The following is a 57,671-nucleotide window of genomic DNA, read 5'->3' on the forward strand; positions in this document are numbered from 1 at the left end:
TGCGGAATCAGCAACCTTACCAAGATTACCTGCACCATTTCTAATTTGATTTTTAGCAGCACTTGTAGCCGAACTCGGCACATTCCGAATCCGCTCTGCACTCTCACGCAATGCCTGTCTTCCCATCGCGTCTACGTGAGACAAGCCTTGTTTTGCCGTCTGCCGCAGTGTCAGCTTACTACCAACTTGCGTGGCATCCAACGCCAATCCTCCAGCCTTCGTCGCCGTACTAAACGCTCGGATTCCCTTCACGCCCGGAATGATGTCCAACAACGCAAACGCCCCTCGTGTCGCGCGTTCGGTGCCGTCCATTTCGCGTCCTGTCATCCAGTCTTTTCCGGTCGCCGCACTGCTCAATTCCAGTGTACCATACGCAATGCCGAGTGCCAATCCTGCGGGTGGACACACAATGCTCACGCCAATGATGACGATGGCCGCGCCAATATCTCGCCACAATTCAAGATTCTGCTGGCCATCTCGAATCGAATCATATTCAAACGCGCGCTAATTCCAAGCTCTTCCACGCGATCGACACCGTACATTTCTAAAAATGTCATCGATTCCGGAATCGAATTTTTCAGATTCTGCAAGTGATTCAGCGGCGCCAACGCACGACTCACACTCTCTTTATCAAAATCCGCCGGGAAATGATCCAGCGTAAAGGCACGATTCACAAGCTCGCCTTGCTCCAACAGCACATTCCCGTTCTTCGCGTCCCGAATATCAATAACCGTTTTCACATGCTCCGGCAGACTCTGCATCACGTCCTGCACGAACACAAGCGAAACCCCGTACTCACTCAATAAATCTCAAAAAAAGGGCTAGAGAAACCCCTAACACTTTAGTTATTCAATATTCATCCTCATTCTAAGATTCGGTTTAGTTAAGACCTTATAAATTTTGTTCGAAAATGTGTTACCCTTCCAGTATTATTTCTCTGAAAACAAAAGCGGAGTTATGAAATTTATTCATAATAGCTAGTCATGAATTTTATCTAAAAATGCTGTGAACGTTGGTGCTACATCTGTTAGATTTTCTCTTGACAATTCCTCAACCTGCGTCATATCTAAGCCTTCTTCTGTCATCAACATCTCTTTTGCTCCAGCATTCTCATGATTCCAATAAACCACAGTTGGATTGTTTTGATTGTTTCTATAATCAAAACAAATCAGATTCCCTGCTGGATCAAAAGCAAACGGAATAACATCTGCTGGTAAAGTGGCTTTATAATCATTAAAAACATCTAAAATAAACTCATCACTCTCATTGTCAAAAGAAAGCAGTGTACCAAAGACCTTCTCAACACCCGTCTCTAATTCAAATAATTCTGGTTCTAGGCTTGCTCCATTATTTATTTGGACACACTCCACATAATCACTTGGAAACTTAACTCCTAAATTTTTTTGAACTGTGAGAACATCTTCCAAACTTACCGCCTCATCCGCAAACTGCCACTCTATTTTACTCATCTTACTCCGCCTCCCCAAAGTGTATTACCACCTAAATGATTTACTGAATGTGCTTGTGAATTTACTAATTGCATCTTCCCTGGTACCTGGTGATGGTGCCAAGTTAAGCCGCTAATTCTTGCTTTACCAGCCTCTATCTGAGCCAGCTGTTTTGCCGTAAACATATCCTTAGGAATATCCCCACGTTTAATTGCTGCCTGTAATACTTCTGTACATTTTTTAAATTGACTTGAATCTGATGCTACAAACTTATCTTCGCCTAATTTGAAAGTAAATTTCATATCATCTCCCTTAAATATAGGGAATCCTAACACGTCATAATCTATACCTTTCATGTGTGTTCCACCTGCTAACCCCTTATTTAAAATATTATTATTTGGTGAAGCCTTTAAATAATCATCTACATGACCAACTACCGTTTTAAAATCATCGATACTATCGTAACCAAAATCTTTAATTGTTGTATCATCAACAACCTTCAAAAAGTCATCAAGGCTATCGTATCCTTTAGGCACAACCCATCTTTCTTTTAAAGCACCTACTTCATCAAATCCGCTTGCAATAGTATCCTTTAATCTAACTGTTGGAAAATCCTTTCCCGCTTTTTGAGCCAGCCCCTCTACAAGTTCACCACTAATTTTACTCCTTACTAAGCTCTCAGCCCTATGTGCATTTTCAGCGGTATTATGGACCAGATGAGTCCCGCCCGCAGTATCCTTCATAAGTGCAATTCTTCGCGGACTGAGATTTATCGCAGCTGTCGCAACCTCATCTGCGAGCTTACTTGCTTGAATTGCACCTTTTCCAATCTGTGTCTTCACTGCATTTGCTGCTGAACTCGCCACATCACTTATAACTCTCGGCACATTCCGAATCCGCTCGGCACTCTCACGCAATGCCTGTCTTCCCATCGCGTCCACATGAGATAATCCTTGTTTCGCCGTTTGTCGCAACGTCAACTTACTACCAACTTGCGCAGCGTCCAACGCCACTCCACCAGCCTTCGTCGCCGTACTAAGCGCTCGGATTCCCTTTACGCCCGGAATGATATCCAACAACGCAAATGCACCACGTGTCGCGCGCTCCGTCCCATCCATTTCGCGTCCCGTCATCCAGTCTTTTCCCGTCGCCGCGCTGCTCAATTCTAGTGTACCATACGCAACGCCGAGTGCCAATCCTGCGGGTGGACACACAATGCTGACGCCGATAATCACAATCGCTGCTCCAATATCTCGCCATAATTCGAGATTCTGCTGGCCATCTCGAATCGAATCATACTCAAACGCGCGCGAACTCGATACCGCCGATTGGTACTCCTCGTACGTAAATTCTTGGTCGGGATTTTGCTTACTATAGTCCGCAAACGATGCCTTCAAGTTATCCGCAAAAAAGTTATCCCCTGCCATGATGTCACTCAACTTAATCTTGTCTTTTGGTACGGTTGTCGTTTGTCGTAGTCAACAAAAAAAGATACTATCTAAGAGTTTGAACTCAAAAATAGTATCCACAAAATTAGTATCTGGATTTATATCAATATCAGTAAAAGCAATTCCTAATACTTCTATCCTATATCCCTAACAATTTTAATATCTCAGGGTTATTATACTTTTTAGCCATATCTAAAGCTGTTATATTTCTTACAAATTCATTAGTATATGATATATTTATATCAATATCATGATTTAACAATAATTTCACAGCTTCGGTATTATTTTGTACTATCGCTTTAAATAGTGGGTTAGTAGACATTAAAGCTACATTGATAAAAATTCCTTTAGATAATAAAATTTCTACAACCTCATTTTCATTGTTATCAATAGCAGAATTCAGCTCAGACCCACTAAACTTATTAATATTTATACCCGCTTCAACCAAATATTTTGCTACACTAGTTTTTTTAGCAATAATTGCTGTATTTAACAATGACCCCTCTTCTGTAATGACATTTATATCTCCTCTATTCCTACCGAAAGAAGCAAATAAACCTTCAATATCATCATTTCTTACGAGTGAAGTTAATTGGCTAGAAGCCTCTACAACGCCTCTTTCTTCCCCCCACAGTGTTTCTTTTTTGTATCTATCAAAATACTCTTCATATATCTTAGTTCCTGGTTTTGGTCCGTTGATTACAGCATCTATGAAACATTGTGGTGGAGTATAAATTCCATTTACTATATAATAGAATAGCAAATCTGGAGCTGCGTATCTTTCTCCATTTTTATCTATTACTCTAATTTCCGCAAAACCTAAATTAAGTTTTTCATCACTATATTCGACCGCTTCAATTAACATAGCGTCTCTAGTCTTATTTACTGGTCTTTTTATATAATCCCATAAATTGCGTATCAAATCTTTATCAACATTAGTATTTTTTCCAACATGCTCATCAGAAATACACCAACCAATATTTCTTGCATTTTCGTAATGTTGATGGGAATAATAACTCAAATCTTTAAATATAACCATTCTCTTTACCCCTTCCTTCATATTAGCCCCATAGCTTTTAGTATATCTACAGATCTTTCGCTATAGCACCATGCACAAACGGTCATTCCAGGACCCGTAACTATTTTTTGTAGCTGTTCTGGGGATAATAAATTTACATCTAACACATTAACATTGGGTGTATCACCCCAAGCCTTTATATCCGCATCAAAAAACTCTCTTTCAGGTATCAAAGTCCCATCAGCAGTTCCATGAGAACCCGACAAAACAGTGACCTCTCCATCAGCATTATTTACTATATCAGAAAAATGATGCTGCCTAATCTTATCCGTCGAGACGAAAATTTTTCCACCATCTGCTTTGTCAACAGAATAGAGTGTTGGTGCTGAAACACCTCTTTCTATACCTTCATCTGCACCTTTGAAAAAGTCTGACATATAGGACACATCTTGTCCGTAACTACCAAATCCTTCTCGAGCAACTTCAGATACTTTAGTTGTACTCCTAGCTATCTTTTCAGAAGTTACAGCCGCATCATCAACAATGCCAAACCCATCCGCAACCAAGCGCTCTCCACCAAAGTTCAAACTCGGCATATTATTATCCCCGAAATTCGCCGTCATTTTTTTAACGGTTGTCAAGCCTTCCTGCGCGGTATTCTTCACGGTACTCGCCACATAACTTATAACTCTCGGCACATTCCGAATCCGCTCGGCACTCTCACGCAATGCCTGTCTTCCCATCGCGTCCACATGAGATAATCCTTGTTTCGCCGTTTGTCGCAACGTCAACTTACTGCCAACTTGCGCGGCATCCAAAGCCAATCCACCTGCTTTCGTCGCTTGGCTAAACGCACGTATTCCCTTCACGCCCGGAATGATATCCAACAACGCAAACGCCCCACGTGTCGCGCGCTCCGTCCCATCCATTTCGCGTCCCGTCATCCAGTCTTTTCCCGTCGCCGCGCTGCTCAATTCTAGTGTACCATACGCAACGCCGAGTGCCAAACCTGCGGGTGGACACACAATACTCACGCCAATGATGACGATGGCCGCGCCAATATCTCGCCATAATTCGAGATTCTGCTGGCCATCTCGAATCGAATCATACTCAAACGCGCGCGAACTCGATACCGCCGATTGGTACTCCTCGTACGTAAATTCTTGGTCTGGATTTTGCTTACTATAGTCCGCAAACGATGCCTTCAAGTTATCTGCAAAAAAGTTATCCCCTGCCGTGATGTCGCTTAGCTTAATCTTGTCTTTTGGCACGGTTGTCGTTGTTGCGCCATAACCGCCATAATCATATCCGCCTGTCGTAATTATCGTTGTCGCGCCAATCGTGTTCTTCGTCTCATAATTATCAATCGACAAAGCTTCCATCTTCTCGACGAACTTATCAATGTCCTTATAAAACGGCTCGTCAATCACGCGTTCCACCATATTTCCGGCATCCCCTGCGTAATCATGAAGTACTTCTATTTTCTCGAACAAGGTTTGATACTTGCTCTCCATATCTGTAAAAGAAAACGAAATCACGCCATCTGGGTCATCTTTTCGAATATCGTTTTGAATATCTTCAAAATTACTGTTTACTTTTTTCAACTGATCGATGACACCTTTTCCCCATGCACCAAGTCCAATGACTGTTCCCAAAGCTTCTTTGGACTTGTCCCATTCACTGTCTTTATATTTCACATCCACATATCTTGCCCCCCCCATGTTAGTATCTTCCACACTCAGTATAACAAACGTAGGCAAAATAAAAAAGCCTACAACTTTAATCGTAATATGACTCGTTTAAAAAGTCATATTCCCTTCCCAATAATTAATAAGACTTAGAACAGTAGAATTTGATCATCACAAGAAAGTTGCCCACCTATCCTTAGACTCATCCCACACACTGAGAACCCCCGAAGGTAAAAGTACAAAGACAGCAGCTGGTAACCACGTGTTGATTATTCCATGAGAAAGCTATCAACTCCTAGTGTACGCCGTTGAAAAAGCTAAATCCATTGCTAAGGATCATGATACAGTCCTCCACCAAGATGATTTTATATTCAGAAATCCGACATCAAATAAACCGCTATTCTCAACGAATAGCGGTTCATCCAACATCATATAAAATCACTTAAATCATGTTCTATTTCTTCACTTAATAAATCGTTCTACAGCATCCAGCCGCGGCGCGCGTATATCGTATTTCCGAGCCTCCGCAATCACTTCACTTACAGCATAACCAACTTTGTAATGATTGTGGGCCACGAGTGCATAACTCACACTTTTAGGCGAAAACACGAGCTTACTCAGAAAAAAGCCCACAAGTTTTGATGGCAACACTTTTAAAATCTGACTTAACACATCCAACTTCGACCCCTTCGCCTTCAAAATCGGAACAATTTCCTTCATGTTGCTTCCAATTCCAGCTAGTGATGCTGACGAAGAGACTGCCTCTTTAAAACTCCCACTTTTCAACACCTCCACTTCCATTGCCGTGTTGAATGCGAAATGATTCCAGAGCCAACTTTGAAAATCCTTCGAAGTCTTAATTTTGAACCCAGCACCAGCAAAAAGAGCCTGAACCTCCAAATCCCTTTTGCTAAAGTCCGATTCAAACGTTCCCAAGTTCACAGCTTTGTAAAGCCCACCATAAACCTTACTACCTTCAAATCCACCACCAGCATTCGGAAAACCGTACACAATTTGATTTGGCGGAATTGGCTGAAGCGCCACTTGAGGATCTGTCCAGAAATTACAGAAAAACAGCACAGTTGCCTTTCCAACTCGCGGAGCAAGATACTTTGCCGCAATTGCTACTTGCTCTGGATTAACACTCAAAAAAATAAGATCATAGTCATGATTTTCCGCTATCTCTTCATGCATGACAATCGGCCATTTCTCTTTCACCAGCCTATCTTTTTTACTCCTCCTCGCATCCCAAATTTCCAAATCCACATACGAACCATATTCCGCTTTCCTACCCTCACGAACATAAAATTCTACAGTATGCCCCGCTTGCTCCAACGCCCATGCATACTGTGTTCCAATAGCACCGCGTCCAAAAATAAGTATTTTCATAGCAATTCTCCTCCTATTACATTGACTATACGACAACGTGTTGTATAATGAATTATACGGCGTCACGCCAGCCACATCAACCCACAATTTCTTCAAATCTGTTGGACGATGAAAGGAGATTAAGATGAAAAAACAACCTGAAATAACGAAAAAAACCAGACAAGCATTAATCAATGTTTTCTGCGAACTTTACAGTCAAAAACCAGTAGAAAAGATTACCGTACAAGAAATTGCCAATAAGTCCGGATATAATCGCAGTACCTTCTATCAATATTTTACTGACGTCTACGATTTACTTAGCTTCATCGAAAATGATATTTTGGACTATATCCGCGAAAAAGTAAAAAACACGGAGCAAGCAGACGCAAAGTCAAAGGACATCCTCCTACTTTTTGAAGAAAAAGAATTGTATCTAACTGCCTTATTGGGTGATTACGGGAACATTCACTTTACCGATAAGCTAAAGAACGAATTTTTTTCTGACGGACTGGATCACTGTGTTCCAAAAGACAGTGCGATGACACCTTATTTATTAGAATTCAACATCTCGACTGCGTTTTCTCTGATTCGTCTTTGGCAGCGTCGTCAAAAAGATTTACCACCCGACCAATTATTTCATTTGATCGATACACTCGTTAATTCGGGAACGTCCTCTGTTAAATAACCAACGAAAACCCACCGATTCACGACTGATTCGGTGGGTTTTCGCTATTATTTTTCCGCGCACGGACATACCTATTAATATAAAAATTAATCATAAAAACTGCCATGAAAATAAGGATGCGATACATATCAGGAAAGCCATAATCCGGAATAAAAATCAAAACTCCAATGATCCCCGCAATCATACATCCCAAAATATTCATCCAAATTTTTCTATTCATAACTTCGCTCTTCGTCCTTAATCCGCTCCTCATAAGGAACCAACTCCAAATCTATCCCCTTTTTCGCTTTAAGTTTCGTGAATGCATCCAAATCAAGCGGACCATAAGGCTTCTCCCACTCCAAATCAAAAATCCAATACTGCGGATTCTGATGCTTCAAACGACGTTCCCCAACTTCCTCCGATTTAGCGATCAAATACGCCTCATCCCAATCCACTTCTACCATATTCCCAATCATTTCTTCCGTATCATCCACGACAACCTTAAACACATTATCCATCGCCCCATCAGGATACCTCCGCACAAAGTCATGCTCCATCGTGTTAATCGCCACGATTTGATACTTATCATTCACAGCAATTTCATAATCACCAGCCCCTGAACAGCCCGCCAGCGCCAATATACTCAAACTTCCAACTAATTTCTTTATCATCTGAATTCACTCTTTTCTGCCATTTCCCTATGTAAAACTATCCCATTCCACTTTATCATAAAAAAACAGCGAAGACCAAAAACTGATCTCCGCCATCCTTACTGATTCGCTGACTTTCTAGTCGTTTCATATACAACAAATAATTCAATCACGAGAAATGTCTTTTCAACATCCCTTTTTGAATTTCTAACAATTTCTTATATCCACTATCTTTATATATCCATGCATCATTTCTATAATTCCAATTATCCGCGTATTGTTTGATGATAACATAGGCTTTCTTGCCCGCGAATTCACTCACAAGATAGCCAGTCAAAGCAAATGCCGCAACTGCGTATCCTAATCCTGGAACCAATCCCAGCCCAATCATAACAACATTGGCAGAAACTCTATTTACTTTATTAATAGTGGCTGTGACTTTTCTCGTTGTTACCAATTTCATTCCATAGCTCGCTTTTAGTAATGGCTTTGTATCATTTACATACTCGACTGGCCCAATTTCAGTAGTAGCAACTTCCTCACCATCAATAATTGTAGTTACAATTTCAGTACCGTTCTCTTCCACAATATTATATTCTACACTTGCTGTTTCACCATCTTCATAGATTATTTCTGCACCTGTATGCTCTTTGTCTAAAACAATCCTCGTTTCTTCACCAGTCTCCTTATCAGAAACTATGAATTTATTTTTATTTTCTTGTACTAATTTAGTCTCATCATCGGAATGCAAGACCTCTTCATTGTTTTCCGTCGCTTTGGATTCTATAGGCTGCAATACCATCCCTGCACACATTATCGTCACTATCAGTATACCCATTTTTTCAAATTCATTGTGTCTCTCTCCCTCTCCTTAAGTAAAATCTCATGAACAATCCAAACATAATCGTTATAACCACGCCTGCGCCAAACACACTTTCAGATATCCATCCAAAAATATAAGATAGAATCACCAATAGCGCTAATAAGATATACAACACTATAATAATAACTTTCATATGCCACATTCCTCCTTACCTTGAAGTAACTTAACTATATCACGTAAGCGTTTTCTTATCCATTTTTATGTATTATTAAATAACTTATATACTTTATTCATCAAAATCTATTTAATAAATCGTGCTTAAATAGTTGATATAAATAGATTCATATATAAAACAACTATCATATTCACATTTTAAATATACATACAAAACAAAAACAGCGAAGACCAAAAACTGATCTCCGCCGCTCTCCTTATCCTCTTTTCCACTGCAACCAACTATACGAATCCATGATTTGCAAGAACCGGACTAACCTCGACAAACTCATCCCATCCTCGTTTCCAAACGTCCGCGAAAACCGCTCCTCCATCTCTGGAATCGATGTCTCCCCGTCCATTTGCGAAAGAATAAAATACCCATGTTCATCAAGCTTAATACGTCGTTCTGTCGGCTGCTTCAAAAGTTTCGTCGCCACGCGCTCGAGCCAAGCCGAACGCGGCACAATCAAATACTTCTCCTGCTCCGCCACTTCCAAAACTAGATTCTCCTTCAAAACTGGAATTTCCTCCAACATATTGCGCCGTTCTTTTTTTCGCATAGAATAAATCCCTCCTTATGTCCAAACATTTATCACTCTGAAACTATGCTGTACCTACAAACCAAAGCGGAGCGACAAATGATTAGATGCTAGGCAAAGGCGAGTACCAGCGCGGAATGTACGACTTGTACACGAGCACTGGAACGGAGCCTTTAACGACGCAGCTGAGCGTTTGTCGTTACGCTTTCTTCTTTTTTGGTACTGTAGAGAAGTATAGTAGCGTACACACAATCAAGAACACCAAGAATGGTAACCATTGATTCGAAAGCAAGTACTCGGTCGGAATAATATTCGGGTTAATCGAAATCACAAACGCGATTATAACGCCAAGCAACGATTCCCCTGCGATTAAACCAGACGCAAACAATGTCCCACGCTCGATTCGCTCTGCTTTTTCCTTATCCTTTTTCATCTTGATTACTTGGTTTACGATCAAACGTACAAATCCACCGAACATAACCGTCGCACTGATGTTTAGCGGCAAGTATAGACCTACTGCGAAAACAAGCGAGTTCATGCCTAGGAATTCAATCACAACGGCAATCGAAACCCCGATAAAGATGAGCGTCCACGGCAGATTACCATTCAAAATACCTTCTGCGAGAATTTTCATCAACGCTGCTTTTGGAGCTGGCAAAGCCTCAGAACCCATGCCATATGCGTTATCTAGCAACGTCAAAATATAACCCATGACAAGACCACTGGCGATAACACCGATCATCATCGCAACTTGCTGTTTCCAAGGCGTCCCACCAACGAGATACCCCGTTTTCAAATCTTGTGAAATATCACCCGCAACCGCAAGTGCCGTACAAACAATCGCGGCAACCGTCAAAGTCAACACAATGCCTTCTGTACCGCTGTAACCAAACGATTTATAAGCAATCGCCACAATTAAAAGCGTCGCAATCGTCATCCCCGAAACCGGTGACGAAGAACTGCCGACAATGCCAACAATCCGTGATGCCACTGTAACGAATAAGAATCCGAAAATCGCAATCGCCAAGGCGCCAATAATCCCCACATTCGTGAACGGATCAAACGCGATAATCACGATTAGCACAGTAATCCCAATCAAGACCCATTTCATCGGAATATCTTTATCCGTACGCTCAATTTCAAGCATTTTCTGACCTTTATTTTTATTCAGACTAACCATCGTACTGCGAAGTGTCTGAACAATCGCTGGCATCGTTTTTGCAAGTGTAATCAGACCACCCGCAGCAACCGCGCCCGCGCCGATATAACGAATATAGTTATCCCAAATCATACTCGCATCTAAATTCTTCAATGCCTCTGTCGCTGGGAAAATCACATCCGAACTCCCAGCACCGAAAAACGCAATCGATGGAATCAAAACGAGCGATGCCATAAAACCACCGGCCACCATCTGACCCGCAATTTTCGGTCCGATAATGAAACCAACACCGAGCAAGGCCGGATAAATTTGCGTCCCGATAAAGGCATTCTGGAAATTATATATCCCCGTCTGCACATCACTTCGGAACACTTTGAAACCATCTGTAAGAACTTTTACAAGCGCACCAACTCCGAAACCAAATACGACGAGTTTCGCTTGTGCACCGCCACCTTTTTCACCCGTTTTCAGAACTTCCGCACAGGCCGTTCCTTCTGGATAAGGCAACGTTTCATGTTCGTTAACAATCAACATTCTACGCAGCGGCACCATCATGAACACGCCCAGGAATCCCCCGGTTAGCACGATAAATACCAGCATAATTTGGTTGATATCGACGCCCAACATGAACAACGCAGGAATGGTAAACACCGCACCAGCACCGAGCGCTTCCCCCGCCGTCGTCATCGTTTGTACAATATTATTTTCTAAAATAGAATCCCGTCTAAAAATACCACGCAAAATCCCCATCGAAATAACTGCCGCTGGAATCGACGCTGATACCGTCAAACCTACTTTAAGCCCTAAGTAGGCATTTGCCGCACCGAACAAAATTGAAAGAATAATACCAAGAACAATGGCTGTAACTGTCAATTCCGGCAGTGATTTGGAAGCAGGTATGTAAGGCTGAAATTTCTTGCTACCCATTTTATCACTCATTTTGTAACTACTCCTTTTATGTTTTGTGTAATCTCTGTTCCTTTAAAGCAAAGATTCAGTTTCTATTTTAACGCTACTTCATTATTTTCGCAAAGGAAATCTGGACAAAAGAACAAAAATAGACAATCACTGCTTGAGTAATGACGCATCGTTATGTTATACTTAGGGTAATAAAAAGAGAGCCGTGGTGGTACACGACTCCCTAGTATAGAATAACGTAAGCCGCTTCAAAGACGGTGACTTTCGTTTACATGTTGTAAAAACCATCTAATCTCCGGTCAGGGTATAATCAGATGGTTTTTTATTTGTCGTTTTTCATTGCTTGCACCATTACGATAACGAGCTTGAGGAAGGATAGAATAAACATTCCAAACCCAAGTGCCATCATAATCGATTCTGCAACTGACATCAGACATTTCCTTTCTCCAGATTTGATAGCCTATATACATAAGCATCACTCCCTTCAATTGGAAGGCCACCATCCTTTACACACCTTACTCTACACGACTATTATACCATCTGGATGCCTACACGGTCATTTGGAAAGCGCGACTATTGGCGCAATAACATTTAAAGCGTTTTGTGAATATTTAACATGTAACTATACAAATACACTTTTAAGGGCGGACTAGGGACAAAGATAAGTTGAATTATATATGAAGGTATGTGCTTCTGCCTCTTTTCTACCCCACATGTAATGTAATTTATAATTACTTTTTCTTATACTCTGGACATATAGCCTTACCACGATATATTAAATATACTGATACCACAGGATAATTTTTTCTCTAAACCTATTTTTACCTCTTCTGAAACTTCGGATATAATTTTTGCTTCTCGATTTCCTTCTAAAACATAATTAGCATCATCTTTTTTTACATTAGCATATTTCACATATAAAACTAAATCTGTATTCTTTACCCGTCTATTACCACTATTACTTTTTTCATATGAGGTGTCATATTCTTTTCCAGCATTCTCAAATTGTATAGAAAGTACATCTACATATGTTTTTTCTATGATGGATCTTGCCTCTTCATCTTGCTCTCTCTTACCTATTTTTTTTAAATAGTTAATAGATTTTTCGTCTAGACGCTCACAATGAATATTGTTTCTAATATAGAAATATTGAGAGTCTATCTGACTTAGTTGTTGATAATAGTCCTTTTTACCAACTGTTTGAAAACTTTGAGTGTTTAATATATCATCAGTTCTTTTAAAATCATATAATGAATTTAAGTATTGTCCCAAATAGTACATGTATATATTCTGTAAATTGGCATAGCTTTCTTTTTCCCCGATTCCTTTTTCCATTGCTTTTTTTACATTAAAATCTGATGTAGGATAAATTGAGCTATTCACCGCTTTTATATTTTCCATTGTTTTATCACTCCCGCTATTAACACATCCTGCTAATAATACTAAAACAAATAATACTCCAATAGATTTCATTTTTTTAATCATAAGTAACCACCTGCATTTCAAGACGTTCATATTCATTGGAATCAACACTCACATAATATTTGGTTCCCCATGATGATACAATTAGTCTACCATCATCCGTTTTTCCTGTAACACTCACTGCGTGTCCGCCTTGCATATTTTCGACTACATCACCAGATTTATTTTCAAGAATTACAGGGCTCATTGACAATATAATTTCTTCATCATTATCACTATATTTATCATAATTAGAAATACTAGGCGGAACTCCATTCTTAAACTCAACTTCCATGTCGTGCTTATCTAAATACCTATTGAAACGATACTCCCTTGACTCTTGGGTAGTCCCATATCCGTCTATATCTGAGGCATCCTCATCTTCATCTAATTCATCGTGACTCCAGAACCAAATGCCTTTTTTATTATGATTGTCCTCTGATGCATACAAATCAACAAGTAAATAATTGTAATTTAATGTCTTTTCGCCATTGTCTTTCTTCGTGTACATTGGAAAGCCAAATTCCTTCTCAAACTCTCTCTCTGTACCTCCGTATTGATCTAAAAAACCATTAACTAACGCCACATACCCGCATCCTTCATCATTTAGTTTATCCAAATAATCCTTCATTTCTTTTTCAGTCATGTCTGGAAAATGATTTTTTAATATTTTTTTTATTTCTGTGTCACCATTTTTTAAAGTATAACTTGGAGATCCCTGATTTCCACCGTATTCACCACTTGAAAATACTCCCGAAACTGCATCCGCCCAGTTCATATTCAAATTTAAAATACTAAAACTTCCTGTACTCGCATTAAATCCTTTCCCACTACCAACCTCTCTTAACCCAGTCTCCACAGAAGTCATCAAACTCGCTACTTCCGTGATTAGCGTTGCTGATTTGCCGTCATACGCCATCAACTTATCCAATTTCTCTTGTATCTCCCGCTTCTGATCTTCATAAAATGGCAGAAACGGATTAGCACTTATTCCCGTCCCTACTAATGCTGTTGCAGAGGGCGCAAAACACATGTTACTCTCCTCAATCAAATCGCCCAACTGTCGAATCTGATTTCGTAAGGCGTCTTCCTGCAATGAGTTGCCGTCCACCTCTGCCCGATATTCCTCTGCCAATTGCTTAGCGGCTTTTTGAAGTGCTTCGGCAATCAATATAAAACCATTCGCAAGTGGGACATACGTTGCTTCGAAATACTGCTTCGCGCTGTCGTACGCTTGTCCTTTTAAAGCTGTCTCGGCCGTAAATTGTGTAATCGCTTCTTTGACTTTCTCCATTTCTGAGATTTGCGCTTGGCAAACGTTCCCAATCGCTGTCGCTTGCTCATCTGCGCTCCCTAAAAACATATTCACGCTCATTCGAGTTCCTCCCATGCTCGTTTTCTAGCTCGATATAAGTCGTCTTCTTCTGTTTCGAATGTCCGTATTTGACGACGAACCGCTGCCTGTTTTTCTGCCAAGGTGTCGAAGGTTTGGTGTTCTTGTCTTTGCAACTGCCATTTTCTATCGGCAACGCGATGTGCCATGTCTCCTGTCCGCCAATAATCTTGTAACGTATCAAAAAAACGGGCCTTTCGGTGGACGTGCATCCCCAAAGCTTCTTCTGTACGCTTTAATTGGCGTTGTGTATTTTCTGCTTCATAGCTCACTTCAGACAGACGGTTGATTTGCAGGTTGATTTCGTCTACTTTATCCACTATTTACTCCCCCTTTTGAGCGAGTTGTTGATCCTGTATTTCCATTGCTTGTGCTACTCGTCCAATGTTGGCTGCATCTGTTTGAAATGCCGTACGAAACCGACCGACCATATCCATTTCTTGCTCCGTGATACTATGTAGCTTCGTGTTTCCTTGTAGCGTCGTTTGTGTATCTGTATTTGGGTTTTGTGTGTCGTTCGCATCTGCAACTGCTTGTTGTAAGGTAGCTACTTGGCTCTGTGCTATACTACTATTACTCGCTACTTCTCCACGCATCTGATGTCACCTCTTTTTAACTATTATTAAAAAAGCCACACGTTTCCGCATGGCAATGTAGCGTCCTGTCACGCTTTATTGTAGTCCAAAGTTACGTGATAGGTTTGCATCGTTTTCTTCCACAGCATTCGCTGTTTTAGACAATTGTTGCTCGATTTGATGCATTAGATTGGAGAAGTCCGTTACTTTTGGTTTCAGTTGCTGGAACTGATCATCAAACTTGCGGAAAGCTTCCCCTTCCCATTCTCCACGTAGTTGTTCTTGTAGCTGCTCTAATTCTCTTAAAATTTGTTCAATATCTTGTCCTTTGCGACCATACGTTTTCGAGCGATCTCGTAATTCTGCTGGACTCATTCTAATTTGACCTGACATCCAATCCATCTCCTTTTTTTGTATAAATATGTAACAGGAAAATTATATCATAACCCGGTAGATTTGTATACGCTTTTTTATAATCCACATACACTTTCCTAAAATATAGATGTTTCAGATCTGCCACTGAGTTTTTTGTACAACCTCTAATTTCATTTCTGCTATACGTTTTAATCAAAAGAATACACCCAAACGCTAGATTTTTAAATCTAACATTTTGGGTGTAATACAAACCGAAGCCTTTTAAAGTTGAATATGAATCTTAATTCGCCTTTTTACACCAAAAGGCGATAATTGAACTGAAAACAATCTTGTAAATTAGGGGCAAACCGAAATAAAAGTCGGCGAGACTAGTTGCATCAACTGGTTTCACCGACCTAGTATTATTTTCGCTATTACACCACGATTTTCCCAATATTTTCAAATAAAGATTATCCGATAAAGCGCTGTTTCCAGTTGATTCAAATTTCTCGTTTAGTACTACAAAAATAGCGAACTCATCATTGGATTTACCGCCTTTTTTATAGTAATCCCAATCGTTGTAACCCTTTCAAAACCCCATCATTATCCACGGAATCTGTCACGAAATCGGCCACCGCTTTCACTTCGTCACGTCCATTTTCCATCGCGACTCCAGTCCCAACTTCTTGCAACATTTCAATATCATTGAGACCGTCGCCAAACGCATACGCATCCTCAATTTTAAAATCCAAGCGTTTCAACATTTCACGAATCCCTACTGCTTTTGAACCATTGGCCGGTGCCACATCCATCGACACATCATGCCAGCGCAAGAAACCGTATTCAGGGAAATTCTCTTTATAAAAGGCGTCATGGCTCTCATCCGCAAACAGCAGACATTGATACAACGTCCGGCCTTTATAGAATTCCGCGTCAAGCTCTGGATACCCCTCTTTAAGCGAATTCATGCCCTCGTGCACTTTATGATGATCAGGAATATTCGTACGTAGCGTCTCCTCATTCATAAATACAAGTGGATGATCGCGCTCTTCCGTCACTTCAATCAAACGCTCCATCGACGCCTGCGGTAACGGATTATCAAACACCATTTCCCCTTCAAAAACAACATATTGCCCGTTGAAACTCACGTATGAATTAATATTCAGTTCCTCACATATATCCTTTAATAAAAAAGGAGCCCGTCCAGATGCAATCGCCACGTAAACGCCCTTGTCTTGCAGATCCTTCACTGCTTTTCTAGCTGAATCTGGAATCTCCTTGTTGTCATTTACCAACGTACCATCTACATCAAAAAACACAATTTTCTTCATAGTTCCAATCTCCTCAGACCAAATTTGCGGGAAAAAGTGCACCCATTTACTAATCTCACCATCCAGTATACCAAAAAAAGTACACTAGCGGGCAAAAATAGTATCTTCTATATCAGCCTTTTATAATCACATGCAGTCACTCAAAAACACGATTTTCCAGCTTCCCATCACTTTTTCGAGCAATTTAAGTATATTGTAGTAGCATTTATCGTTTTTTATGGTATATTAGAACTCAAGGATAAAAGTTCGGATCTTGATTTCACAAAGAAGTGACTCGTTGAACCTACCGTGAATTGAAATCATTCTCTGCCCATTTTGTTTAAAATGCGCAGAATAATGGTATTCAATTGGAGTAGGCGAAAAAAACGCAGAATGTCATGTTATATTCTAAAATCGTAGCCAAACAGACACGCGGCTACCATTGTTTCTTTTTGCCCTTTTAACGAGCCTCACCCGTCTTATCCATGAACCTGTTATGTAAATAGATTGCAAATGAGGAGCAATGCTATTTTTACTAATGAATAATAACGAAACATAAAGGAGAGAAAAAAATGATTTTTAAAGTTTATTATCAAGCAACAAAAACGGAAACACCTGTCAGAGAAAAAACACATTCCATCTATGTGGAAGCGAAAGATGTGCCAGAAGTGCGCGTTATTCTAAAAGACCAACCCTTCCATATCGAGCTAATAGAACAATTGAGCGAGGCACACCTACAATACGAAAAACAAAATGAAGATTTCCAACTGTGGGGGCAGTAATACGCTATGAAATTCGTAAAAAATAATGAAACAGCCGTTTTCGCACTTGGTGGTCTAGGCGAAATCGGAAAAAACACTTACGGCGTGCAATTTCAGGACGAAATAATCCTCATCGATGCTGGTATCAAGTTCCCAGAGGACGAACTACTAGGCATTGATTATGTTATTCCTGATTACACGTATTTAATCAAAAACAAAGAAAAAATTAAAGGTTTGTTCATCACGCATGGTCACGAAGATCATATCGGTGGCGTTCCTTACTTGCTTCGAGAACTGAACATCCCCGTTTACGCTGGGAAACTCGCGGCGGCACTTATCCGTAACAAATTAGAAGAACACGGTTTACTGCGCCAAACGAAGATTTATGAGTTTGAGGAAGAGGACGTTTTCAAATTCCGCAAAACAAGTATTTCCTTCTTCGCAACGACGCATAGTATCCCAGATTCCTATGGTATCGTTGTCAAAACGCCATCTGGTAATATCGTGCATACAGGCGATTTCAAATTCGATTTCACACCTGTTGGCGAACCAGCGAACTTAACAAAAATGGCGGAAATCGGCAAAGAAGGCGTTCTATGTCTCCTTTCAGATTCCACCAATGCAGAAGTGCCTAATTTTACAATGAGTGAGCGTATCGTTGGGGAAAGTATCAAAAATATTTTCCGCGATGTTGATGGTCGGATTATTTTCGCTACCTTCGCATCCAACATTTATCGTTTGCAACAAGTTGTTGAATCATCTGTCGCAACTGGTCGTAAAATTGCGGTTTTCGGACGTAGTATGGATTCTGCGATCACGATTGGTATCGAACTTGGCTATATTCAAGCGCCGAAAGATACGTTTATCGAATGGGGTCAATTGAATAAACTACCTGCGAATGAAGTCACGATTCTTTGTACTGGTAGTCAGGGCGAACCAATGGCAGCTCTTTCGCGTATTGCGAATGGTACCCATCGCCAAATTCAAATTCAACCTGGCGATACTGTTGTTTTCTCCTCATCACCAATTCCTGGAAATACGATCAGCGTAAACCGCACGATCAATCTACTTTTCCAAGCTGGTGCAGAAGTTGTTCACGGTAAAGTCAACAACATTCACACATCTGGTCACGGTGGCCAACAAGAACAGAAACTGATGCTTCGTCTAATGAAACCGAAATATTTCATGCCGATTCATGGTGAGTTCCGGATGCAAAAAATGCACGCTCAATCCGCGTTTTACTGTGGCGTTCCACACGAAAATAGCTTCATCATGGAAAACGGAGACGTGCTAGCCCTAACTGCCGATACCGCGCATGTTGCAGGTAAAATCCAAGCAGCAAACGTGTATATCGATGGTAGCGGAATTGGCGATATCGGTAATATCGTATTGCGCGATCGCCGTGTCTTATCCGAAGAAGGTTTAGTGATCGTCGTTGTTTCTATCAGCGCTGCGAAAAATAAAGTCATGGCGGGTCCTGACATCATTTCACGCGGTTTCATCTACATGCGCGAATCCGGCAACCTGATCAATGAGGCACAGGGCTTGTTACGCCGCCATCTCAACAAAGTGATGGACAGCAAAACAACGCAATGGTCTGAGATAAAAAACGAAGTCACAGACACGCTTCAACCATTCTTATACGAAAAAACAAAACGCCGTCCGATGATTTTACCGATCATTATGGAAGTGTAGTATAAACCAAAAACACCAGAACAGTTGCGAGTCTAAACTCCTTAGCTGTTCTGGTGTTTCTTTATGCTGTTTTACGTCTTAAATAATAAACGCCGATTCCAACTAGGACAAGTCCACCAAGCATTGCGCCTGTTTGATCTTGGTCGCCAGTTTGTGGCAAGTTGGTGTTTTTAACTGGAACTACTTCAGATTCGACTTTGCCACCGGTTGCAGGAGGAATAACTGGTTCTGGCGATACTGTTCCACCGTCAACATCTGGTGTTTCTGTGCCCCCATTATTATCCCCAGGAACTTCTTCTCCGCCGCCATTGTCAACTGGATCTGCGGCCATAACTGCTACCGTGAACGCTTTACTATAGCCGTCCGCATCCATTACCGTCACGCCGAACGTATCGCCCTCTTTCAAGTTCTCACCGCTCATATCGATTTCAAAATTACCATCTGCATCCGCTACAACTGGTGCTGCTTTCGCCTTCACCGCTAGCGTATCCACAGTAACCGTTGCACCAGGAACTGTTTTCCCTTTGAACACGGCATCTTTTTCTTTATAAGACACGAAAACCGTGCCCTCCGTGATTGCCTGAATCGCCACATCCTCTTTTTCCTTCGCTATTTCAGCCTCTGTTTTGAATGTTTTACGACCAAGCTCAGGCGTTACAAGTTGGCTTTGTGACTGGATGTAATTAATAAACGTATCCGTGTCAGGATCAATAACATCGACTTGTTTTCCTTTCGTGAAGGCCGAGAATGAATCGCCGCCGCCAAATAAGAAATCATTGATGACAACGCGGTAAGTTGCCGCCGCATCTAGCTTCGTGCCATCTTCCTTCACCACATCCACCACACGTTTTTCGCCAGCATCATTTTTTGTATACGTGTATTTCAAGCCAGATACTTGTAAAAAGTACTTCTCAGATTCGTCGTATTGCTGATCCAACGCTTCGATAATATCTGCGCCAGACAACTCCACCACTTGCAAAATGTTTCCGAATGGCTGTACGGCTTGCGCTGCGCCCCATGTCACGGCAAACGAACCATTCGTGGCAGTTCCAACTAGATCGGAGCGAATTCCCCCGTTATTCGTCATGGCAAAATCAACCGCAATCCCAGCTTGTTTCGCCATTTCGCGTTGACCATCCGTGATTAAATTACCGAGCGGAGATTCGTTATCTGCATTCGTATCACGCGTCATAACTGCACTGTCCATTTGCCCAATTGGCTTACTAATGACTGGATTTACAAGCGCATATGCCTCGTCAATGACACTGCGAACTGCCACATCTGGCGTCACATCTTGTAAATTATATTTGATCTCCGCGCTCGGCGTTGTCTCGAAATCTTTTGTCGTTTTGTTTAGTACGCCAGTTACGTTGGAATACGCTTTCCCATTATTATAACTCTGCACCAAACGAGTATTGCCAACTTTACCGTTCGTATATTGATGATTATGCCCCGCTAAAACAAGGTCCACACTATTGTTTGGCGCAATTTGGTTTACTTTATTGATCATGTCAACCGCAGCGCCAGAAACCGCGCCTTCCCCATTCGTCGGGTTGCCTGGAGTAAGCGCTGGAACGTGCGACAATACAACGATTGCCTTCACACCTTTTGCTTGTAACTCCGCTGAATATTTCGCGATTGTCTCCGCTTCATCCAAGAAGTTGAAATCTTGAATATGATTCGCGAGTACTAAAGACGGAATTTCAGTTGTCACAACGCCAATAAATCCAACATCCACGCCACCCATATTTTTAATCTCGTACGGTTTGAAGCCATACGGAATCGCGCCATCCGACTTATTCACCACATTCGCAACAACAATCGACATATCCGACGCCTCATGATCGTAATTTTGCGTGATTTCATTGAATCCTGTCGTATCCCCACCGTCTAAAATGCGTTTATATTCCGCTAATCCCTCATCAAATTCATGATTTCCAAGCGTTCCAATTTCGAATTTCATCCGATTCAGCACTTTAATCGTTGGCTCATCTTGCAACAATCCAGAAACCGCTGGGCTCGCGCCAACCATATCGCCAGCTTGTACACGCACCGAATTTCCAGCTGTATTATCCGCTAAACCGTTCGCTGTTAAAAACGCCGCCTCTGTGTTGTTCAAGTTTGTCGCCAAGTAGTCCGCCCCACCAATTTTTCCTAGTGGCGAGCTGGAAGGTGTATCGAGCGCCCCGTGAAAGTCATTGACGCCTAATATTTGCACTGGTACAAGATTCGGATCTACCGCAGCCTCGACTGCGCCCCCTTCTCCGCTAAATGCAGTACTCCCAATTCCTACTACCAGCCCAGCAGCCAAAACCACTTTCAAGCCCTTTTTATAAAATTTCTTCACGTTGATAAAAGCCTCCCTTTTTCCATTATGTTCTCCTATGCATCTCTTGTAAGCGTTTTAAACTTTCCCTACTATTGTAGCAAAACAAAACAAGACTTACAACACAATCTCTCCTTAAAAAAACAATAAACAGCGCCCCCTCTGCTTACACTATTACTAGGTAGGCAAGAAAGAAGCGCTGCAACATAATTTAGTTGAGGACAATTCGTTTTATTTCTTTATACTGTGCATCTACACCGATAATTTCTACTTTATCAGTTGGATTTTTGATGAGATAGTTGGTACTTGTGAAGGTAAATCCTCCATCCACGGTCGTTGCTTGTTGAACAATGGTACCATTTACGGCTAGGCGGACTTTGGAAATCGCCGTTCCAAAAGTTCCCATAATTGTTTTATCTCCAAATGTAAACTCTTTCGCTTGTAAAGACGTGTCTGGAGCTTTGCCAGTTACGGTTGCTACGATTCGTTTCACTTCTTTATACTGCGTGTCCACACCAACGATTTCAATTTTATCTGTAGATGATTTAATGAAATTCGAGGCGTTCGCAAAGGTATACGTTCCATCTTCAGACGTCGTTGCTTGCGTTACAACAATACCGTTGACAAATAAACGCACTTTAAAAATAGCTTTACCAAATTGGCCTGTTAACGCCATATCTCCAATATTATATGGATTTTGCGTCAAATTCGTATTGGATTCCGACTGTCCTGTCACAGGTACTTTTATTCTCGCTCGTTCTACATAAGCCGAGTCAACGCCAACAACTTCTACCACATCTGTTGCAGAATGAATAAAGCTGCTCGCGTTATCAAATACATATTCGCCAGCTGCGTTCGTCGTTGCCTGTGTCACAACTTTCCCATTTATCCATAACCGTACTTTTGAAATATGCTTGCCGAACTTGCCTGTTAACGTGCCGCTATCAAGTTTATAAGCATTCACTGCCAAGCTGTAATCCATTTTCTCTGTTACTTTTACAGTGATTTTCTTCGTGATATGATTATCTACTTTCGACGTTATCGTAATAACAGCTTCACCTTTTCCAACAGCATGCCAATTTCCAGACGCGTCAATCGTCATGACACCTTTATTACTTGACTCAAAATTCACGCCTTGATTCGCTGCTGCCGGCAATACTTGCGTCGTCAAAGTCCCCGTGTTCGTCTGCTCCACATTTAACACAGAAGGCCCCTCAATAGATGCTGGGTTTGGCTGTGATAAATCTTTGGGTAGTACATCTTTGTAAGTTTCCATTAGCTCTAAACGCGCTGATTCAGGCAAACCCTTAATTGCCAGTAGTACATCGTCTTTTAGCGTGCTATAGTCACTCGCGAACATCGTTGGGTTATTTCTAATTTGTTTCGCAGCATCATCAATTTTCACCTTCACCCAATCCAAACCGTTTGCTCCAAGCGATGCATCCTGAAGTCCTGAAGCAGTGACTGTAAAAATTATATTCTTATCCATAAATCCAGCATTATTAAATCTTAAGAAGTTTGGCTCTGCATAGAAAATACTTATTTTATAGCCTTCTTTTATTACGACCTTATCCGAAAATAAAGCCTCATTGTCGCCTTTTATCTCTTTATTATAGGTCTCTTTCCCTTTTTCATCGATAACTTGCACTTTCATATATTGACTATTACCGAATAAGAAATTGGGATATGCTTTGTTGATGTTAACTACCATCTGCTCCTTCTCAATATCTACATCCAAATAACCGATTTTCCACTCCGCCAATCCTAGCATGGAGATGTTCACTGGGTTTATCAAATGACTCATTTTTTTAGGTGTATATTTCATCGTTAATGTATTTTCATCATTTTGAACTTTTAAATACCGTTGATCTATACTGTACTTTTGCGAGTTTCCAGTTGGTGCATATACCGTATAAATACCTTTAGGCAGTGATCCTAGATTGATTGTTTCTGATGTAATTTTTACTGTTTTTACGATTTTAGCACCATTCTTGATAACTAGATTGCCCCCACTAATTTGTGAAAAATCATCAATACTTAGTTTAATTGTAGCGTTTCCTGTCAATTTCAATTCTGCCATTTGATCCGTGTCTACTAAAGACAAATATGATTCCAAATTCAATTTCTTTTGTGCATTCTCTAATTCAGAAGCACTAACTAATTCTTTTAATGGGGCAACTGCTTTATAATCCTTATACTCTATATCTTGTTGTAATTTCTCTTCCGTTGTTCCTCGTACAGATTCCAACACCGGTGTAAAGTCAAATCCACTTGTTTCTCCAAAGTATTTAGACATTAAATCCAGCAAATCATAATTCTCTCGTACAAAATTAGGCGTATTAGCTAATTTTCGATATTGCTGATTGAAATTAGTCAAACCTTCGTCCCCACCCTTTCTCATGAATAGAGAGAAGAGTCGTTCTTTATCACTACCTGACCACTTATTTAATGCTTGGTGTTCTAATTGCCAAACTTTATTAAAAGAGGCTTCTCTTGCTTCTTTTTCTCCATTTTTCGTTTGTGTTCCTTTTGCTAAATAGTCAGCTCCATAATATTTTCGTTCATACGATTCTGCATAAATATTATTCCACACTTCGTTAACATCAAATGAAGAACGCTCCATAAAGGCACCTTGATATCCATGCGCAATTTCGTGCAATACCACCCATCCTTTTGTTAGATAAGCAGATATAGAAGACTCGTTTTGACCTGTCTCCAAAACACCGTAATAGGCGTAACCTTCCCCATGAGCGTTTGCCTTTATAAAATATCTATTAGGAATGTTCTTATCTGTTGGATTTACAGGAGAAAAAGAAATCCCTGCTAATTTATTATAAGTCTCAAATATATCACTATAATATGCACACAACTGATCTATAGAAGAGAAATCTGGCATATTTCTCACATATACTTTATCTAGTTTCGGAACCAACATCTGAAAATATTTCGATGTAATCAAGCCAAATTCAGCATTAGTACTATCCCATTTACCAAAAAATTCTGATTCTTTACTACCATCCGTATAAATTGGTAACGGTTTAGAATCCCCCTTTACCCGGTACTCTAGCACTGGTCTAACTTCGCCTCGTGGTGTTCTGATGAATGGAACAGTAACATAATTGCTACTGATTGTTTGCCAAGCTGAAGTGACGTTTTTCTCCTTCTCCGTTTGGCGATCATCATTCAATAATTCTAATACCAAGCTATCTGTAAAAATGGGATTAGTTTGACGAACTTCTAACTCCGTGTTGGCTGGTAAAATGATTCCTAAATCTTGTTTATCTTGTGTAATCCCCTTTGTAAGGCCTGCATTTTGGAACCACGGTGTTTTTTCTAATGAATTTATTTGTTTCGTTTTCAATTCATCGGCATAAATTGGGCGACCAAATCCTACCATAATAATACCTACTAATACGATTAAAAATAATAACGTTTGTTTCTTCTTCATTTCATATTTCTCCTACTTTCCTATCTATTTTTACATAGCTCCCACTGTCAAGCCTATACATTCTATACTAGCATTCTTATTTTGTACAAAAAACCCTAGAATTCCTGTATTTAGATATAATTTGTGACAGTTATATGACGTTTTTAAGTAACGAAGAAAATGACCGGTCAAAAAACAGAGGCTATGGTAACCTCTGCTCTGCTAGCTTATTTTAATTTCAGCTTAAACGTCTTCAATTCATAAGGAAGGATTGGGAATTCCCGTGGGCCTGTCTTCTTATCCGCGATTGGGCGCTCCATCAGATCACATTCCTGCCATGACGTTACTTGAAAATCACTCCCCATCTTCACATGACAACGCCCGCCAGTAAATTCATGTAATCTCACAATAATGGCATCTTCGTCTTCCGCTTTCTACACGGCGTCAACCTGAATTTGCTCACCATCCGTTTTTAACAAGGAACGTTTATCATACGAACCAAGCGCCGCGCGAAGCGGATTGTTTAACGCCCAGGCTTCTTGGACAACATCGCCGCACACAAAATCGCCTTTATGTGGCAACAAAGCGTAAGTAAAATTATAGGCTAACGTCATTAATTCCGGATGGCTCACATAAGCTTTAAGCTGATCTGGAAAAAAGAAATGAAATTAGACGCGTAAAAGCATTCCAGTTAAAAATAAAAGCGGGGCTAATAGTAATGATATTCCCGATACCCATTTACCTGGGAAATCACTCTGACTGACTTTCGTCTCCATAAAAAATCTCCTTATTATATCTATTTCAGCGCATCCACAAACCGTTCCGTAATCAACTGCGGCCTCGTAATCGCCCCACCAACCACAATCGCAAAAACACCAATCTCTTGAATATGTTTCGCGATTTCCGGCGTCAATACATTCCCTTCCGCAATCACCCGCGCCACCTTAACCTCACGCACAATATGACGCAAAAGCGCATAATCATCATCCGCAATTTTCTTCCCACTCGTCTCATCCGTGTAGCCAAATAAAGTCGGCGCCACAAAATCGAATCCCAATTTTTCCGCAGCAATCGCCTCCTCAACGGTCGCCACATCCGCCATAAAAAGCTGTTCCGGATACTTACGTCTAATTTCAGGAAATAAATCCGCAATGACCGTCCCATCAGGTCGAACCCGATCCGTCCCGTCCATCGCAACAATCTCCGCACCTGTCGCTACAATTTCATCCACTTCTCGCATCGTCGGCGTAATAAAGACCGGACACACGCCATAGTTCTTCTTATAAATCCCAATAACCGGCAAGTCCACTTCCGCTTTAATCGCCTCGATGTCCATCGCCGTATTCGCCCGAATCCCGACTGCCCCGCCAACTTTAGCAGCAAGTGCCATTTTAGCCATAATAGACGGACTATGTAACGGCTCTTCCTCCAGCGCTTGGCACGAAACAATCAGTCCCCGAGCCATTTTTGATACCTTTTCTTCCTCTTTCATGGCAAAATTCCTCCCATTTTATCATTAAATTCTAATTTGATTTATAGCCCTTAGAATGATAACATTGTGATAGTGTTAATTTTAACAATAATGTAGCATTTATACCACTTACAGAACTTTTTTTATAAATAAGACGTGTCAAAACACAGAAAGATAGGACTAAATATGGATACAATTCGCTTTCAACCTTTTGAGAAAAAGCCATCCAGACTTATGCACCGACTTCAGATCTCCTTTGTTATCCTACTTGGCATCAGCTTCACTCTCGGTGCTTTTGCAATTCACTATTACAATGGTATACAGCAGACTTTAAACGGTATTCATGTGCCACTCTCCAAGGATAAGACCTCTACTAGTACGCTAACAGACGGCCACGCTTTTTCTATCCTAATGATTGGAACCGACGCCCGTGCTGGTGAGAAAACCGGTCGCTCTGACTCCATGATTCTTGCAACGATTAACAAAGAAAAGAACTCCGTCAAGATGCTTAGTATTCCTCGCGATACGAAAGTGACTTATGATGACGGCGATATTGGAAAAATAAATGGTAGCTATTCAAAAGGCGGCGCAGAAGGTACTGTAAACGCCGTAGAAAAGCTTATGAACGTTCCAATCGATTATTACGTTACTATCAACATGAAAGGTTTCAGTGACCTCGTATCAGCTGTGGGCGGTGTCCGTGTCACAAATGATATCAATCTAACCGAAGTCAACAAACGCTTTGTGAAAGGCAAAATTGACTTAAATGGAAAAGAAGCTTTGCAATATGTTCGAATTCGCCATGAAGATCCCCGCGGAGATTTCGGCCGTCAAGATCGCCAACGCGACGTTATCATGGGAATCAGTAACGAGCTTGCCGGCACTGCTTCTATCACACATTTCAATAAACTCCTAAAAGCAGTAGGCGATAATTTTACTACAAATCTCACAATGGATGACACCGTTGAAATTGCCACCAATTACTCTAGCGTTCGCAATAATGTCGATACGCTCAAAATGGAAGGCGACGGCGTTTCGATTTACAGTGAAGCGTACGGTTTCAATCTGTATTACTACGAACCCGATGCTGCATCTAAAGCCGCTGCAACGAAAGCTTTCCGAAAACACTTAGGTTTAGAATAACCAAACACAAATTAAAATAAGGTTCTCATCTAAATCGCGGAGGGGAACCTTATTTATTTTTATCCACCTTTGCTTGTCTTCTCTCTCTCCTCATAACAAGCAACACTTGGAAAATCACATAGAATAATACGCCATAAATTCCGCTTCCTAAAAAATCACCATTTACCGCGTACTCTATCAAAATTCCCAATACACTACCTACAGTAACTGCGATCACGATCCCCCAATAAGGATGATTATTATAAAAAAGATCCCATTTTCTATACAAAGCCTCACCTCCGTTAGCACTATCTAACGATTTACTATGATACAAACTACTATCTATCACTATACCACAATTAGAGAATGGGCTACGTAGTCATTTGATAAGCAATCGTTTTTTTCCTACTTTTATGAAATCAAAAACGCATCGGCCTACAACCATTTTCTATCATAGCTAGCGATAGGGAAATAGATTGTAGATCGATGCGTTTTCGAAATTTTATGAGCTAAGGGGAATCATCAGCTTGGTGTGTCTGACAATGTCCATGTCAATGATGTTGTATATGCTGAATCAGAATATTTCGCGCTTTTACCAGGTACATTCAATGTAACGGCATCGGCAGCTTCTGTATTATCTGCGCCAAAATTGTCTACCCAATGACCCATACCTTGATCAGCTTCTGCGTTCATGACCATAGCAGCAGTTCCAGCAGGATCTAATGTAATCGTAGTTGCCACGGTTGGGGCTGGAATATCCGAATCGCTTCTCGTCACAGCTGTAGCTTTCGTAATCGTTATTGCCGCGCCATCGAGCGTACGACTTGAGCCATCTGTTAGTTGCCCGTTTTCAGCTACGGTTAGCTGCCAGCCAGCGTTATTCCCGCGGTTATCTGATACTTGAACATTATTAGGCACATCTACCTGAGAACCACCAACTGTCATTTGATCCAGTTTTGCCGTATATGTTTTTGTTTCCCCAGAAATCGTTTGTGTACCAAAATCAAAGGAAGAAGCGTAATCAATACTTAATGGGCCGCCTGTTCCTGGGTCTGTTGAATCTGGATCAACCGGCGTATCCGGATTTAGTGGATCAACTGGATCATTGTTATCAGAGCTGTCTTGCGCTTTAAATAGGACAGATCCTGTGGAATCAAGCGTACCGATTTCTGCAGCTTTTGCGATTGGGGCATTTGGGGCGATAAGAGATGCGGCGAATGCGGTTGTTACTGCGACTGTTGCTAAAATTGCTTTTTTATTTACGTTCAAAATAGTAGTCTCCTTCAAAGTGTGCCGATTTGATGTTGCTATCAGCTTTTTCACTGTCTTAATTATTTGCCAAGGCTTGATGGATTAGATAACTTGTGAAAGCTCTCTGTGCCTCACATCCTTTCATGGGCGTTTTATTCTATGGCGCATCACTCAATGTCCATGTAATGCTCGTCTGATAATGACTATCCGCTTTCACACCGGTAGGATTTATTTTCATATGAATCCCTTCATCAGCTGCATACTGAATGGTCGTAATGTCATCAGAATTCGACGTACCTTCCCCGATAACGAACGCTTGATTGTCCATTATACGTGTTTCTACACCATCTTTCGTGTAAATCAAAGCATCATATAGTTTTTTATTACTAGGATTATTCACGTCGACAAAAGGCCCATTTACCGTTCCTGTCACTTGCCACTTCTCACCATTATTCCGCGTATCCTTGATTTGCAACTTCCAATCTGGATTTTGACGTGGAATATCTACTTCACCACTAGTAATTTCAGTCGTTTCAAAAACTAAATCCTCTGGTGCTTCATTGAATTCAAAAACAGGATTGTCCTGCACTGTAATCGTACGGATCAATGTTGTCGTATTGCCATCACTATCGGTCACTGTATACGTTAGTTCATAATCACCTAGTTGACTTGTATCTACAGAACCGTCAATCATTAATTGACTTGTCAAATCACCATCTTCTTTATCCGTCGCTTTAACGCCTGCAAGAGGATCAAAGCTATCCCCTTTTTGAATCGCTACTTTTGTTGTAGCCCTAATGACCGGTTTTTCTGCAACAGTAACGATACGTCTAAACGAAGCAGTATTCCCGTCAGAATCCGTTACATCATAGGTCAGTTCATATGTGCCCGACTTGCTTGTATCCACGCTACCTGCCACGTTCACATTTGTTGTTATATCCCCATCTTCCACATCAGTCGCTTGAATAGTACTCATCGGGTCAAAAGAGGCATCAGGCTGAATCATCGTTTCCAGTTCGCCTGTAATTACTGGTATGTGATTATCTAAAATAGTTATAGAACTATCGGCCGCATTTGCATTATAGACATCCGTATCGAAGTTCTCATCGTTATACGTCACACTTGTAATTGGTGCTGCCGTGTCCGTTATTTCTATCCCTTTAAGAGGTATTTGAATCATTGCAGAGGCATCTTTTTTAAGGCCCGAGATCGCAAATGTAAGTTCACCTGTTGTAGCATTGTATTGTTCATTTGTAATCGAAGTGTCACTAGAAGAAAGCGTTCCAGGACTGTAGCTCAACTCAGGGGGAATTTTAACAGTAAAGGTATTGTTTACAGCAGTCATACCACCAACATTCGCCACTTGCAATTGGTAGTTTGTAGTATTACGTACTTTCATATCCGCCGTAGAAAAACTACCTTCTACATCTAAGATAGATTGTGTGGCAAATTGAATATTATCCAGTAAATTTCCGACACCATCGCCGCCTGCCGACGAAATGGAATCAAATTGAAAACGTGTTACAGTCTGTCCCTCAGGAATCGTATACACACCTGTGTGAAGGCCCCATTGGCTATTTCCGTCAGTCATTCTAGTCTGTTCAACCATTGCTCCACCAGGTGCCCCAAATGTGACAGAAGCTGTATCTGTTCCTTTTCTTCCTCTATGATATACTTGCCAACGAACGTTTAAACCGGGAGTTGTTGGTATATCTTGATACAAAGAGGCAACCTCATCTGCATTTAACTCAGCATACTGTTTTCCAGAAATAGCCGTTATACCTTGAACATTTCTTTGCAACTCAATTCTTCCGTCACTCGCCGTTGTATTCCATCCTGGTACACTTGCTTGATCAAAGACTTTGTAAGTAGCACTGAATTGAGGGTTTTCAAAATCACCATTCGTTATCGAAATAACATCAGTTGTTTCCTGTAATACTTGTTTCTTTTCCGTACTAGTTGCAGCTGTCACATGCTGCACGTTCCATGGATTTATAACTAAAGATGACGTTATAAGTCCGCCTATTAAGAAGACAGTTGGGATACTACGCCATGTTCTTTTAAAATTTTTACGCATTGGTCACCCTCACCTCCACTTGAATTAATCGATACTAAAAATATACCAAACAGGGAGTTTACGAGTTGTATATTTGTAACAGTATTTCATTCAAAAAACGACAAAATCGTGACTTTTTTATTTTTGAGCACAAAGAAAAACCCCATGACAAATGCCATAAGGTTACCTCAAGTTAATTTAGTTCGTTGTCCCGTCTTGCTGTTCTACACTTTTATTATCCTCTTGATTTGAAATATATTTATCCAAATACTGCTTCAGCTCTGCACCATCAAGCTCATTCAAGTCTGGAATTTGGTCGATATCTAGCGTGACGTCCTCCAACCCGTAGTCAGCTAAACTATCTTGAACACTCGCTACATCGCTTTTAGACATGTAATCTCCTGATATCGTTACGACTAATTTTTGCGTCTCATCATTGTAATCCTGATCAAGCACCACATCATCAGGAAACTCTTCCTTCACAAATTGATTAATAGCCGATGTCCGAATACTTTCCTCCACTAATGTTGCCGCTGAAAAAATACTTGGAACAACAACCAACAACGATAAAATAATCAGAATTACATTCAGTCTTCGGTTCTCTTTACTACTTTTTCTCGTATGCAAAGGAAAACGCATGAAGCGAACACCGATAAACGTCGCAATCATAATAAAAGCACTATTAATAATAAATAAATACGAAGCTCCTACAAAATAAGAAAATTGCAACGTAGCTATCGAATAACCGACCGTACAAAGTGGTGGCATTAGCGCTGTAGCAATCGCAACACCAGGCACAATATTCGTACTCGTTTTCTTTCTAGCGCCAATGATTCCTGCAACGCCCCCTGTAAATGCGATGACAACGTCCCAAATCGTCGGAGAAGTCCTAGCAATAAGCTCGCTGCTCGCATATGTAATCGGCGAAATTGAAAAATAAAGCGTAGCAACCACTAAACTGACGACAACCTCCACAAATAACAATAAAGCCGCCTTCTTTACAATTTGAAAATCAAAGACAGAGAGCCCGTACCCAATCCCTAAAATCGGTGTCATCAACGGCGAAATTAACATCGCACCAATGATGACGGGAATCGAATTCATGTTCAATCCAATCGAAGCAATTAATATCGCGCACATCAGAATCATCGAATCACTTGTCTTAATTACTAAATCTGATAGAACTTTCTGTCTAAACTCTGCTGCATTATAATTTGTTGCATCCATATATTCACCTCATAATACAATTAATAGCGTGGCTACCTAACACCGATTTTTTGCCTTACTCGTTCATCTAGCGCATCAAATGCCTGTTCATGATACGGAATCACTGCTGCTAATTCTGCATTAGTGTCATCAGAAACCGGATGATGGTACAGAACTTCTAAATTACGCAACATCTGCTCTAAATCATGAATAAGCGACAACATCGGCTCTGCTTCTTCTACTTTAGGCACAAAACTGCTGTCATTCACAATCCGCATTCTTTCTTCCTTTAGCGCCTGTAAAGCCTTCCAAGCCCCCACTAAATCATCATGCATCGCTTCTTTCTTTTGATACTTCGCGCGAATTTTATCAATTTGCGTCAAACAAGCTTTTGCATGATCATAAAATATCCGATTCATCTCCGTTTTCTTTTTTGGATAGAGAGAATAGATGAGCAAACCGATAGCCAACCCAATCAGCGTATCGATAATCCGATTATTAATATAGAGTACTGGCTGCCCCTCACCCTTCCCAACTAGGATCATGACTGTAATAACGGCAATAACTGGTGTAAATTTGCCAACAAAAAGATAGCCCCACAAAACCGCAATCGTCGCCGCAATCGGTATCATCAAAAAATGGTGATCCGGAACAATGAAATAGAAAAGAATACCCGTTGCACCACCAACAATCGTTCCTAAAACACGCTCCATACTCGATTTATATGTCGCACCTTTCGTCAGCTGAGCCGTCACATAAATGGCATTAAACACATAAGTCGGATACACAATATACGTACCGAAAAAAGGATACAGAAAAATACAAATAAGCAAACTAATAAGTACTTTTGCAACGCGAGGATCTAGTGCTAGCCGTTCTCTTAATGTCGTTTTCATGCCACCTTACCCCCGCTCAGCGTCTGAATACTGGCTCTTATCGCATCTATCCCTTTCGCAAACTCCTTGATATGAAATGACAAAATCGCGTCACCACTCGGGACAACGGCAACATCATCAATACCAATCGTACGCAGCTCCTCTTGCACCGCTTCATCAATCTCGTATTCGCCCAACTCAGAAATCGTTACTAGACTGAAATAAGCTTGCAAATAAGAGGCCAACGTTTTCTGATAAATTTCAACATGTAGCGGGTCCCTCTGCTTATCCGCCGAGTATTCGCGAATCAGCATTTGTGACTGAATAAAAATACCGTACAAAGGCTTCGGCCGTCCACCTTCTTTTTTCGCCAGTATGTTGTGTAATTCTTTTTGTAAAAGCCCCATTGTCTGTTTCATCATTAGCTGAATCGACTTCTCCACTGGGATGTGTACAAATCGCACAATCAAGCGCACTACAATAAAAAATACGCCAACATCAGCTATCATAATAAGCAAAACAGTCCAATAAGGAACACCCATACCCGATGTGTCCAAGAAGAATAGCGCCGTCCCAATCGCCATCGTCAGAACCATGTATTTTTGCGGCATCAAAAAGTTAATGACTAAAAGCGCAACGACCATCACTACAAAATAGACGTATACACTCATATCAAAAAATACAGATGATGTCCCCACGATAACACAAGCAATGACGAACATGAGTCCCATTTTTGGCATCGCTTTTCTTGTAAAACCACTCGTTGGTTGAATCGAGATAATTCCCATCAAAAGTGCGATTGGAAGCATGCCGATAAATTGCGGTATCAGCAATGTATGGACGCCCACACAAATAAGCGCAAAAATAAAGACTTGCAACATATGTATTAAACCTTTCGTTCCTAGCTTTGCTAAAATTAGTTTTTTCATTCTGTGTTGTCCCCATTTCCCCTGATTTTTAGTATCATATAGAAATTTTATCATAGATTATCTTATTCGGGTAGCTGTTTGTCATATACCCTTGTTTGACGAGCTGTAGACATGATCAAAATAAAAAAGCTAAGCACAGATTTTCATGCTTAACCTCAGTCACATTATTGAATTTGTTCTTGCAAACGTTCAATATCATCATCGCTACCAATGACAATCAAAACATCGCTCGATTCCAATATGTCGGTTGCTTCTGGTGTAATAATCATCTGTTTATCACGCTTAATTCCGACAATATTCACGCCATACGTATTTCGAAAATCCAGTTCGTGCAGGCTTTTCCCTAAGAAACGGCGGTTGGAAACGGAAATCTCGACCAAGCTGTACTCATCCGATAGCTCCAAGTAGTCCAACATATTTTTAGAAACGATATAATGCGCGATTCGGCGACCCATGTCACGCTCTGGATGCACCACGCGATCCGCTCCAATTTTATCAAGTAATTTCGCATGTTTATCATTCGTTGCCTTGGCCGTTACGTACTTCACGCCCATTTCTTTCAAAATCAGCGTCGTCAAAATACTCGACTGAATATCCTCACCGATAGACACAATCACATGCTCAAAATTACGAATTCCAAGTTGGCGCAACGCATTCTCATCGGTTGAATTACAAATCACGGCATGCGTCGCAATCGACATAAATTCGTTGACGCGCTCTTCGTTCGAGTCAATCGCCAGCACTTCCATTCCTTGCTCCACAAGCGACTTACAAATACTCCCACCAAAACGTCCCAATCCAATAACTGCAAATCCTTCTTTCATCGCAAAAATCCGCCCCCTTACTCTTTATCGACAAGGTCATGTTTAAACGCATAAATCGCCGCTTGCGTCCGGTCTTGCACATCTAGCTTCGATAAAATATTACTCACATGCGTCTTCACCGTTTTTAGCGTAATAAAAAGTTCGTCTGCAATTTCCTGATTCGATTTACCTTCTGCGATTAGCAACAAGATTTCGTTCTCCCGCTTCGTCAAATCATCATGCAAATTCTTCTCAGGTTTCGCAGTCAAACGCTGCATCATTTTTCCGGTTACTTCTGGTTCTAGTACAGAATCCCCGCCATATGTAGCACGAATAGCATCTGCAATCTCGCCCGCCGTCGACGTTTTCAGCATGTAACTCGATGCACCCGCCTCAAGCGCTGGATACACCTTCTCATCATCAATAAAACTCGTCACAATGATAATCTTCGCCGTTTTCCACTGACGCATAATCTCCTGCGTCGCCTCAATCCCGTCCATTTCATCCATCACTAAGTCCATCAAAATAATGTCCGGGCGTAGCTCCATCGCAAGCTGCACGCCTTCGCGACCATTCTCCGCTTCCCCAACGACTTCCATATCATCCTGCACAGAAAGGTACGCAGAAACACCGATTCGCACCATTTCATGATCATCTACTAGTAAAACTTTTATCATTCGCCGTCCACATCCTTTTTCTTCACCAGTGGAATCTTAATCTCCACACTCGTTCCCTTCTTAGGAAAACTAATGATTTTAATCGAGCCACCAAATTCAGCCACCCGTTCACGCATATTTTGCAGACCATACGAACCAGTCTGCGGTTTATTCATATCAAAGCCGACACCATCATCGACCACTTTTAAAACGACCAAATTATCAATCACAATCATCCGGACTTCCAGCAAATTCGCCTTTGAATGACGCAGCGTATTAGAAAGCAACTCCTGCACAATTCGGAATAAATGATCCTCGATGCCTTTCTGGAACGAAATATCCTCGATTTGCCATTCGACCTGAATTGGTAACTTCGTCGTCAACTCTTTCAACAACAACTCAATCCCCATTTTCAGCGACTTGCCTTCCAGCTGAATTGGGCGTAAGTGTAGCAATAACGCGCGCATTTCCGACTGCGATTCATTGACAATCGATTCCACCATTTTCAACTGTTTCTGCATCATCGGCGTTGCGTTCTTCTCGCTTTGCTCATTAAGCGCCGACAAAAGCATCATCGCCGCGAAAAGCTGTTGACTCACCGAATCATGCAATTCCCGCGCAATCCGGTGCCGCTCCTCCGCCAAAATCGCCTCTTTCGTCTGCCCAGTCGTTTCGGCACGCTCATTCGCAATTTCCTGCGTCATCATCGTTTGCGCCTTCATTTTTTCACGTAGTCGCTCAATCTGATGATAAACCTGCTGAATCTCTGCATAAATTTCATCATCATCCGCCGACTTCTTCTCCAATTCCCCTTGCTCCAAAAGCCGCAATGAGAAATCAATCGCCTCGAACTTCCGCTTAATAATATAGCCAATCACCGCTCCAACAATGATTCCAATCGAAACCGCCATCAACACAATAAAAACGATAAACGGCAAATAAAAGATCTTTTTTCCAATCAAAAGGTCATACCACGAAATATCGCCACCCGATTGATAAATCACCGTCGTTCCAAGTGTGGCAAGGAGTAACAAACCTGTCGTTGTCGCTATCGAAGCACGTGTAAACGTCATAGTCTAATCACCTCTAAATCACCAAGCACGACAGACGTTATGATCTTCACCTTACGTGGCGCCGTCTCATAATTATCCGAGTATAGTTTAATCGTATCATTTTGCACAGCTGTACTTTCCTTATCATACTGCAAATGCCCAAAAATAGCTGAGTGCTCCAGACAAATACCCAAATCAAACGGCACTAACAATCGAATTTTTCCCGAAAAACTCCGAATCATAACAACACTTTCGCCCGTAGGTAAAACCGTGTTCCCAAGATCAATAATCGTGTCACCAATACCTGTCTGAATGTTGATATCATCCCATTCATATACGACATCTAGCACCCGCTGATTACCAAACCACTGATTGCGAATAAACGTATTACGCGGATTCATGTTTTCCGCCGTTTCTTTCGTTTTTACCATTAATAACTGCGGTGCGCGCTTACGACTAACATAATAATATACAGCAAAAATCCCTGCGATTACGAGTCCAATTTTGAATGTAGCTGTTAAAAGTACCGCAATCAATATAAATACAGCCGCAATAAAGAGCCTAGTACGAGCTTTCTTTTTCGGAATTCCTTCTTTACGCGATGTGAACAAAAAACAAATACCAACCGCAAATAACACAAGTAATTCCCATCTGAAAAGCATCTCAAATGCGATACCCACTGCGACTAGCACCAAGAATAAGAAAATAAACGAACCTTCTAATTTTTTCATCTGAATACCCCCCCTTTGCTGTCAAATTTTGAGTCAGACTCAAGTAACGGGTAACTAGACTATTAACTTCTGTCCCCCATTATAAATAGATTTTCCCAGTCACAACAGCCGCTGTGGCTTGAACTATCACTCCATCTTAAGTCTTATTTTTCGCTATCTTCTTCTATTAAGTACGTGAAGCCATCCTCTTGTTTAATCCGGCGCTCCTTCATCAAACTACCCAACGCCCGCTTAAACTGCGCTTTACTGACGCCAAATTTAGCGCGAATCGCATCTGGATCTGATTTATCTGAAAAAGCCATTTTGCCACCTACGCTTCGTAAGTATGTTAAAATCATTTCTGCATCGTCACCTAACACTTCATGAACACGGCCACGAAGCGATAAATTAAGCGTCCCATCTGGCTTCACAGCAATCACGCGCGCATCTAACTTCTGCCCAAGACGCGGTTCGGAGGTCCGTTCCGTTTCATGTACGAAGCCAATATGCCCATCCTCGGTAATTACAAACGTCCCCACTTTCAACAAGCGGTAAACCGTCCCTGTCACATTTTTATTAAACATGTCCTGCGTTGCTTTTGTCGAAATCGCCTTGAAATCATGCTCTTCACCGAGCACGCCCCAAATCCGTTCCTTCTCGTCCACGCGCAACATAATCATTAAGCGATCATTCTTTTTCGGCCACAAATGGTTCAGCGCCGGCATATCGTCCATCGAAACAACGACATCTTTTGGAATCCCAATATCGACAAACACGCCTAAATCCTTGCGCACATCCGTCACGGTTCCCCAAGCAAATTTCCCGACTTGTGCTTTCGGGATAATGGTCGTCGCCACAACCTCATGATCATAATCACGGTAAATAAACACGGTTTCCGTATCCCCAACTGCCAAGTCCAAGTTAGATGCATTCGTAAGCGGCAATTTCACTTCCACGCCACGTTTTTCTAACATATAATATTCTTCCTCTTTTGCAATAACAGTCATCACTTGTGCCGTTCCAATCATATTTATCAACTTTTCCACCTCATTAGTTATTCTGTTCCTATTATAGCTTAAATAAAGAACACGGTACAGCCCAATCCAATAAAAAAGCCGAACCATCACCAGCTCGACTTTTCCAACCTATTTAATTGCTTCCTGTAGCGCCATAATCTTCGCCACATCAAGCCCTTTGCTAAAATCACCATCAAGACGCGCGCCGCCACCAACATGGTACTGTGTATTCCGAAGCTTTTCATGCAACATCCCAATATTATCAGGAGTCACACCGCTTCCCACCAAAATCTCAAAAGAAGTCATATCCGCTTGACTATCCGCGACCCACTTTTCCAAGCGATCTATCGAATCCGTCGCCTTATCGCCACCACCCGATGTCAAAATTTGTGTAATGTTATTGCCGTATTCACGAAGAACCGCATAGGCCTTATCAATATCGTGTGCACTTTCTATCGCTCGGTGGAACGTCAAATCCATGTCACCTTTCCAATCAATCACGTTTTCCAATAAATCGCGATCAATCTCACCAGACTTCGTCAACGCACCAAAAACAATTCCACTTGCGCCAAGCTCTCGTGCCATCAAAATATCTTCCTGCATAATCGCAATATCATAATCATCATAGTGAAATGAATGGCTATGCGGTCGAATCATCACCATCGCTGGAACTTTAATATTCTCCGTAATCTGCTTGATAACCCCATAACTCGGCGTCAAACCACCCTCACTGATAGCCGAAACAACCTCTAAGCGATCCACACCAAAATGCTCCGCTTCCGACGCTTCCCGTATATTCTCAACGATAACCTCAAGTACCATACTCTCAACCCCTCTTCCTTCTATCATAACTATGTATTATTATTCTATCCTAATTCCGAGTCAAAAGAAATAAAAGAGTCCGGGACATAACCCAGATAAATCGGCGAGAAGCGCTCGCATTCAGGGGATTTGGCGGACTTCCGGTTCTCACATACACCAGTATGCTCCGCTTCCGGCTTTCACCAAATCCCCTGAATACAAACGCTTTCGCTCGATTTGTATGAAGCAGAATTTTTCGTCCTACCCTAAGAAATGGGAGGGCGCTTTTGCTTTATCTTGAGTTTTTTCTCAAGCTCTTCCTACAATTATTTCGTTTTTGATTCAAATACAACCGTTTGGCCAGCAACAACGTCCGTTACCGTTTTCCAATCAAAATCATATTTATTTTCCATGCTATTCGTTACCACCATCGGAATCACCGTGCTACTCGCATTTTTCTCGATGAAATCAAGATCCGCTTCCACAATCGGTTGACCCGCAGTTACCTTATCACCAAGAGCCACAAGCACTTTAAAGCCCTCACCTTTAAGCGCCACCGTCTCCAAACCGATATGGACAAGGATTTCTTGACCAAGCTCAGAGCGAATTCCAAAAGCATGCTTTGTTTCTGCAACTTGGATAATTTCGCCCGACACTGGCGCTACAACCGTTCCATTCGAAGGTTTTACCGCAATTCCTTCTCCCATCATTTTTTGGCTAAAAACTGGATCTGGAACATCTTCTAATTTCACGAATTGTCCTGTCGCATGTGCTACGACCGCTTCTTCTTTATCTTTTTTAAACATTTTCTTAAACATATCAATTCCTCCTAAAGTTCTCTACCTCATCGTATCTTAAATAAGTTAGCTGTAATTTGTATGGTTAACACTGTCTATCTTAACCCCCCGAGCACGAAAATTGCAACCCTTTTACAGCATTTGTTACTTTTTTTAATCTAGACATGTCCTGTATTCTTTTGTTAGAATGGTATCAAGTCTTTATTTAGCAAAGGAAGTGGCATTTTGGGATTTATTACTCGCTGGTTTGATAGCATTGACTGGGATAAGTTATGGTTAGATTCCGTTTCTAAAATAATTAGCATAATTGTGTTACTTATTTTATATTTTATTCTTGGCTGGATCGGACGCAAGTTAATTCGGAGTTTCTTCCGAAAATACCGTTCGCAACAGATGGTTTCTGAAGGCCGTGCCAAAACGCTCGAAGGCCTTATTATGAACGTGTTTGGCTATATTATGTTTTTCACTTTCGCGATATTGATCTTACAAAATTTCATTAATGTAACGGCGATTGTCGCAGGAGCTGGGGTTGCTAGTCTGGCGATTGCGTTTGGTGCGCAGGGGCTCGTGAGTGATGTTGTGACGGGGTTCTTTATTTTATTGGAGCGGCAACTCGATGTCGGTGATAGCATTACGCTAGAGCAGGTGAATGGGAATGTAGAAACGCTTGGCCTTAGGACGACACAGGTTCGTGATTTTGATGGAACGCTCCATTTTATTCCGAATCGACAAATTATGATTGTGAGTAACCATTCTCGCGGGAACATGCGCATCTTGGTAGATATTAGAATCGCTCCAACCGCAAATGCGGAACTTGCGATGGATATCATTAAACGTGTTTGCGAGCAAGAAAAAGCGCTGAATAAAAATATTGTGGATGGCCCCACTGTTCTTGGCGTTCAGGAAGTAAGCGCCACAAATACCGTGATTCGCGTGATGGGAAAAGCCGTGAATGGGGAACAGTTTGAAGTGCAGCGGAACTTGTTAAAAGATATTCGTGAGGAGCTTGTTCGTCATCAGATTGAGTTACCACTTTCTTACTTGGCACCGTTAGAACCAGGAAAATAAGAAGAAACCTCGCGTTTATTTTAGCTCGAGGTCTCTTCTTATTTTATATACGCTCTAAATAGCCTGTCAAAAGTTCGATCGCGAATGGAATCGCAGCTTCATCTGGATTTAATTTTGAATGGTGGAGGCTGTACTCGGAATCGACACCAAGCCAGAACATGAAGCCTGGAATTTTTTCTAAGAAGTAGCCGAAATCTTCGCCGGTCATCGCTTCTCTGCAAGCGATATAGCTTTCTGGATGCGTTTTTTGTAGGTAATCGATGAATTTATTCGTTTCGGTTTCGTCATTGTCTACTTCGACGTAATCAGAACCTGGGATAAAATTCACCTCGCATTGATAGGCTTCTTCCCAACCTTTTGCAAGCTGTTTGAGCCGCGTCCACACGATATTCATTGTTTCCTTAGAAAGCGTACGAATGGTGCCATCTAAATAGGCTTCTTCGGCGATAACGTTCTGTACCTCGCCACCTCGAATTTGGCCGATTGTGATGACCGCCGCATCTAGCGGATCAATATTACGGCTGATAATCGTCTGCATCTGGCCGACAAAAGCGCTCGCTGCAACAACCATATCATTCGCCAAGTGAGGATATGCCGCGTGTCCACCTTTTCCTTTGAACGAAATGAATAACTCCGACGTGTTTGCAAAAAGGAGACCTGGTTTAACCGCGATTTGACCAGCTTTGTACTCTGGTGCAATGTGAAGTCCGAACATGGTATCTGGCCACCACGTCTTGAATTCGGCGCTTTCCATAATTGGTTTTGCGCCACCTGGCCCTTCTTCTGCTGGCTGGAATACGAAAAGGAGATTATCGCGCAGTGGCTTACTCGCAAAATGAGTCAACAAGCCAAGCGCAATACTCATATGGCAATCGTGACCGCACGCATGCATTTTCCCCGAGTGAAGACTTGTAAAAGGTAATCCGGTTTCTTCTGTAATTGGTAGCGCATCGATATCTGTACGGTAACCAATCGTTTTTGTCGGCGCTGTTCCTGCGACACGGACTAGAATCCCTGTACGCCATGTTTTTATTTGCAAATTGTCTTGTGGTAGTGTTGCTATGTAGTCTAGCAGAAATTGTTGCGTTTTGAATTCTTCGTAACCAACCTCTGGAATTAGATGCAGTTCCCGGCGAATTTTTATAAACGGATTTAATTCTGTCATTATTATTTCCCTCCTAAAAAGGCGCCCATTCCTAGCAAAAGCTCACACTTTCACCAAAAATAAACGCCGAATCAATTCTTATAGTTCGCGAAGTTCTTGCATAATTTCTGTTTTGGATTGTGTTTTCGCATCGATTTTCTTGATTTCTTTTGCAGGAATACCCGCAACAACTGTGTATGGAGCTACATCCTTCGTTACAATCGCGCCTGCTGCAACAACAGCGCCTTTTCCAACGCGTACGCCTTCAAGAACCACGACATTTGCACCGATCACAACATCGTCTTCTACAAGGACAGGTTGCGCGGATGGTGGCTCTACAACACCTGCTAGAACGGATCCAGCGCCAACGTGACAGTTCTTACCTACTGTTGCGCGACCACCGAGGACTACGTTCATATCAATCATCGTACCGTCACCAATCACAGCGCCAATATTAATACTTGCACCCATCATGATAACTGCATTATCGCCGATTTCCACTTGATCGCGAATCACTGCACCTGGCTCGATTCGTGCGTTAATATTTTTCATATCGAGTAATGGAATCGCTGAGTTACGACGATCATTTTCCACGACATAATCTACTAATTTATCTTTATTCGCCTCAAGCAGCTCACTAACAACCGCCCATTCGCCGAAAATCGTTCCAGCTTCTCCCGTGATAAAAGTTTTAACATCTTCTGGGAATGTAATATTCGCCAGGTCTCCTTTAACGTAAACCTTGACTGGTGTAGCCTTCTTACTATTTTGAATGAATGAAATAATCTGATGCGCGTCCATTTGTTTCATGAATGAAAAACCCCTTTCAAATATGTGCCTCCATCTAATAGTGCCACAGCTAGTAATGAGTTTCAAGATATTTATCTACAATTTCGAGAAACGCCTTCACTTGTGGTAGCGCGAGTGACTGTTCATAGCCAATCAACGACGTATCTCGACTTAAAATTTCACCTGACTTATCGACGAGCGGAATCTTATTAATATCCTCGCTTGCCCCAATCAAGGTCACCTCTGGCAAAATCGCAAAACCAATGCCGTTAAAAGCCATTTGGCGACACGTCTCGATTTGATCCATCACCATCGCCTGACGCGGCATCTTACCAAAATTACGCTGCCAATAATCCTGAATCACCTGATAATAATTCGAGTCACTTTGGAATTGGACAAACGGCCGTTCAGAATCCAACACATCATCTAACCGCGTGATTTCTTTATCCACCAAGAACAGCTTATCTTGAAAAAGTGGTTTTTGGATACTTTTCCAAGCTACGTTTCCACGAACGATTCCGACATGCGCTGATCCGTCAACGAGCGCTTGGTGAATCTCGCTACTCCAGCCAGTGACGACCGAGATATGCACATCCGGGTACGCCTCGATAAATTGCTTCAACACACGAGGAAGCCACATTTGCGCCACAATGCTAGCACAGGCAATTTTTAACGTTCCGCGAACAATTCCGTCTTGCGCCTCTAAACGCTCCTGAATTTGCCGTTCTCGCTCGATGACACGCTCTGCATGCTGGACAATCGCCTCACCTTCTGGAGTCAGCAGTAAGCCCTTTTGTGTGCGCAGAAAAATCTTGGTTTCCCATCTGCTTTCAATCGTTTGCAATCGTTGGGAGAGCGCTGGTTGTGACAGAAATAGTTTCTCAGCACTTTTTCGCATATTAAGTTCTGCCGCTAAGCAAACCAATAGTTCGTACTCTGTGACAATCAATCGTCTCGCTCCTATCTATTCGTGGATATAACGCTGTACTTGCTTTAAAATGACATGCCTCGTAATAATACCTTCAAAAATGCCTGCTTCGTCCACCACACAAACAAACGGATTGTCAACGAGTAGCTTCACGATTTTCTCGATATCGTGCGAATTCGTCAAAACTGGAATCTTCGTCTGCATCACACTTTCCACTTTTAACTCTTCTAAACGCTCATATTCAATGCGTTCCAATCCAAGAATCGAATCGGTTATCATCGCGGAACTAATCAATCCATGTAACTTAAATTCAAAATCAAGGACGGGAATAACCGAATACCCACATTTCGTCAAAACTAGTAAGGCATGCTCTAAATTATTGCCGATTTGAACGTGCGCTACTTTTTCGGCGGATATAATATAATTTTCTAATTTATCATTCAAAAAATTTCCTAGTCTACTAGAGATCATCTAAATCTCCCTCATCTCTGTTCTTTATTGGCGTGTTTGAAAGTCAACTTCCAACCTTTAGTTATAGCCCAGCGTGTCGACAAACGCTCATTGTTGGGGGTATTTGAAGTAGAATGAGTTACAACCCCAATATGGAGGAGAACAAAGTGAACCTGTAATCCTTCGTCGTTAAAAGCTCCGTTCCAGTGCTCTTCTGCACTAGGTTTCGCATAACTTCTTACTTGGTCGGGGATAAGACTCCCTCCTTATTTTCAGTCATCGTATCCTAGTACGCTCCGCGCTGGTACTCCTTTTTGCCTAGAAACTAAGCATTTGTCGACACGCTGTAGTTTTGCGAAAAATCATGTGAAGCAGTTTTTCTGCAGTCTGTAGTTATAAACCCTGGCTATTCTAAATCCCTTGTGTATTTATCCCAAAAGAGAATAGTTCAAACCTGTTCATGTCCATTTTACCATAAAGAAAGCCGTTTCAAAAGAAATGGGACTGGAAATGGGTGATTTTTGGGAGGGATAATTGGCGGGATAGAGGTCGTGTTTCCTGTTGAGGCAGAGGGGGTGTTTGTGGGTTGATGATTGTTGATTCGAACGAGGGGTTTCATGCTGATTTAATTGATGCGAAGCTGGGTGTAGGGGGTGAGCTTCCTATTTTCTATTTTTAGTTTCTTCATGCTAGGCCTATCTCGTGTGCGGGAACGCTCCGTTTTTTGACTTATCATTGTTTCCAGATCCAGCTTCAACGGCTAGCTCCTCGAAAACTTCACGCCCTCCATAAAAAGCAAAAACGGCTTTTTACTGCGGCCGCTCCAGTTTTTTTCGGAGCTGGACGAGCCGTTTCAGCTTTTCAAGTACAAAAAGATTACCAAAAGCAACAGAGTTTGTCGTCTTTGGTAATCTTTCCGTTACTATTCATTTTTTTCATTGGAGACTAGTCTTGTTTCGTATTCATCGCTTACTGTAGGATTTCGAAGATTTCAAGTGTTGTCATATCAATATCATCGAATTGATACTTATTTTTATCTCCGTAAATTTCAATTTCATAAGAATTTGAAGCGTGGAAATATCGTACTTCACACAACGGCTCTCCATCTTTTTCGAATCTTCGCGATTGCGTATCCGACGTGTCATCCTCTTGCATTGCTTGTAAACGTTGAATAATTCCCAATAACTGAGACATTGTACATTCTCCTCTCTATTCAACCACCGATTATCATTTGTTTTAAACCGTACTAACAGATTTTATCGCACCTTACACCTATTTAGCAAGCGTTCTGTAAAATTTATAATAAACAAATAATTCTCGACTCCTTATTACTGCTTTCCTCCAATCCTATTCCTTGAAACCTATTTTCTCTCCAAAAAACAAAAAAAACCGCAAAATCAAGGTCACAATCCTCGTTTCACGGTTTACCTCGAAACTATATATCCAACTTAAAACCTCAGCGTGGCGGCAAATGCTGAATCAACCTTGTTTCTTATTTATATTCGTATCCAGCATCATTTTCACTGAACGCATAATTGTTTTTTGACGATGAAAGCCTTTCACGCATACTGTTTGCTCATTCAGGGTTGTGTAAACTTCGCCCCAGGAACCAACTGGATTAAAACCATATACATGCAATTTCAACATCCCGTCTTTTGTCGGGAAATAAAATGATTCAACTTTGCCTGCTTTATTCAATTTCCATCAAGCCCCTTCCAAAACGTTAACATCACCTTCTAATTGAAAATGATTATCATTATTAATAGTATACTCGAATTTTTAGCAGAATACAAGTCATCTTGAAAAAAAGTTGTTCGATAATTCAAGAAATGTTGCATAATTGAACAAAACAGGCAAAATCGCCGACACATTTACGATTTTTTTGATTTTTTTCGCCATTTTCCCTTTTTTCTCCACGCATTTTCCGTTATAATTAGTTATAACTGGAAAGGAGGGATACAATGAATTATGCGAGCAAAAAAATTGCTGAAGCGATCTTTATCGTAAATCGTCATAGCAAAGCCGCAATCGATCCGCGCTACCTTTATCAATTGAAGAAAGCAGCGATTGAGAAACTAATACAAGAAGGCCACGCGAAAAAGCTCGGTCTACAATTTTCAAACAATCCGAAAAAGTCCTACCAACATTCTAATCTTCTTATTGATTGCCACGGTTTTCTGTTTCATCTTCCACCGCAAAAACAAGATATGAAAGACTTACCACACCTCGGGATTATGCAGCCTATTAAAACAACGAATCAAGTTAGAATGTCTCTATCACACGCTAAATCAACACTCGAGAACTACACTGGCGTGAAGCCAGATCCTCTCAAAAAATCCGCGTTTTATGAGAATGCCTCCCCATATTTCCGCTAAGCTAAGAATTGGATTCTAACCGTGATAAATTGGCGTCAAGCAAGCGCTATGTATTACCCGAAAAGATAATTTTGGTGTTATAGAAAGGGAGTCTATCCATGTCAAAACAGTTAAGACAGTCTGTTCAAGAAATTGAAATTAGTGGTATTCGGAAATTTAATACCCGTGTTGCTGGGATTCCAGATATGATTAAATTAACGCTTGGTGAGCCTGATTTCCCAACGCCTGAGCACGTGAAACAGGCTGCTATCGAAGCGATTAACAATGATTTTACAAATTATACGCCAAACGCTGGCACGCCAGAACTTTTAGAGGCAGCTTCTGTTTATTTTCGAGATAAATACGATTTGTCCTATAGTACGAGCGAAATTATTGTGACGGTTGGTGCGACAGAAGCGATTAATGTAGCGCTACAAACTATTTTAGAGGCTGGGGATGAGGTCTTGTTGCCGGATCCGATTTATCCTGGATATGAGCCTTTGATTCATTTGATGGAGGCTAAGGCTATCAAAATCGATACGACAGAGACGGCTTTCAAATTGACCGCGGAACAATTACGCGCAGCGATTACACCAAAAACGAAGGCGCTAATTTTGCCGTATCCTTCTAATCCTACTGGTGTTACGTTGACGCTTGAAGAGTTAGAGCAGATTGCGGAGGTTGTTCGCGAAACTGGTATTTTTGTTATTGCCGACGAGATTTATAGTGAACTGACTTTCTTTGGAACGCATATTTCGATTGCAACGATAATTCGTGACCAAACGATTGTCATTAATGGGCTTTCCAAATCTCACGCAATGATCGGTTGGCGCATCGGCTTTTTAATGGCTCCTGAAGCGATTGCAAGCCAAATGATTAAGGTTCACCAGTATTCCGTAACATGTGCCTCCTCAATCTCTCAGAAGGCGGCTGAAGAGGCGTTGCTACATGGTAAAGATGATGCCGTCCAAATGCGCACAGAATACAACACACGCGCCAGTTTTGTTCAAGATCGTCTCACCAAAATGGACTTTTCAATTATCGAGCCCGATGGAGCCTTCTACTTCTTTGCAAAACTACCCGATGCTGTTCTAGAAAATTCGTTTGATTGGGCCATTGAACTCGCAGAAGTGGCCAAAGTAGCCGTAGTTCCTGGATCTGCTTTCTCAGAAAAAGGCGACCGTTATTTCCGACTTTCTTTTGCCGCTTCGTTTAGCCAACTAGCCGAAGCAATGGATCGGATGCATACATTCATGGAAAAATACGCATAACAAAAGCTCTGTACATGACGCCATATTCCGCGTTACGCACAGAGCTTTTTGATTTATTTTTCGTAGTATTTAATCAATGTTTGTGTTCCATTTTCAGCAAATCCAGCCTCCGCCAATTGCTGATACATCTGTTCTGCCATGGTGAGCCCCGGTAGCTCAAGCCCCATTTGTTTTGCCTCATCCAACGCGATTCGCATATCTTTGATGAAATGCTTGATGAAGAACCCCGGCGAAAAATCATCTTGTAGCACCCTCGGAATCAAGTTCGATAACGACCAACTACCTGCCGCACCACCCGATATCGATGCCAAAACTTTTTCAGGATCCAGCCCCGCTTTTTTCGCGTATACAATCGCCTCCGTGACGCCAATCATGTTTGAAGCAATCGCGATTTGGTTCACCATTTTCGTATGCTGACCAGCCCCCGAACCGCCTTGCAAGATAACACTTTGCCCCATCGCTTTCAAAACCGGCTCGACTGCTGAAAAATCCTGCTCTTCCCCACCGACCATAATGGTAAGCGTTCCATTTTTCGCACCAATATCACCACCAGAAACAGGCGCATCAAGCACCGCAATCCCAGCCACCTTGCCCTCTTCCGCAATTTGTTTTGCAAGATTCGGCGAAGAAGTCGTCATGTCGATTGCAAAAGCCCCGGAACGAAGCGTCGCCAAGAACCCATCCTCCGCCAAATAAAGCTGCTCGACATCCGTTGGGTAACCGACCATCGTAATCAGCACATCCACATTCGGCGCCAAAGCTTGCGGCGTATCATACCAAATCGCACCAGCCTGAATAACCGCATCCGCCTTTGATTTAGTCCTCGTATAAATATGTACCTCAAAGCCAACCTTCATCAAATTCTGAATCATACTCGCGCCCATAACGCCAACACCCACAAAACCAATTTTCTTCATCCTAAAATTCCTCCTTAATCGATCACTTTGCCTATAGAACAAAGTTTACCTCTGGCTGAAGAAAAATGCAAATTGCAACGGCTGCGGTAAGGGGCATCATGATAGGTCTTACGAGTTCGTTTTTGCCATGCTCTAATCAGCCCTCTTCATGTCCAACACAAACAAAAAACCCGAGGAATCATCCCCGGGTATTCGTGTTTCCACGCAAATCATTTCTGATCCACCAAACTGTCAGCGGACCGACGCAGATGATCGTTTGTCGATTTGCTGACCCGATTACTCCGCTGTGTATTTATTGACCAAAGCCACAACGTCTTCTTCTGTCGCTTGTTGTAATGCTTCATCCGCTAATTTCGCCATTTCTGTACGATCTAAGCGTTTGATTAGAGAACGTGATTTAAGGATACTTGACGCGCTCATAGAGAACTCATCTAAGCCCATACCAAGTAGTAATGGTACAGCCGTTTGATCGCCAGCCATTTCGCCACACATACCAGCCCACTTGCCTTCTTTATGCGCTGCGTCGATTACCATCTTCACAAGGCGTAAAATAGAAGGATTATATGGTTGGTACAAGTAAGAAACCTGTTCGTTCATGCGGTCTGCCGCCATTGTATATTGGATTAAATCGTTTGTTCCGATACTAAAGAAATCAACTTCCTTCGCAAACTGATCCGCTAGAATCGCTGCTGCTGGAATTTCAATCATAATACCAAGTTCGATTGTGTCAGAAACTGCCACACCTTCTGCTAAAAGTTCTGCTTTCGCTTCTTCCAAAAGTGCTTTGGCTTGGCGGAATTCATTAACTGTAGCAATCATCGGGAACATGATTTTTAGATTGCCGTGAACACTTGCGCGCAATAAAGCACGTAATTGCGTACGGAATAAATCTTTATTCGCAAAACATAAACGAATCGCACGGAAACCAAGGAACGGATTCATTTCATGTGGTAAATCAAGGTACGGTAACGTTTTATCGCCACCAATATCGAGTGTACGAACAACGACAGCTTTTCCGTCCATACCAGAAAGTACGGCTTTATAAGCTTCATATTGCTCTTCTTCGGTTGGGAAGTTTTCGCGGCCCATGTACAAGAATTCTGTACGATAAAGTCCAACTGCTTCTCCACCATTCGCGATAACACCTGTCAAATCTTCTGGCGTACCAATGTTCGCGCCAAGTTCCACATGATGACCGTCTTTAGAAACCGTCGCTTCATTTTTCAATTTATCCCATTCTGCTTGTTGTGCTGCAAAATCAGATTTAATTTTTTCGTAATGAGCGATTTGTTCTGCTGTTGGCTCGATGATAACATTACCTTCTAAGCCATCAACAATAATAATTTGGTTCTCTTTCGTGTCATGCGTGATTTCACCAGTTCCTACAACAGCAGGAATTTCAAGTGAACGCGCCATGATTGCCGAATGAGAAGTACGTCCGCCGATATCTGTTACAAAACCTTTAACAAATTTACGGTTCAATTGCGCTGTATCAGAAGGTGTCAAGTCTTTAGCAACTACAACAACTTCCTCATCAATAAGCGCTGGATTTGGAATCGTTACATTTAAAAGGTGAGACAAAATACGCTTACGAACATCACGAATATCAGCAGCACGCTCGCGCATGTACTCATTATCCATTGATTCAAACATACCGATAAACATATCTGTCGTTTCTTGCAACGCCGATTCAGCGTTTACTTTATTATTGGTAATATTTTCAGAGATTGGTGTAATTAGTTCAGGATCATTTAAAACCAAAAGATGCGCATCAAAAATTTGAGCCTTATCTTCGCCTAAGCTTTCTTTCGCGATGTCGCGAATCTTCTCAAGCTCCGATCCAGAAACTGCAACTGCATCCTGAAAACGTTTAACTTCAGCCTCTGTATCAGCAACTTCCGTTTTGTCAAAAGACAAGTCTGGTTCCACTAATAAATAAGCTTTCGCGATAGCGATACCATCGGATGCTGCGATACCTTTTAATTCCTTAACCATTACTCAGCCAAGCCTTCTTTTTTAAGCACTTCTGTTAAGCCAACGATTGCGTCTTTTTCGTCGCTACCTTCAGCGTAAATTGTGATGTCAGCGCCTTTACCAATACCTAAAGACATAACGCCCATGATTGATTTCAGGTTAACTTTTTTGCCAGTGTACTCAATTTGTACATCTGAGCTGTATTTGCTTGCCGCTTGAACTAAAAGAGTTGCTGGGCGTGCGTGGATTCCTGTTTCATCGATTACTACAAAGCTTGCTTGTTCCATAATTTACATTCTCCTTCATATAAGAAATTTTATTGTGACTCTTCTCACTAAAAATAAATTCAGCAAAAAAAGACTATCCCTCAATTAAAAAGATTACCATGTTTTCGCACCTTGCACAACTATTTGGTGCAAATTTATTATGAAATGACGTATTTTCTTTAAAAACGCTATCATTTAGTGGTAAACGTGACCAATTTCAGACATTTTCACAACGCTTACAAGGTCTTTCATTTGCATTCCCACCATCTTTCAGGCAAAATGGAGACAAAGTTTTATATTTAGTGAATTGCTTTTATTAACGTTTCTATGAATCGGGAGTGATAAACATGGCAAAAGCACAAGTAGGAGACATTATCGAGTTCAAAGATGGCCTGACAGGTGTCGTTGAGAAAATAAATGAAAACTCTGTCATTGTAGACCTAACATTAATGGAAAATTTCAAAAATCTAGCTATTGAAGAAAAAACAGTGGTGAATCACAAAAAGTACAAAATTATCCATTCGATAAGCGACGAAAAATAAAATAGTAATATAAAAATAATGAGATGTACCATGCTCAGATAACACTGACTTATGTATCTCCACAACCCTTTTGCACAAAGGTCTATAATTCCATTTCGAAATGGTTCATTGTATTCCTTCGTGTTTTTTTGTGCCAAAACTGCTAATTGGAGTGAACAACCATGTCAAAAAAAATTATTATCATCGGCGCCGGTCCAGGTGGATTAGCCGCTGCCATGCAACTCACTGAACAAGGCCATAATGTACATATTTATGAAAAAGCTGCTGAGATTGGCGGGCGCACAGCACTTTTAAAGCAAGATGGGTTCTCTTTTGATTTAGGACCTACCGCTTTAAATATGCCAAACGTGTTGACCGCTTTATTCGCAGACTGCAACCGCAACATTCAGGACTATATCAAACTCGTTTCCTTAGATCCACTATATAGCCTCTATATAGAAGACATTATTTTTAGCCCCACTTCTGATCAAGATAGAACGAAAAAAGAAATCGCTCGTCTATTCCCAGGTGAAGAAGAGCATTACGACCGTTTTATGCACGACAATGCCAAGAAAATGATTTACCTACTCCCTTTATGGCAAGAACCGTTCACATCTCTTTGGTCCCTATTTCGCCTGCGTACATTGCGTGCGCTTCCAAGTCTTACTCTTGGCAACCATTTAATCGATGAACTCGCTAAATACTTTGAAGATAAACGACTGCGCCTAGCTTTTTCATTTGAAACGAAATTTTTAGGGATGTCGCCTTGGGAAACACCTGGTGCTTTTTCCGTTATACCGTTTGCCGAGCATTATTTTGGCATTTTTCACATTGTCGGTGGCATCAATCGTCTTTCTTATGCGATGAGCGAAATTATGCAGGAAAATGGCGGTAAAATTCATCTAAATCAACGCGTCCAACAAATAAATACCGCTTCAAAAAAAATCACCTCTATTACACTCGAAAGCGGCGAAATAGTGGAGGGTGATTACTTCTTTCTAAATGCAGATTTCGCTTATACGATGAGCCATCTTTTCTCCAAAACAAAAGCTCCTGTCAATCTAAAAAAATTAGACAAAAAAAGATATTCCTGTTCCGGCTTTGTCATGTATATCGGTTTAGATACAACACTTCCGCTGAACGTTCATACCGTCCTATTTCCGAGTGATTTCCGTATTCATATGGACGAAATTATGCGTCAAGGGATCATTCCCGACGATTTATCTATCCATATCACTTATCCTGTCGCAGTTGATAAAACGGTAGCTCCAAAAGATATGTCAACACTACGCATCCTAGTTCCCGTTCCTAACAATGATAACAATATTGATTGGGAAAAAGAGCGTCCCGCCATGCGCCAGCTTATTTTAAAAACCATGGAGCAGAAACTCGATTTGGTAGATTTAGAGTCCCATATCCTCACTGAAAAAATTATCACACCACATGATTGGGAAAAAGACTATCATATTTATAAAGGAGCCATTTTCAACTTAACACATCAGCTTTCACAATTAGGTCCGTTTCGCCCGAACAAAATACCAGCTATCAAGAATATGAAAATCGTAGGTGGCGCGGCACATCCTGCCAATAGCCTCCCATTCATCCTAGAAAGCGCAAATATTGTCGTCCGCCAATTCAATAAAGAAATCACTAAGAACTAAAAAACTGTTGCGCTTAACTCACGCAACAGTTTTTTTCTGTTTATCGCTTTCTAGACTAAAATAATAACAAGCAGTAAATATGATATTCCCTATCAGTGTCACTAGTAAAATACTCCATAATCCCATAAAATAACCTAACACGAGGAAGAATGAAAGTACAATCCAATAAACAAGGACAAGTTCTGATTTTAGCATTGGGAAATGTAGTTTTCCCCATTGATCCGTTAAACTAAGCATGAAGTAAATCATCAAGTGGAGGATAAGCCCTAACATCCACCAATTCGCGGCATCCGTCATTTGAATAATAGTCAATGTTGAACTATCTAGTGCGGATTGCTTCACTTGCATAGCCACTGGTTCTATCAGCATCTCGAACACCATCACCATCGTCGCCGCGATAACCGCGTAAATCCCTCCACGAATCCAATCTATTCTAATTTTCAACGTTATTTCCCGGGAAATAACATGCGTTCCAACAATCAGAACTAACCAAATAAATCCAAATGCAACAGGTATTCCATTGATAACAAGTCCAAAATCCGTCGTGACATCGCTCGCCTGGCCAGCATTAGTGAGGCTCGTCTGCATCCATTCAATACTCGTACTAACAGCAAAGACTAATATCGTAATCGCCGAGCCAAGTCCCTTACCATATTGTAAAATTAAAAATATAACTGCGAAAATACCTGAAACAATAAAGAACAAAGCGTGGATCTCAGTTAAGCGAAGTGGCAGTACATTGAGAACAATCAATATTACTGCCACGAAAAAGAGCGCCATATAGAGCCAAACGAAAAATCGAAATCTTTTTTCTATCATGAAAGCAATCAACTCCTATCTCCTAATTATAAATGATTTCAGCAAAACTACAATCAATTACAAAAAAACATACATTTAAAAGAGTTCCTTGTTGCTAAATATCTTCTTTTCTATTAAAGTATTCATAGATGGTAATGGAGTAAAGAGGTGTAAAAATTGAAAAGCAGCAAGATTGATTATCGCCTTTATTTAGGCATCTTATTAGCAGCTGGATTAATGTACGTCACATTTGAATATGCTTCTGTATTTTGGTACTTATACGGAGCATCCATGCTATTTCTTATTAGTTGGGTTGTATTAAATGATGAATTAAAAAAACAATTTTCAATCCTAAAAAATATAATTCCAGGCATTTTTAGTGGCATTATCCTTTATATCTTATTTTATATCGGAGCGCTACTACTGAAATTTATTCCAGGTAATTTCGATGCACTTGTTGCTAAAGGATATGGAAAATATGAACCGGAATCACTACTCATTTGGCTTTTACTTGTTATCGCCATTGTTCCAGGAGAAGAAATTTTCTGGCGTGGTTTTGTACTAAAACGATTAGAGCATGACTTAATTCCGTGGGTTGCTGTTTTGATAATGGCCACTTTAAACGGTGCATTGATGTTGTTCAGTGGCAATTTCATTATTGCTTTAGCAGCATCATTAGCCTCTGTATACTGGGGATTTATTTACGTCAAGCGTCCAAGTTTATCGCTCTTAATCATTTCGCATTTAACGTTTAATTTATTATTATTACTAATCTTACCAATCTATTAACTAGTACGAAACATAGTATTTCGAAATAAAGAAACTGATAAAAACTCACAATAAAGCAAAATCGTCCTCCCATTTCTTTGGGTAGGACGAAAAACTCTGCTTTACACAAATCGAGCGAAAGCGTTTGTATTCAGGGAGTTTGGTGGAAGCCGGAAGCGGAGCATACTCGTGTATGTGAGAACCGGAAGTCCGCCAAACTCCCTGAATGCGAGCGCTTTTCGCCGATTTACCTAGGTTATGAGCTAAAATCCTCATTTTATTTATCGTGGACTTCTACGCGCCCGTCTGAAAAGCCTATTACAATGGATGAAGCGTAGTTTAAGAATAACCCATTCTCTACAACGCCTGGTAGATTATTTAGCCAATCATTCAGAGCTTCTGGTTGCGTTATTTCTTTCATTTGTAAGTCTAGAATATAGTTCTGGCTGTCTGTTAAATAAATGCTACCATCTTCATGATGACGCAATATTGGGTTATAGCCTTTCGCTTCCAACTGACGTTCTACTTGCTTATATCCAAACGGGACCACTTCGACGGGCAACGGAAATGCTCCGAGTGTCGCGACGACTTTATCTTCGCCAACAACCCAGATACTTTTTTTCGATGCATGGGCTACTAGTTTTTCAAATAAAAGAGCCCCGCCACCGCCTTTTATGCCTCGAAATGCTGCGTCTACTTCATCAGCTCCATCAATGGTCAAATCAATTTCCGTGATGTCGTTCAAGTCCATTAAAGGAATATTTCGCTCCAATGCCAGCTTCTCAGTAGCTTTGGAAGTAACCACACCCGTTACATTTAAACCATCCGCCACTCGATCACCTAATTTTTGGATCATGTAATATGCTGTTGATCCTGTTCCTAACCCTACAACCATACCATCTTGAATATACTCACATGCTTTTTCTCCCGCAATTTGCTTGCTATTCACTACTGCCAGCCCCCTCAAAAAAATTCATACTCCCTTCATTATATAGAATTTCCAATGATTCGCATAGCAGTATCCGATATTCCTCTAAATAATAATATTACAAGTCGACATATTGCAGTATTTAAATACCGATTAAAAGGTACAAAAGACCTTTAATTGGAAAAAGAAAACTTTTTAAAAAAATTCACAAAAAGTTCATAATTACAGCTCCGAACCTAGCCGAATCGGCTTTGTATCGCTATTATTTTACTTAACTAATATCCAAGTGTGTTTTTTTATACTTTTAAAATAGTTTTTTCATCTATAATTCGTTCCGAAAAAGCTATTTTTGGCTCTCCTGTAGCTCCCCTCGCACAACCTTACAAAAATGTAATTGGACATTTCGAGATAAATGCGTTACATTATATAAATGCATGACACCCTATTTTAACAATTGTAATACTAAAGAAACATAAGAGGTGATTTACGACATGAAGAAATGGAAAGCGGCGATGTTCCATCCAACGGCTATTTTTATCTGGAAAACGTTATTTTATCTAGTTGTTTTACTTGGTTTGCTCTGGTTCTATGGCTTCAAAAACCCGAATGATACCACATTTATTTATAATGAATTTTAAAAAGAAAAGAGGCGATTACGAATGAGTGTATCTTTTTTCACCACTTCGATTAATGAACGTATTGATGAATGGGCTCTTAAGACACCGAATAAATCTTGTTATGATTACAATGACGAGTCACTGACATACCGTGAACTGAAGGAGCAGTCAGACGCATTAGCAGTCTTTTTATTGCAAGAACTGGAGGATGATTTTGCACCTATCTTAGTTTATGGTCATATGGATGCTTCACAAATTGTTACCTTCCTTGCTTGTTCTAAAGCTGGTCGTGCGTATGTTCCAATCGACGTGTCTATGCCTACTGATCGTATCAAACAGATTACAGAAGTCGCGCAACCAAGCGTTATTCTTTGTACAGCTGATTTACCAGTAGAAGCAAAAGTCGCAGAAACAAGTATCATTGATTCAGAACAATTGCAGGAAATTATCGCGCGTCATGAAGGGCAAGCACCAGACTATTCAAACTTTGTGAAGGCAGAAGATAATTATTATATCATCTTCACATCGGGGAGCACAGGGGTTCCAAAAGGCGTGCAGATCTGTCATAACAATCTCGTTAGCTTTACGAATTGGATACTCCAAGATTTTCAGATTCAAGAAGGTGCTCGTTTCCTCAATCAAGCGCCCTACTCGTTTGACTTGTCTGTTATGGATCTTTATCCGTGTTTACTTGCCGGTGGGACGCTTGTACCGCTAGATAAGACAGTTAGCGCCAACTTGAAGAGTTTGTATGAAGCCATTCCAAGTTTAGAAGTAAATGTTTGGGTTTCTACGCCTTCTTTTGTTGATATCTGCTTGATGGACAAGAACTTTAATGGAGAAAACAACCCATCTATTACACACTTCCTATTTTGTGGGGAAGTTCTGACTAAGGAAACAGCACAAATGCTCCTTAATCGTTTCCCAGAAGCCACTGTTTACAACACCTATGGACCAACTGAGGCAACCGTTGCTGTAACAAATGTAGTCATCGATGAAAGTAATGCCAACACATATCCTAGTCTGCCTCTTGGGCGCATTAAGCCTGATACGAGACTTGCTATCTTAGATGAAGATGGCTTGCCTGTTCCAAATGGTGAAAAAGGTGAAATCGTCCTGATTGGCCCAAGTGTTTCGAAAGGTTATCTAAATGAACCGGAGAAAACAAATGCTGTTTTCTATAAAGACGAGCCATTTCAAGCTTACAAAACTGGTGATTGTGGCACGA

57 protein-coding genes and 3 pseudogenes (1 of these 60 running past the window's edge) are annotated in these 57,671 nt (G+C 41.1%); 12 read left to right on the plus strand and 48 right to left on the minus strand.

Annotation, left to right across the window (positions count from 1 at the left end):
- The 7 genes and pseudogenes from HCJ66_RS10205 to HCJ66_RS10235 form a co-directional block, all read right to left on the minus strand.
- Nucleotides 1-456: pseudogene (locus HCJ66_RS10205) on the minus strand (pre-toxin TG domain-containing protein); the annotation flags it as partial.
- Between the two features lie 41 nt (nucleotides 457-497).
- Nucleotides 498-800 (minus strand): annotated as a pseudogene (locus HCJ66_RS10210) (hypothetical protein); the annotation flags it as partial.
- Between the two features lie 177 nt (nucleotides 801-977).
- Nucleotides 978-1,469 (minus strand): SMI1/KNR4 family protein, encoded by a 492-nt coding sequence (locus HCJ66_RS10215; RefSeq protein ID WP_187133032.1) that lies wholly within the window; start codon nucleotides 1,467-1,469, stop codon nucleotides 978-980.
- A complete protein-coding gene (locus HCJ66_RS16160) occupies nucleotides 1,466-2,887 on the minus strand; it encodes an HNH endonuclease (protein ID WP_246438632.1) in 1,422 nt (473 codons plus the stop codon). Before HCJ66_RS16160 ends, HCJ66_RS10215 begins: the two co-directional genes overlap by 4 nt.
- 148 nt (nucleotides 2,888-3,035) lie before the next feature.
- Nucleotides 3,036-3,935, minus strand: coding sequence for an ankyrin repeat domain-containing protein (locus HCJ66_RS10225; RefSeq protein ID WP_187133033.1), 900 nt, complete (start codon nucleotides 3,933-3,935; stop codon nucleotides 3,036-3,038).
- Nucleotides 3,936-3,952: 17 nt separating this feature from the next.
- The gene (locus HCJ66_RS16435; protein ID WP_187133034.1) at nucleotides 3,953-5,617 is read right to left on the minus strand and encodes a hypothetical protein; all 1,665 of its coding nucleotides are present in this window, start codon (nucleotides 5,615-5,617) and stop codon (nucleotides 3,953-3,955) included.
- Nucleotides 5,618-6,064: 447 nt separating this feature from the next.
- On the minus strand, nucleotides 6,065-6,991 hold the full coding sequence (locus tag HCJ66_RS10235) for a ketopantoate reductase family protein (RefSeq protein WP_187133035.1): 927 nt from the start codon (nucleotides 6,989-6,991) through the stop codon (nucleotides 6,065-6,067).
- Nucleotides 6,992-7,115: 124 nt separating this feature from the next.
- Here HCJ66_RS10235 and HCJ66_RS10240 point away from each other — a divergent pair, with 124 nt between their 5' ends.
- Entirely contained in the window at nucleotides 7,116-7,655 is a 540-nt protein-coding gene (locus HCJ66_RS10240) for a TetR/AcrR family transcriptional regulator (protein ID WP_187133036.1), read from the plus strand.
- Nucleotides 7,656-7,674: 19 nt separating this feature from the next.
- On the opposite strand, the gene HCJ66_RS10245 is transcribed toward HCJ66_RS10240, so the two are convergent.
- The 12 genes from HCJ66_RS10245 to HCJ66_RS10300 form a co-directional block, all read right to left on the minus strand.
- The gene (locus HCJ66_RS10245) at nucleotides 7,675-7,875 is read right to left on the minus strand and encodes a hypothetical protein (protein ID WP_187133037.1); all 201 of its coding nucleotides are present in this window, start codon (nucleotides 7,873-7,875) and stop codon (nucleotides 7,675-7,677) included.
- Nucleotides 7,868-8,308, minus strand: a complete 441-nt coding sequence (locus HCJ66_RS10250; protein WP_187133038.1) for a hypothetical protein — start codon at nucleotides 8,306-8,308, stop codon at nucleotides 7,868-7,870. Before HCJ66_RS10250 ends, HCJ66_RS10245 begins: the two co-directional genes overlap by 8 nt.
- Before the next feature lie 148 nt (nucleotides 8,309-8,456).
- Nucleotides 8,457-9,110 carry a hypothetical protein gene (locus tag HCJ66_RS10255; protein WP_187133039.1) on the minus strand — a complete coding sequence of 218 codons (654 nt, stop codon included), beginning with the start codon at nucleotides 9,108-9,110 and terminating at the stop codon, nucleotides 8,457-8,459.
- Nucleotides 9,111-9,541: 431 nt separating this feature from the next.
- Nucleotides 9,542-9,886, minus strand: coding sequence for a PqqD family protein (locus tag HCJ66_RS10260; RefSeq protein WP_181677252.1), 345 nt, complete (start codon nucleotides 9,884-9,886; stop codon nucleotides 9,542-9,544).
- Nucleotides 9,887-10,064: 178 nt separating this feature from the next.
- Entirely contained in the window at nucleotides 10,065-11,963 is a 1,899-nt protein-coding gene (locus tag HCJ66_RS10265) for an OPT family oligopeptide transporter (protein ID WP_187133040.1), read from the minus strand.
- Between the two features lie 301 nt (nucleotides 11,964-12,264).
- Nucleotides 12,265-12,372, minus strand: coding sequence for a putative holin-like toxin (locus HCJ66_RS10270; RefSeq protein WP_077912427.1), 108 nt, complete (start codon nucleotides 12,370-12,372; stop codon nucleotides 12,265-12,267).
- 332 nt (nucleotides 12,373-12,704) lie between these two features.
- On the minus strand, nucleotides 12,705-13,427 hold the full coding sequence (locus tag HCJ66_RS10275) for a hypothetical protein (RefSeq protein WP_187133041.1): 723 nt from the start codon (nucleotides 13,425-13,427) through the stop codon (nucleotides 12,705-12,707).
- Nucleotides 13,420-14,778, minus strand: coding sequence for a T7SS effector LXG polymorphic toxin (locus HCJ66_RS10280; RefSeq protein WP_187133042.1), 1,359 nt, complete (start codon nucleotides 14,776-14,778; stop codon nucleotides 13,420-13,422). Before HCJ66_RS10280 ends, HCJ66_RS10275 begins: the two co-directional genes overlap by 8 nt.
- Nucleotides 14,775-15,116, minus strand: coding sequence for a DUF3958 family protein (locus HCJ66_RS10285; RefSeq protein ID WP_187133043.1), 342 nt, complete (start codon nucleotides 15,114-15,116; stop codon nucleotides 14,775-14,777). The genes HCJ66_RS10280 and HCJ66_RS10285 overlap by 4 nt, the downstream gene beginning before the upstream one ends.
- A 3-nt stretch (nucleotides 15,117-15,119) precedes the next feature.
- On the minus strand, nucleotides 15,120-15,392 hold the full coding sequence (locus HCJ66_RS10290; RefSeq protein ID WP_187133044.1) for a TIGR04197 family type VII secretion effector: 273 nt from the start codon (nucleotides 15,390-15,392) through the stop codon (nucleotides 15,120-15,122).
- Nucleotides 15,393-15,467: 75 nt separating this feature from the next.
- Entirely contained in the window at nucleotides 15,468-15,764 is a 297-nt protein-coding gene (locus tag HCJ66_RS10295) for a WXG100 family type VII secretion target (protein ID WP_187133045.1), read from the minus strand.
- Between the two features lie 521 nt (nucleotides 15,765-16,285).
- Nucleotides 16,286-17,056, minus strand: coding sequence for a Cof-type HAD-IIB family hydrolase (locus HCJ66_RS10300; protein WP_187133046.1), 771 nt, complete (start codon nucleotides 17,054-17,056; stop codon nucleotides 16,286-16,288).
- A 551-nt stretch (nucleotides 17,057-17,607) separates the two neighbouring features.
- Between HCJ66_RS10300 and HCJ66_RS10305 the strand changes: the two genes are divergently transcribed.
- Complete coding sequence (locus HCJ66_RS10305; protein WP_187133047.1) at nucleotides 17,608-17,817, plus strand: DNA-dependent RNA polymerase subunit epsilon; 210 nt, start codon at nucleotides 17,608-17,610, stop codon at nucleotides 17,815-17,817.
- Nucleotides 17,818-17,823: 6 nt separating this feature from the next.
- Nucleotides 17,824-19,491, plus strand: coding sequence for a ribonuclease J1 (gene rnjA, locus HCJ66_RS10310; protein WP_181677258.1), 1,668 nt, complete (start codon nucleotides 17,824-17,826; stop codon nucleotides 19,489-19,491).
- Between the two features lie 61 nt (nucleotides 19,492-19,552).
- Here rnjA and HCJ66_RS10315 read toward each other — a convergent pair whose 3' ends face one another.
- From HCJ66_RS10315 to HCJ66_RS10335, 5 genes and pseudogenes are all read right to left on the minus strand, one after another.
- The gene (locus tag HCJ66_RS10315) at nucleotides 19,553-21,838 is read right to left on the minus strand and encodes a 5'-nucleotidase C-terminal domain-containing protein (RefSeq protein WP_343068991.1); all 2,286 of its coding nucleotides are present in this window, start codon (nucleotides 21,836-21,838) and stop codon (nucleotides 19,553-19,555) included.
- Nucleotides 21,839-22,028: 190 nt separating this feature from the next.
- Nucleotides 22,029-25,265, minus strand: a complete 3,237-nt coding sequence (locus HCJ66_RS10320) for an immunoglobulin-like domain-containing protein (RefSeq protein WP_187133048.1) — start codon at nucleotides 25,263-25,265, stop codon at nucleotides 22,029-22,031.
- A gap of 206 nt (nucleotides 25,266-25,471) precedes the next feature.
- Nucleotides 25,472-25,666, minus strand: a pseudogene (locus HCJ66_RS10325) (glycosyl hydrolase-related protein); the annotation flags it as partial.
- A 12-nt stretch (nucleotides 25,667-25,678) separates the two neighbouring features.
- Nucleotides 25,679-25,858 (minus strand): hypothetical protein, encoded by a 180-nt coding sequence (locus HCJ66_RS10330; RefSeq protein ID WP_187133050.1) that lies wholly within the window; start codon nucleotides 25,856-25,858, stop codon nucleotides 25,679-25,681.
- 182 nt (nucleotides 25,859-26,040) lie between these two features.
- Nucleotides 26,041-26,736 carry an N-acetylmannosamine-6-phosphate 2-epimerase gene (locus tag HCJ66_RS10335; protein WP_187133051.1) on the minus strand — a complete coding sequence of 232 codons (696 nt, stop codon included), beginning with the start codon at nucleotides 26,734-26,736 and terminating at the stop codon, nucleotides 26,041-26,043.
- Nucleotides 26,737-26,901: 165 nt separating this feature from the next.
- On the opposite strand from HCJ66_RS10335, the gene HCJ66_RS10340 reads away from it, so the two are divergent.
- Entirely contained in the window at nucleotides 26,902-27,858 is a 957-nt protein-coding gene (locus HCJ66_RS10340) for an LCP family glycopolymer transferase (protein ID WP_187133052.1), read from the plus strand.
- A gap of 49 nt (nucleotides 27,859-27,907) precedes the next feature.
- Here HCJ66_RS10340 and HCJ66_RS10345 read toward each other — a convergent pair whose 3' ends face one another.
- The 13 genes from HCJ66_RS10345 to HCJ66_RS10405 all read right to left on the minus strand — a co-directional run bounded on the left by HCJ66_RS10345 (nucleotide 27,908) and on the right by HCJ66_RS10405 (nucleotide 40,010).
- Nucleotides 27,908-28,126 (minus strand): hypothetical protein, encoded by a 219-nt coding sequence (locus HCJ66_RS10345; RefSeq protein ID WP_187133053.1) that lies wholly within the window; start codon nucleotides 28,124-28,126, stop codon nucleotides 27,908-27,910.
- Nucleotides 28,127-28,359: 233 nt separating this feature from the next.
- Nucleotides 28,360-29,106, minus strand: coding sequence for a WxL domain-containing protein (locus HCJ66_RS10350; RefSeq protein WP_187133054.1), 747 nt, complete (start codon nucleotides 29,104-29,106; stop codon nucleotides 28,360-28,362).
- A 139-nt stretch (nucleotides 29,107-29,245) separates the two neighbouring features.
- The gene (locus HCJ66_RS10355) at nucleotides 29,246-31,165 is read right to left on the minus strand and encodes an immunoglobulin-like domain-containing protein (protein ID WP_187133055.1); all 1,920 of its coding nucleotides are present in this window, start codon (nucleotides 31,163-31,165) and stop codon (nucleotides 29,246-29,248) included.
- A gap of 177 nt (nucleotides 31,166-31,342) precedes the next feature.
- The gene (locus tag HCJ66_RS10360; protein ID WP_187133056.1) at nucleotides 31,343-32,371 is read right to left on the minus strand and encodes a DUF389 domain-containing protein; all 1,029 of its coding nucleotides are present in this window, start codon (nucleotides 32,369-32,371) and stop codon (nucleotides 31,343-31,345) included.
- 32 nt (nucleotides 32,372-32,403) lie between these two features.
- The gene (locus HCJ66_RS10365; protein ID WP_187133057.1) at nucleotides 32,404-33,246 is read right to left on the minus strand and encodes an FUSC family protein; all 843 of its coding nucleotides are present in this window, start codon (nucleotides 33,244-33,246) and stop codon (nucleotides 32,404-32,406) included.
- Nucleotides 33,243-34,154, minus strand: coding sequence for a hypothetical protein (locus HCJ66_RS15985; protein ID WP_222717470.1), 912 nt, complete (start codon nucleotides 34,152-34,154; stop codon nucleotides 33,243-33,245). Before HCJ66_RS15985 ends, HCJ66_RS10365 begins: the two co-directional genes overlap by 4 nt.
- A 164-nt stretch (nucleotides 34,155-34,318) precedes the next feature.
- Nucleotides 34,319-34,978 carry a potassium channel family protein gene (locus tag HCJ66_RS10375; RefSeq protein ID WP_187133058.1) on the minus strand — a complete coding sequence of 220 codons (660 nt, stop codon included), beginning with the start codon at nucleotides 34,976-34,978 and terminating at the stop codon, nucleotides 34,319-34,321.
- A gap of 17 nt (nucleotides 34,979-34,995) precedes the next feature.
- Nucleotides 34,996-35,634, minus strand: a complete 639-nt coding sequence (locus HCJ66_RS10380) for a response regulator transcription factor (RefSeq protein ID WP_187133059.1) — start codon at nucleotides 35,632-35,634, stop codon at nucleotides 34,996-34,998.
- The gene (locus HCJ66_RS10385; RefSeq protein WP_187133060.1) at nucleotides 35,631-36,686 is read right to left on the minus strand and encodes a sensor histidine kinase; all 1,056 of its coding nucleotides are present in this window, start codon (nucleotides 36,684-36,686) and stop codon (nucleotides 35,631-35,633) included. The genes HCJ66_RS10380 and HCJ66_RS10385 overlap by 4 nt, the downstream gene beginning before the upstream one ends.
- Entirely contained in the window at nucleotides 36,683-37,396 is a 714-nt protein-coding gene (gene liaF, locus HCJ66_RS10390) for a cell wall-active antibiotics response protein LiaF (protein WP_187133061.1), read from the minus strand. The genes HCJ66_RS10385 and liaF overlap by 4 nt, the downstream gene beginning before the upstream one ends.
- A 143-nt stretch (nucleotides 37,397-37,539) precedes the next feature.
- Entirely contained in the window at nucleotides 37,540-38,412 is an 873-nt protein-coding gene (locus HCJ66_RS10395) for a CvfB family protein (protein ID WP_187133062.1), read from the minus strand.
- A gap of 108 nt (nucleotides 38,413-38,520) precedes the next feature.
- The gene (locus tag HCJ66_RS10400; RefSeq protein ID WP_187133063.1) at nucleotides 38,521-39,213 is read right to left on the minus strand and encodes a copper homeostasis protein CutC; all 693 of its coding nucleotides are present in this window, start codon (nucleotides 39,211-39,213) and stop codon (nucleotides 38,521-38,523) included.
- 305 nt (nucleotides 39,214-39,518) lie between these two features.
- On the minus strand, nucleotides 39,519-40,010 hold the full coding sequence (locus HCJ66_RS10405) for a PTS sugar transporter subunit IIA (protein ID WP_187133064.1): 492 nt from the start codon (nucleotides 40,008-40,010) through the stop codon (nucleotides 39,519-39,521).
- 204 nt (nucleotides 40,011-40,214) lie between these two features.
- Between HCJ66_RS10405 and HCJ66_RS10410 the strand changes: the two genes are divergently transcribed.
- On the plus strand, nucleotides 40,215-41,057 hold the full coding sequence (locus tag HCJ66_RS10410; protein WP_187133065.1) for a mechanosensitive ion channel family protein: 843 nt from the start codon (nucleotides 40,215-40,217) through the stop codon (nucleotides 41,055-41,057).
- Nucleotides 41,058-41,100: 43 nt separating this feature from the next.
- Here the strand turns inward: HCJ66_RS10410 and HCJ66_RS10415 are convergent, their stop codons facing one another.
- From HCJ66_RS10415 to HCJ66_RS10440, 6 genes are all read right to left on the minus strand, one after another.
- A complete protein-coding gene (locus HCJ66_RS10415) occupies nucleotides 41,101-42,222 on the minus strand; it encodes an N-acetyldiaminopimelate deacetylase (protein WP_187133066.1) in 1,122 nt (373 codons plus the stop codon).
- A 78-nt stretch (nucleotides 42,223-42,300) separates the two neighbouring features.
- Nucleotides 42,301-43,011 carry a 2,3,4,5-tetrahydropyridine-2,6-dicarboxylate N-acetyltransferase gene (gene dapD / locus HCJ66_RS10420; protein ID WP_187133067.1) on the minus strand — a complete coding sequence of 237 codons (711 nt, stop codon included), beginning with the start codon at nucleotides 43,009-43,011 and terminating at the stop codon, nucleotides 42,301-42,303.
- Nucleotides 43,012-43,060: 49 nt separating this feature from the next.
- On the minus strand, nucleotides 43,061-43,939 hold the full coding sequence (gene ccpC, locus HCJ66_RS10425; RefSeq protein ID WP_187133068.1) for a transcriptional regulator CcpC: 879 nt from the start codon (nucleotides 43,937-43,939) through the stop codon (nucleotides 43,061-43,063).
- A gap of 15 nt (nucleotides 43,940-43,954) precedes the next feature.
- Entirely contained in the window at nucleotides 43,955-44,389 is a 435-nt protein-coding gene (gene cbpB, locus HCJ66_RS10430; protein ID WP_187133069.1) for a cyclic-di-AMP-binding protein CbpB, read from the minus strand.
- Nucleotides 44,390-45,337: 948 nt separating this feature from the next.
- The gene (locus tag HCJ66_RS10435) at nucleotides 45,338-45,562 is read right to left on the minus strand and encodes a YkuJ family protein (RefSeq protein WP_181677280.1); all 225 of its coding nucleotides are present in this window, start codon (nucleotides 45,560-45,562) and stop codon (nucleotides 45,338-45,340) included.
- A 285-nt stretch (nucleotides 45,563-45,847) separates the two neighbouring features.
- The gene (locus HCJ66_RS10440) at nucleotides 45,848-46,066 is read right to left on the minus strand and encodes a hypothetical protein (protein WP_187133070.1); all 219 of its coding nucleotides are present in this window, start codon (nucleotides 46,064-46,066) and stop codon (nucleotides 45,848-45,850) included.
- A 263-nt stretch (nucleotides 46,067-46,329) separates the two neighbouring features.
- Between HCJ66_RS10440 and HCJ66_RS10445 the strand changes: the two genes are divergently transcribed.
- A complete protein-coding gene (locus tag HCJ66_RS10445; protein ID WP_181677282.1) occupies nucleotides 46,330-46,743 on the plus strand; it encodes a YkyB family protein in 414 nt (137 codons plus the stop codon).
- 98 nt (nucleotides 46,744-46,841) lie between these two features.
- Entirely contained in the window at nucleotides 46,842-47,993 is a 1,152-nt protein-coding gene (locus HCJ66_RS10450; RefSeq protein ID WP_187133071.1) for an aminotransferase class I/II-fold pyridoxal phosphate-dependent enzyme, read from the plus strand.
- A gap of 53 nt (nucleotides 47,994-48,046) precedes the next feature.
- Here HCJ66_RS10450 and HCJ66_RS10455 read toward each other — a convergent pair whose 3' ends face one another.
- The 3 genes from HCJ66_RS10455 to HCJ66_RS10465 all read right to left on the minus strand — a co-directional run bounded on the left by HCJ66_RS10455 (nucleotide 48,047) and on the right by HCJ66_RS10465 (nucleotide 51,171).
- Entirely contained in the window at nucleotides 48,047-48,952 is a 906-nt protein-coding gene (locus HCJ66_RS10455; RefSeq protein WP_281384412.1) for an NAD(P)-dependent oxidoreductase, read from the minus strand.
- A gap of 234 nt (nucleotides 48,953-49,186) precedes the next feature.
- Nucleotides 49,187-50,905, minus strand: coding sequence for a phosphoenolpyruvate--protein phosphotransferase (ptsP, locus tag HCJ66_RS10460; protein ID WP_187133073.1), 1,719 nt, complete (start codon nucleotides 50,903-50,905; stop codon nucleotides 49,187-49,189).
- Nucleotides 50,905-51,171 carry a phosphocarrier protein HPr gene (locus HCJ66_RS10465; protein ID WP_036058844.1) on the minus strand — a complete coding sequence of 89 codons (267 nt, stop codon included), beginning with the start codon at nucleotides 51,169-51,171 and terminating at the stop codon, nucleotides 50,905-50,907. Before HCJ66_RS10465 ends, ptsP begins: the two co-directional genes overlap by 1 nt.
- Before the next feature lie 326 nt (nucleotides 51,172-51,497).
- Between HCJ66_RS10465 and HCJ66_RS10470 the strand changes: the two genes are divergently transcribed.
- Nucleotides 51,498-51,692 carry a YkvS family protein gene (locus tag HCJ66_RS10470; RefSeq protein ID WP_181677286.1) on the plus strand — a complete coding sequence of 65 codons (195 nt, stop codon included), beginning with the start codon at nucleotides 51,498-51,500 and terminating at the stop codon, nucleotides 51,690-51,692.
- A 161-nt stretch (nucleotides 51,693-51,853) separates the two neighbouring features.
- The gene (locus HCJ66_RS10475) at nucleotides 51,854-53,332 is read left to right on the plus strand and encodes a phytoene desaturase family protein (RefSeq protein ID WP_187133074.1); all 1,479 of its coding nucleotides are present in this window, start codon (nucleotides 51,854-51,856) and stop codon (nucleotides 53,330-53,332) included.
- An 18-nt stretch (nucleotides 53,333-53,350) separates the two neighbouring features.
- Here HCJ66_RS10475 and HCJ66_RS10480 read toward each other — a convergent pair whose 3' ends face one another.
- A complete protein-coding gene (locus HCJ66_RS10480) occupies nucleotides 53,351-54,151 on the minus strand; it encodes a DUF422 domain-containing protein (RefSeq protein WP_187133075.1) in 801 nt (266 codons plus the stop codon).
- 156 nt (nucleotides 54,152-54,307) lie between these two features.
- Between HCJ66_RS10480 and HCJ66_RS10485 the strand changes: the two genes are divergently transcribed.
- A complete protein-coding gene (locus HCJ66_RS10485; protein ID WP_187133076.1) occupies nucleotides 54,308-54,919 on the plus strand; it encodes a CPBP family intramembrane glutamic endopeptidase in 612 nt (203 codons plus the stop codon).
- A 256-nt stretch (nucleotides 54,920-55,175) separates the two neighbouring features.
- On the opposite strand, the gene rpiA is transcribed toward HCJ66_RS10485, so the two are convergent.
- Nucleotides 55,176-55,847 carry a ribose-5-phosphate isomerase RpiA gene (gene rpiA, locus HCJ66_RS10490; protein ID WP_187133077.1) on the minus strand — a complete coding sequence of 224 codons (672 nt, stop codon included), beginning with the start codon at nucleotides 55,845-55,847 and terminating at the stop codon, nucleotides 55,176-55,178.
- Between the two features lie 470 nt (nucleotides 55,848-56,317).
- Between rpiA and HCJ66_RS10495 the strand changes: the two genes are divergently transcribed.
- Entirely contained in the window at nucleotides 56,318-56,464 is a 147-nt protein-coding gene (locus tag HCJ66_RS10495; RefSeq protein WP_181677291.1) for a teichoic acid D-Ala incorporation-associated protein DltX, read from the plus strand.
- A 21-nt stretch (nucleotides 56,465-56,485) separates the two neighbouring features.
- Nucleotides 56,486-57,671, plus strand: partial view of a D-alanine--poly(phosphoribitol) ligase subunit DltA gene (gene dltA / locus HCJ66_RS10500; RefSeq protein ID WP_187133078.1) — the 5' portion only. The gene runs 356 nt beyond the window's last position; the window shows 1,186 of its 1,542 coding nt (coding positions 1-1,186); its start codon is at nucleotides 56,486-56,488; its stop codon lies beyond the right edge, outside the window.

This window comes from Paenilisteria portnoyi (assembly GCF_014322795.1).
Classification (GTDB): domain Bacteria; phylum Bacillota; class Bacilli; order Lactobacillales; family Listeriaceae; genus Listeria_A; species Listeria_A portnoyi.

Coding starts and splice junctions, on each gene's coding strand:
- HCJ66_RS10215 (WP_187133032.1), bottom strand. CDS start 1,469: ATGAGTAAAATAGAGTGGCAGTTTGCGGATGAGGCGGTAAGTTTGGAA.
- HCJ66_RS10225 (WP_187133033.1), bottom strand. CDS start 3,935: ATGGTTATATTTAAAGATTTGAGTTATTATTCCCATCAACATTACGAA.
- HCJ66_RS10235 (WP_187133035.1), bottom strand. CDS start 6,991: ATGAAAATACTTATTTTTGGACGCGGTGCTATTGGAACACAGTATGCA.
- HCJ66_RS10240 (WP_187133036.1), top strand. CDS start 7,116: ATGAAAAAACAACCTGAAATAACGAAAAAAACCAGACAAGCATTAATC.
- HCJ66_RS10245 (WP_187133037.1), bottom strand. CDS start 7,875: ATGAATAGAAAAATTTGGATGAATATTTTGGGATGTATGATTGCGGGG.
- HCJ66_RS10250 (WP_187133038.1), bottom strand. CDS start 8,308: ATGATAAAGAAATTAGTTGGAAGTTTGAGTATATTGGCGCTGGCGGGC.
- HCJ66_RS10260 (WP_181677252.1), bottom strand. CDS start 9,886: ATGCGAAAAAAAGAACGGCGCAATATGTTGGAGGAAATTCCAGTTTTG.
- HCJ66_RS10265 (WP_187133040.1), bottom strand. CDS start 11,963: ATGAGTGATAAAATGGGTAGCAAGAAATTTCAGCCTTACATACCTGCT.
- HCJ66_RS10270 (WP_077912427.1), bottom strand. CDS start 12,372: ATGTCAGTTGCAGAATCGATTATGATGGCACTTGGGTTTGGAATGTTT.
- HCJ66_RS10275 (WP_187133041.1), bottom strand. CDS start 13,427: ATGATTAAAAAAATGAAATCTATTGGAGTATTATTTGTTTTAGTATTA.
- HCJ66_RS10280 (WP_187133042.1), bottom strand. CDS start 14,778: ATGAGCGTGAATATGTTTTTAGGGAGCGCAGATGAGCAAGCGACAGCG.
- HCJ66_RS10290 (WP_187133044.1), bottom strand. CDS start 15,392: ATGCGTGGAGAAGTAGCGAGTAATAGTAGTATAGCACAGAGCCAAGTA.
- HCJ66_RS10295 (WP_187133045.1), bottom strand. CDS start 15,764: ATGTCAGGTCAAATTAGAATGAGTCCAGCAGAATTACGAGATCGCTCG.
- HCJ66_RS10300 (WP_187133046.1), bottom strand. CDS start 17,056: ATGAAGAAAATTGTGTTTTTTGATGTAGATGGTACGTTGGTAAATGAC.
- HCJ66_RS10305 (WP_187133047.1), top strand. CDS start 17,608: ATGATTTTTAAAGTTTATTATCAAGCAACAAAAACGGAAACACCTGTC.
- rnjA (WP_181677258.1), top strand. CDS start 17,824: ATGAAATTCGTAAAAAATAATGAAACAGCCGTTTTCGCACTTGGTGGT.
- HCJ66_RS10320 (WP_187133048.1), bottom strand. CDS start 25,265: ATGAAGAAGAAACAAACGTTATTATTTTTAATCGTATTAGTAGGTATT.
- HCJ66_RS10330 (WP_187133050.1), bottom strand. CDS start 25,858: ATGACGTTAGCCTATAATTTTACTTACGCTTTGTTGCCACATAAAGGC.
- HCJ66_RS10335 (WP_187133051.1), bottom strand. CDS start 26,736: ATGAAAGAGGAAGAAAAGGTATCAAAAATGGCTCGGGGACTGATTGTT.
- HCJ66_RS10340 (WP_187133052.1), top strand. CDS start 26,902: ATGGATACAATTCGCTTTCAACCTTTTGAGAAAAAGCCATCCAGACTT.
- HCJ66_RS10355 (WP_187133055.1), bottom strand. CDS start 31,165: ATGCGTAAAAATTTTAAAAGAACATGGCGTAGTATCCCAACTGTCTTC.
- HCJ66_RS10360 (WP_187133056.1), bottom strand. CDS start 32,371: ATGGATGCAACAAATTATAATGCAGCAGAGTTTAGACAGAAAGTTCTA.
- HCJ66_RS10365 (WP_187133057.1), bottom strand. CDS start 33,246: ATGAAAACGACATTAAGAGAACGGCTAGCACTAGATCCTCGCGTTGCA.
- HCJ66_RS15985 (WP_222717470.1), bottom strand. CDS start 34,154: ATGAAAAAACTAATTTTAGCAAAGCTAGGAACGAAAGGTTTAATACAT.
- HCJ66_RS10375 (WP_187133058.1), bottom strand. CDS start 34,978: ATGAAAGAAGGATTTGCAGTTATTGGATTGGGACGTTTTGGTGGGAGT.
- HCJ66_RS10380 (WP_187133059.1), bottom strand. CDS start 35,634: ATGATAAAAGTTTTACTAGTAGATGATCATGAAATGGTGCGAATCGGT.
- HCJ66_RS10385 (WP_187133060.1), bottom strand. CDS start 36,686: ATGACGTTTACACGTGCTTCGATAGCGACAACGACAGGTTTGTTACTC.
- liaF (WP_187133061.1), bottom strand. CDS start 37,396: ATGAAAAAATTAGAAGGTTCGTTTATTTTCTTATTCTTGGTGCTAGTC.
- HCJ66_RS10400 (WP_187133063.1), bottom strand. CDS start 39,213: ATGGTACTTGAGGTTATCGTTGAGAATATACGGGAAGCGTCGGAAGCG.
- HCJ66_RS10405 (WP_187133064.1), bottom strand. CDS start 40,010: ATGTTTAAGAAAATGTTTAAAAAAGATAAAGAAGAAGCGGTCGTAGCA.
- HCJ66_RS10415 (WP_187133066.1), bottom strand. CDS start 42,222: ATGACAGAATTAAATCCGTTTATAAAAATTCGCCGGGAACTGCATCTA.
- dapD (WP_187133067.1), bottom strand. CDS start 43,011: ATGAAACAAATGGACGCGCATCAGATTATTTCATTCATTCAAAATAGT.
- cbpB (WP_187133069.1), bottom strand. CDS start 44,389: ATGATCTCTAGTAGACTAGGAAATTTTTTGAATGATAAATTAGAAAAT.
- HCJ66_RS10435 (WP_181677280.1), bottom strand. CDS start 45,562: ATGTCTCAGTTATTGGGAATTATTCAACGTTTACAAGCAATGCAAGAG.
- HCJ66_RS10445 (WP_181677282.1), top strand. CDS start 46,330: ATGAATTATGCGAGCAAAAAAATTGCTGAAGCGATCTTTATCGTAAAT.
- HCJ66_RS10450 (WP_187133071.1), top strand. CDS start 46,842: ATGTCAAAACAGTTAAGACAGTCTGTTCAAGAAATTGAAATTAGTGGT.
- ptsP (WP_187133073.1), bottom strand. CDS start 50,905: ATGGTTAAGGAATTAAAAGGTATCGCAGCATCCGATGGTATCGCTATC.
- HCJ66_RS10465 (WP_036058844.1), bottom strand. CDS start 51,171: ATGGAACAAGCAAGCTTTGTAGTAATCGATGAAACAGGAATCCACGCA.
- HCJ66_RS10470 (WP_181677286.1), top strand. CDS start 51,498: ATGGCAAAAGCACAAGTAGGAGACATTATCGAGTTCAAAGATGGCCTG.
- HCJ66_RS10475 (WP_187133074.1), top strand. CDS start 51,854: ATGTCAAAAAAAATTATTATCATCGGCGCCGGTCCAGGTGGATTAGCC.
- HCJ66_RS10480 (WP_187133075.1), bottom strand. CDS start 54,151: ATGATAGAAAAAAGATTTCGATTTTTCGTTTGGCTCTATATGGCGCTC.
- HCJ66_RS10495 (WP_181677291.1), top strand. CDS start 56,318: ATGAAGAAATGGAAAGCGGCGATGTTCCATCCAACGGCTATTTTTATC.